The organism is Amycolatopsis acididurans, assembly GCF_012328925.1.
Classification (GTDB): domain Bacteria; phylum Actinomycetota; class Actinomycetes; order Mycobacteriales; family Pseudonocardiaceae; genus Amycolatopsis_E; species Amycolatopsis_E acididurans.
In genome coordinates this window covers 568,024-624,503 of sequence record NZ_JAAXLS010000002.1, presented here as the reverse complement: position 1 = coordinate 624,503, position 56,480 = coordinate 568,024, and the positions used below count along the sequence as shown (strand labels likewise).

The following is a 56,480-nucleotide window of genomic DNA, read 5'->3' as shown; positions in this document are numbered from 1 at the left end:
CACGGCGTTGCGCGATCTCGGCGCCGTCGTCCATCTCCCCGCCAACGACGTGTACGCGCTTACGCGATACGACGTCATCCGCGACGCGCTGCGCGACTGGGAGACCTTTTCCTCCGCCGGGGCCATCGGCTTCAACCGCGCCGTCAACGACGCGCTGACCGGCACCTCCCTGGCCACGGACCCGCCGGAGCACACCCGCCTGCGCGCCACGCTGACCGAGAACCTCTCGCCGCGTGCGCTGCGTGAGCTCAAGAAAACCATCGAGGCCAAAGGCGACGCGCTCGTGGCGCGGCTGGCCGAGCAGGGCTCGTTCGAGGCGATCGACGCGCTGGCCCGCGCGTTCCCGCTCGAGGTGGTCGCCGACCTCATCGGATTCACCGGCCGCGTGCGGGACAGCATGCTGCGCTGGGGCCAGGCGGCGATGCAGGTGATCGGCCCGATGAACCAGCGCACCATGGAGAGCTTCCCGATCGCGGGGGAGCTGTACGAGTGGTGCTCGACGGTCACCGCCGGGGACCTGGCGCCCGGTTCCGTCGGCCGGGGCATCTTCGAAGCCGAGGCACGCGGCGCGATCCCGGTCGGCTCGGCCGGACCCATCATTCACCAGTACCTCGGTGCCGGCGTCGACACCACGATCGCCGCGATCGGCAACATCGTCGCGCTGTTCGCGGGCCATCCCGGGCAACTCGCGCTGGTCCGGCGGGAGCCGTCGCTGGTGCCGGCGGCGTTCAACGAGGTGCTCCGCTTCTGGGCCCCGGTGCACGCCTGGGGCCGCCGCGTCACCCGGGACGTCGAGATCGACGGCGTGCGGGTTCCCGCGGGCGCGCAGGTCGCGATCCTCTTCGGCGCGGGCAACCGGGATCCGCGGCACTTCGCCGATCCGGACGAGTTCCTGGTCGAACGCAATCCCGTGGATCACCTCTCGTTCGGGTACGGGCCGCACGGCTGCGCCGGCCAGGGACTCGCCCGGCTCGAAGCGCACGCCGTCATCGGCGCACTGGCCCGCCGCGTCGAGCGCCTGGTCATCGGCCAGGAGGTCCGCGTTCCCAGCAACATCACGCGCGGCATCGACGCGCTGCCCGTCCTGGAGGTCGTGCCCGCATGAAGATCATCCTGGACCGCCCGCGCTGCGAGGGGCACGGGCTGTGCGAGGAGGCCGCGCCCGGGCTGATGCACCTCGGTGACGACGGTGAGCTGGTCATCGACCGCGAGGACCTCGCCGACGGCGACATCGCCCAGGCCAGGGTGGCCGTCCGGGTCTGCCCGGTCGCGGCCCTGCGGCTCACATGAGCGCGCGGATCGACCGGATCGTCATCGTCGGCAACGGCGTCGGGGGACTCACCGCGGCCGACACGCTGCGCGACACCGGATTCGACGGGGAGCTGACCATCGTCGGGGACGAGCCACGCCCGGCCTACAGCCGTCCCGCGCTGTCGAAGGCGCTGCTGCTCGACGGCGACGACCTGTCCTCACACACACTGCCGCCGGCCACGCACGGCGCGCACGAGCTCCTCGGCGTCCGGGCGCGCGGGCTCGACATGGACGGCCGAATCGTGGTCCTCGACGACGGTTCGGCCCTGCCCTACGACCGGCTCGTCCTGGCCACCGGATCCCGCGCGCGGCGGCTGTCCGATCATCCCGGCGAGGTCACGCTGCGGGGGCTCGATGACGCACTGGCCCTGCGCGGCCGGCTCGCCGCGCGGCCGTCGGTCGTCGTGGTCGGCGGCGGTCCGCTCGGCATGGAGATCGCCTCGGCCGCGCTGGCCAGAGGCTGCCCGGTCACGCTCGTGTCCCAGGGACCTCCGCTGCGCACGCAACTCGGACCGCACCTGGCCGCCGTCATCGTGAAGGCGGCGCTCGAGCGGGGGCTGACCATTGTCGAGACCGGGGCCGCGCGCCTTGACGGCGCCGGTCATGTCCGCCTCGACGACGGCGCCGTCCTCGACACGGAGCTGGTGGTGACCGCGGTCGGCGACGTGCCGAACACGGGGTGGCTCGGGGCGAGCGGGCCGTTGCGCGTCGATTCACGGGGCCTGCTGCGGCCCGAGATCGCGGCCGTCGGTGATCTCGCGGCCGTTCCCACGCGCTACGGCAGGCGCCGCATCCCGTTGTGGCACAGCGCGATCGAGCAGGCGAAGGTCGCCGCGGTCGCGCTGCTGCGCGGTGAGGAAGCGGCCCCGCTGGAGTTCGAGCCGTACTTCTGGACCGAGCAGTTCGGGCTGACGCTCAAGGCGGTCGGCCACCTGCCGGTCGCGGGCATGCCCGCCTGCGTGGACGGGGAACCGGATGGGCCCGGGCTGCTGCGCTGGTCGCATGAGGACGGTGCCGGTGTGGCCGCCGCGGTGAACTACCGGATCCCGGTTCCCCGGCTGCGCCGGCTACGCGCGGGGGCCGCGTAGGGTTTCCCGGGTGAGCGATGAGGCGGCGGGCTCCGGGCTGGACCGGCTCGCATCGGTCAACCTCAATCTGCTGGTGCCGCTGCTCGCGGTGCTGGAGGAACGCTCGGTGACCAGGGCCGCCGAGCGAGTCGGCCTGTCCCAGTCCGCGATGAGTCACGCACTCGGGCGCATGCGGCGGCTGTTCGGCGACGACCTGATCGTCCGGCAGGGCAGCACCGCGACACTGACCCCGCGCGGGCTGGAGCTGATCGCGCCGTTGCGCGCGGTGCTGCAGCGGACCGCGGACCTGGTCAACTTCCCCGCCTTCGACCCGGCAACGGACCGGCGCGTCATCACGGTGGCGATGACGACCAGCACCGCGTTCGTGATCGGCGCGCGCCTGGGCCGTCTCGTGGCCGAACGCGCGCCGCGGGCGACCCTGCGCATCCGCACGATCACGGTGCCTACCGAGTCGACCTTCACCGAGCACGGCGTCGACGTCGTGCTCGTCTCGGAAGGATTCTCCTCGCCGCAGCCGAGGGAACGGCTCTACGACGACCGGATCGTCGTGGTCGCCTCGGTGGACACGTCCCCGGCGGCGACCGCGCTGGACCTGCTGACCACCCAGCCCCACGTCGTGGTCGACACCGAACGGCGGGTTTTCCCGTACTCGGTGCTCGACGAGCGTGGGGTCACGTATCGCGTCGGCCGGCTGATCTCCGATTTCCTGCTCGTCCCGTACCTGGTGGGCCGTGCGGGCGGGGTCGGGCTGCTGCGCTACCAGGTGGCGGCGCAGATGCGGTCACTACTGGAGCTGCGCATCGAGGAATTCCCGTTCCCCCTGCCGGGGCTCGGCATCGACATGGTCTGGAACCCGCATCTTGGCGACCAGCACTTCATCGCGTGGCTGCGCCAGCTGCTGTTCGACGCGGCCAAGGCGTGACCGGGGGTGGGGCGGCCGGACCGGCCGCCCCACCGGATTCAGTTGGGATAACCGGCGGGCGTGCCACCGGTCTGCACGGCGTAACCCGTTGCACTGCCGGAACCGCCGAGCGACGGACTGTCCATTGTGTACGCGATGTGGGCGTTGCCGTTCGGATCGGTGTCGACGCCGAAGTCGTCGAAGAGCTGCCGCCCGCCCGAGCACGTGACGCCGCCTTCGCAGATGGCCCCCTGGTGCACCGGCACGACTTGCTGCGTCGAGAAGCCACCCAGACCGCCGGTGGCGCTCTGTGCGAAGTAGACATACCAGGTGCGGGTGTCTGCCGCCCCCGGCGCGACGGTGTCCGGCGTGCCGTAGTAGACGAGGTCGACGCCGTTGCTGGTGGCGACGAGCCACGGGAACACCGCGTTCTTGGTCGTGCTCACCGGTCCCGAGCAGGTCCAGTGGTCACCGTGGTCGGCCGAGCGGGCGACGTAGACGGACGTGTCGTTGGAGACCGCGTAGTAGAGCGTGCCGTCCGGTGCGACCGAGATGTTGGGGAAGTTGTGGTCGAGGCCGGTCTTCCCGAACGACGTGGTGCACGGCACCGGCTTGGTGGTCCAGGACTGCCCGCCGTCGTCGGAGACCCCGACGAAGGCCTCGTCGTTCGTGGTCCCGGCGGCACTGCTCGGCGCGACGAAGCTCTGGTAGGCGAAGAACTGGCCGGCGACCGGAGACGGGTTGCGATGGTCGATGACCAGGTTGCCCAGCTCGTTGTTCGCGGCCTTGTAGTCGGTGTCCGGGATGACGCGGGAGGAGTGGACGTAGAGCGCACCGCCGTTGTCCGAGCGCAGGACATCGATGTTGTTGGTGAGGATGTCGTGATAGGTCAGCAGCGAGGTGTCGGCCCCGTAGGCGGCGATCCACTCCCGGTCGTCCAGCGGCAGCCCCGCCTGCACGGGAGTCTGGCTGAACGTCGCACCGTCGTCGGTGGACACCGCGACGTTGACCGAGCCCAGGTTCAGGCTCGCCACGTAGATGCGGTGCGTGCCCGCGCTCGACACGTCCGGCGCGAAGGCGCTGTCGGTGTCCCCGCCGGACAGGCCGAAGCCGTTGGTCGCGTTCGGTTGCCCCGCGTAGGTCAGGCCGCAGGGGCCCGCGGACGAGGGGCCGCGCCAGTACTGGCTTCCGCCGAGCAGGCCGTTCTCCGAGCTGATTCCGACGAGCCCGGTCGGCGAGACGTGAATGGACGGCTCGCCGGCCTGATTCTGGCCGCATCCGGCCTGCCCGACGGTCTGGACCTGCGGTTGGCCGGACGAGAACCAGCTGCCGGCCGCACCCGCCATGGGCGTCGCGGCTGTGATGGTGGCCGCGGCCAGTGCCGCGGCCGTGAGGGTTGCCGGCCATCGGCCGCTGAGGCCGCGCGGACGGAATCGGACCATCGTCACTCCTTTGTGCACACGCGGGCCATGCGGCAACGCGAGGTAACCGATCTACCACCTGAACGAGTGGTTGGCGGGTTGGTAACGCATCACTCCACAGTGGGCAAGGTGAGCACCTGGTCGCTGCTGCCGGTGGTGACGGTGACCGGGGTGGCGGCCAGCCCGGCGCGGTAGTTGAGGTCCCCGCTGGCCAGCATCACGCGGACGGCGTGCCCCGCCGCGAACTGGTGTGCGATCGCCGGGAGCGCGACGTGCACGAGACCGGTGGGGTCGGCGATCCGGGCCGGCGCGATCAGGTTGTGCACGAGGCTCTCGGTGCCGTCCGGCGCCACGTCGTAGAGCTTGGCGAACAACACCAGCTGCCCGCCGGGCCCGGTCTGGCTGCTCAGGGCCGCCGACGGCGCGTCCGCCCGGACGTCCAGCGTCGGCTGCCCGGCGACGTCGACCGGCGCGGTCAGCGGTGCGCTGGTCCAGGCCGCGTAGGTGCCGGGGAGGTTCGCGTCGGGCGGCATGTTCGCGGAGAACGCGTCGATCCCCGAGGAACTCGTGGGGAACCCGGCCGGTGGCGTGACGAAGCTCTGCGAGCCCGGCACGATCTGCCCGGTGCCCGGCACCAGCGCGCTTCCCGACAGGTAGAACGGGACGCCCTTGCCGGCCGGGTAGGCGGGCGCGGTGCCGTAGGCCGGTGCCGCGTTGCCGGTGTAGGGCACCCAGTCGCGGAAGTAGGCGAAGCCGGGGGAGGTGTCGGCGGGCCCGCCGGCCAGGTAGTGGTCGAACCAGGCCGTGACCCGGGCCGTCTCGTACTGTGCCTGCGGATCCGGATTGGACAGGTCGAGCTCGCCAGGGGCGGGCGTGAGCCCGGAATGTCCCCACGACTGCCAGATCATCTTCACCGGGGTGCCCTGCGCGCCGAGCGCCTGGTAGGTGGCGATGGCCTCGTTGAGGTTGAACAGCGTGTCGTTCTCACCCTGCATCAGCAGGACGGGCACGCGAACGCGATCGGTATAGGTGCTCACCGAAGCGTGCCGCAGCAGCGCGAGCGTGTCCGTCGTGGGATAGCCGAGCGTGCCGGCCGAAGCGAGATCCGGGCAGACGTCGGTGGCGAAGTTGGGGCAGCCGATGACGCGAGACGGGTCGTACTGGAAGCCGGTGGCGCTGTCGAGCAGGGCGCCGTCGGTGAAGAACAGCAACGGCCAGGTCAGCTTCGTGACCCCGGGGGTGTCCGAGGTGACGCCTGCCCGCAGATCGGTGTTGTTCGGGGTCAGCGAGTACGACAGGTCGTTCCAGGTGATGAGCGGGATGAGGGTGTCGATCCTGGGGTCGAGGGACGCGGCGGCGAACTGGACCTCGCCGCCGTAGGAGCCGCCGATCATGCCGACCCGGGGATCGTAGGCTTCGGCATTTCCGTTGTGGTCGCGCGCGTCCCGCTCGACGGCATCGAGCGCGGGTACCGGCTGGGTGTGCGCGGCGTCGGAGTAGGCGATCCCGGGTGCGCCGCCGAGGAAGCTGACGAGCTGGCGGGCCGCCTGCCCGTCCCAGTCCGGATCGTCCAAAGTGATCTTGCAACCGGAGCCGCCGAAACCCAGGCCGGAGTAGGAGAGCACCGCGTAGTCGCGGCCGGCGAAATACCGTCCGAGCCCGGCCTGATCGTCCTTGGAGCCGCCGAAGCCGTTGGTGGTCAGGATCGCGGGGACCCGGTGCCCCGGCCCGGCGTCGGCCGGCAGGTACAGATCGCCGACGATGTCGCAGCTTTCCACGCCGCCCGGCCCGACGAGGACGCTGAAATGCAGGGTCGTGACCGAGTAGGCCTGACCGGCGGCCGCGGTGGCCGTGGCGGGCGCGGCCCCCAGGAGCAGGAGAATCACCGTGAGCAGCTTGAGGGAGCGCATCGCACCTCGTCTTCCGCGTCGTCGCGTGATCGAGCACCACCCATAACGTGCCGGGTCCGATCGGGATACGCGGACACACGCCGCCGGGGAAATGAGTTCTCCACCAACCACAGGTCTTCGGCCGTGGCTGATTTTCCACTGAAGACAACTCGCTCTTACGGGTGGTATTACGGGTGTGCGGCGGGAAACCTTCGGGTATTCGTACGAGCCCCTTCGTTCCAATGAGGTGACGCGGGATGTTCGGCCAGATTCTTGACCCTGTGCACAGTGTGTTGGGAAGTACGTTGCTGGCGTTGCTGCCGGTCGCTGTGCTTCTGGTACTGCTGGCGGTGTTGCGCCTCTCGGCGTGGCAGGCGGTGATCATCGGCGCCATCGTCACGCTGCTGGAGTCCATTTTCATCTGGCGCGCCCCGGTCGGTGACTCGTTCACCGCGTACGGCCTGGGTGCCGCGACCGGGTTCTGGTCCATCGACTGGATCGTGTTCTGGGGCGTGATCGTCTATCACACGATGGTCGTGACCGGCGCGTTCGACGGATTCAAGCGCTGGCTGGTCAGGCAGGCGACGGCCGACATCCGCGTCCAGACGATCCTCATCGCCTGGGCGTTCGGCGCGCTGATGGAGGGCCTGGTCGGCTTCGGCTACCCGTGGGCGGTGGTGGCGCCGCTGCTGATCGGGTTCGGGATCGTGGACATCGCGGCCATCCGGGTCGCCGCGCTGGCCAACAACGCTCCGGTCTCCTACGGTGCCCTCGGCGCGCCCGTGATCGGGCTGGCCGCGGTGACCGGCCTGCCGCTGCTCGCGCTGTCCGCGGCGATCGGCAAGATCGTCGCGGTGCTCGCGCTGGTGCCGCCGTGGCTGCTGATCTATCTGGTCAGCGGCCGGCGAGGGTTCCGCAACGGGTGGCCGCTGGCGCTGGTGGGCTCGTTCGCCTACATCGCCGGCCAGTACCCGACCTCGCAGTGGCTGGGCCCGTATCTGCCCGACATCATCGGCTCTCTGGTGTGTTTCGGCGCGCTGCTCGTGCTGCTGCGGTTCTGGCGGCCGGCCGAACAGCTGGGCTTCGGTGGCCGCACGCTCAGTGCGAGCGAAGCCGAAGTGCACCTGAGCGGGCCCGGCACGGCGACCTCGACGTGGGCGGGCGCGGGCCGGGGGCTGCTGCCGTTCGGGATCCTGGTGGCGGTTGTCGTCGCCTGGACCGGCCCTTGGTCGCCACTTCCGGACTACAAGCTGTTCGCGCCGAAGGTGTCCGCGCTGTCCTCGCTGACCGGGAAACCGGTGAGCATCTCGTTCACCTTCGCGCCGTTCATCGCCGGCACCGCGATCCTGGTGAGCTGGCTGCTGATCTGCCTGTACCTGCGGCCCGGCCTCGCGCAGTTGCGCGAGGTTTTCGGCCGCACGTTCCGGCAGACGTGGGGCGCCCTGCTGGTCGGGCCGCTGATCTTCGGGCTGGCGCAGACGTTCAACTTCTCCGGCATGGCCAACTCGATGGCCAACGGTTTCGCCAAGGTCGGCACCGCGTACGTCGTGCTCGCGCCGATCCTCGGCTGGATCGCGGTCGCGCTGTCCGGCAGCAACACCTCCGCCAACGCGGTGTTCGGCCAGTTCCAGGCCACGGTGGGCAGGCTGCTCGGCGTCCCGGTGCTGCTGTTCCCCGCACTCAACTCGGTCGGTTCCGAGGTCGGCAAGCCCGTCGCGCCCCAGACGGCCAGCGTCGGGGTGGCCACGACCGGGCTGGTGCGCCAGGAGGGCAAGGTCATCCGCTACAACATGGGCTGGACGCTGGTGATCCTGGTGTATCTGATCGGCGTCGGCGCGTTGTTCTACTTCCTGCTCCCGAGCGCGATGCGGATCTAGCGGGGCCGCTGGGGTCTTTCGGCCTCCGGGCCGGGAGGCCGCTGGCCCTTCCAGCGGCGCCACGAATCCGGAGACCCTGGGGCAGTGGCACTGCGGGCGGCGCTGAGGTCGGTACGGCGATCGCGATGGCGGGTCGTCGTGGACTGGTTGCTGACGGCCGCCGGGATCGGCGTCGCGGTCTGGCAGGTGGCGCCCACCCTGGGCCCGATGGGCGAGTTCGGCGCGAGGCTGGGTGCGTTGCGCTGGGGCTGGCTCGCGGTCGGCATCGCCAGCGGTACCGCCTCCCTGGCCGTCTACGGGGAGCTCCAGCGCCGGCTGGTGATCTCGGGTGGCCATCCACTACGGACGAGCACGGCGCAGGCGGTCAACTTCATCGGCAACGCGATCGCACAGACCGTGCCCTCCGCCGGTGCCGCGGCGGGGGTGGCGTACACGGTCACGGCGCTGCGGCACCGGGGCGTCGACACCGGACTCTCGCTCTGGGCGACCACGGTCGCGGCCTTGCTGTCGGCGTCGATCCTCATCGTGGTCGCGCCGTTCGCACTGGCTTTCGACGGATTGCTCGGCTGGTGGCCTGCCGCCGGCCTGGCCGGGGGGCTCGCCGTGCTGTTCGGTGCCGCCGCGTGGCTCATGCAGCGGGCCACCTTGCTGGCCTGGATCGCGCGCGAAACCGTCGCGATCGCGCGGCACCTGCCGATCGTCCGCAGGCTGAGCTGGGTGTCCGCGGGCTCCGCGGCGCCCAGCCAGATCTCCGCCCGCATCGCGGGCCTGCGGCCGCGGCCGCGGGAGTGGGCCGGAGCGAGCACGCTCGCCTCGGTCAGCTGGCTGCTGGATGTGTGGGCGCTGGCCTGCTGCGCGCTGGCGGTGGCCGGTTCGGTGCCCTGGCCCGCGCTGATCCTCGGCTACCTGGCGGTCCAGGGCAGCATCGGGCTCCAGCTCACTCCCAACGGTGCGGGCCCCGCGGAGACCGGGCTGCTGGCCGCATTGACCAGTGCCGGCATGGCCGGGTCCACCGCCGCCACCGCCGTGCTGCTCTACCGGTGCGCCAGCTGGCTGTTGCCCGCGGCCGCGGGCTGGCTCACGTTCCTCGCCGTCGCGCGCCGTCCCCGGCGCTGACGGCGGCCGCTGTCAGCGGGACGGGTGGTCGGGGTCCATCCCGCCGGGGCCGCTTTCGGACGTGGCCTCGTCGGACCCGACGTCCTCGCCGGTCGGCGGCTGGTCGCGGTAGGTCGGCTCGGTGTGTTCGCCGGCGAAGTCGGCGTCTTCCTGCTCGCTCTGCGCCGTGACGGGATCGATGTCCGGTGAGCTCATGACCGAGACATACCCCGCGGTGCGAGCCCGCAACCGGAAGCACGCGAACCCGGGCGGCGCGGCAGAGTGCTACATTCACTGAGTGAGTGAGCCACTGAGTCACCGAGTCAGCCGCACCAACGTGGTGGACGCGGTCGCCGACAACCTGCGGGGTGAGATCCTTTCCGGGCGGTACGCGCCGGGGGAGTACCTGCCGCCGGCACGGGAACTGGCCGAGCGGTACGAGGTCACCCGCACCTCGCTCAAACATGCCCTCATGCGGCTGGTGGAGTCCGGGCTGCTGGAGATCCGCCACGGTGTCGGCACCCGCGTGCTCGATTACGAGCAGCGCGGCGGCCTCGACCTGCTCCCGATGCTCGTGGCCGCGAACGCGCCAGGCTGGGCCCAGTCGATCTTCGAGGTGCGGGCCGAGGTCGGGGCGCTCATCGCGGTGCGGGCCGCGGCGCGCGCGACCGACGAGCAGCGTGCCGGGCTGGGCGAGCTGGCCGGCCGGGTGCGGGCGGCCACGACCCCGGACGCCGCGCAGCTGGCCGAATGCGAGTGGCACCGGGCACTCGCGCGGGCCACCGGCAACCGGGTGTACCCGCTGCTGACGAACGTCGTGCTCGACACCTATCTGCGCCAGCGGCAGCTGCTGCTCGGCCCGTTCCTCGACCCCGGCGCCGCCGCCGACCGGCTCGATCCGCTGGACGCCGCGGTTCGCGAAGGGGCGCCGCGTCCGGTCGTGCACGAGCTGGCCACCGACTATCTCGAGCGGACCGGCCGCCTGATGATCGAAAGCATGTTGTCCGGCCAGGGCGGTGCGCGATGAGGACGACGTTCAGCGAGGTCATGGCGGGCAACGGCAGGCTCGCGCTCGACGTGGAGATGCCCGGCGTGCTGCACCCGTTCGTCGACGTGGTCGCGAACGCGAGCGGCCGGGTGGAGATGCCGGGGCTGGCCGACGACCCCGCCGCGACCGGAACGGTCGAGATCGCCCCGGTGACGCGCAGGCGCATCCGCTACCGGCTGGACTTCACCGCGCTGGACGGCAGGCGGCTGCACCTGGACGGGTGGAAATCCATTCGTTTCCTGCGTCCACTGTGGACGATGACGACGCTGCCCGCCACGGTCACCGATGCCTCCGGGGCGGTGGTCGCGGAGCTGTCGCTGCGTTTCGACATCCGGCGCGAGCTGTGGGCCATGCTGCGCAGCTTCCGGCTCGTGGGCGAGCACCTGCGTCCGAAGTGGAAGGGCCGCCGCGGCCGCTTGGAGGTCTGGTACACCACGCTCACCGATCCGGAGTCCGGCACCGGATTCTGGGTGCACCACGAGCTCGTCGCACCCACCTCGGGTGAACCCGCCTTCCTGCACGGCTGGGCCGCGGTGTTCCCGCCCGGGGAGACACCGGTGCTGGCCCGCTTCGGGCCCGAACGCCATCCGGCGCCGCTCAAGCTCGCCGCGGGCGAGGCCGGCGACGTGTCCTGGGATCTCCAGCCGCGTGGCGCGGAGCGGACGCTGTTCACGTTCCCGCGCTGGGCGTGGCTGACCGGGCTGCTGCCCGCGGCGCAGATCGTGCCGCGGCCCGCGGTGCGCTTTCAGGGCCGGATCCGGTGCGGGAAGCGGGAGTTCGCCCTCGAGAACGCGCCGGGCGCCACCGCGCACATCTACGGGCACGGCAACGCGCAGCGCTGGGCGTGGCTGCACGCCGATCTGGGCGACGGCGACGTGGCCGAAGTCGTCGCCGCGGTCTCGACGCGGCCCGGTATGCGCCGCCTGCCGCCGCTGCCGTTCGTCCGGCTGCGCCTCGGCGGCCGGGACCTGCCCGCCGGTGACCCGTTGCTCGGTGCGCTGCGGCTGCACGCCGAGCTGGACCTGCCGACCTGGCGCGTGCGCGGGCGCCTCGGTCAGTACACAGTGGACATCGAGGTCACCCAGCCGCCGGAGGCCACGGTCGCGGTCGACTATCAGGATCCGGACGGCAGTCCGGCCGTGTGCCACAACACCGAGCGGGCCACCGCGCACATCGTGCTGCGCCGGCGCGAGGGCGGTGCCTGGATCCCGCACCGGGAGTGGCATCTCGGGGGCACGGCGCACGCCGAGGTAGGCACCCGTGACTGACCGCGCGCTCACCGGCACGGTCGCCACCCTGCTGGGCACCGATCCGGTGCGGGCCCGCGAGGTCGCGGCCCGCCTCGGCACGTTGTCCGCGGCGTTCCCCCGCCCGGCCCGGCTCGGCCTGCGTGCGGGTGCCGGGCTGCTCGACACCGCGGCGCTGCTGACGACCGGCCGCAGGCTCGACCGCCTGCGCCCCGAACAGCGCGACGCCCTCTGCCGCGTCCTGGCCGGGCAGCCGCGCCTGGCCGCGGTCGCCGACCTGCTCAAGGTGCCCGCGTTGCTCGCAGGGTCGGGCACGGTGCTGCCGCCGGCGCCGGAACCGGCGCGGCCGGATGCCGCGCTCGACTGCACCCCGTCGGCGCACTGGCCCGCCCGCACCACCGCCGACGCCGTGGTGATCGGCTCCGGAGCCGGTGGTGCGATGGCCGCGCGGGAACTCGCCCGGGCCGGACTGTCCGTGGTGATCGTCGAGGAGGGCAGCCGGTTCGGGGTCGCCGACTTCCGTGACCGGGAACCGGTGGAGCGCTTCGCCCGGCTGTACCGCGACGGTGGCGCGACCGTCGCCTGGGGTGTGCCCCCGGTCGTGCTGCCGGTCGGCCGGGCCGTCGGCGGGACGACCGTCGTCAACTCCGGGACCTGCTACCGCCCACCCGCTCGCGTCCTCGCGCACTGGCGTTCCCGTGCGGGGGTGGCGCTGACCGACCGGATCGCCGAGCTCGTGCCGGAGGTCGAGCGGACCCTGCGCGTCGCCACCCAGCCGATGGCGGCGCTGGGCCGCAACGGCGGCCTCGCGCTCGCCGGGGCCGCGCGGCTGGGCTGGCAGGCGAGCCCGTTGCGCCGCAACGCCCCGGGCTGCGCCGGAAGCTGCCAGTGCGCGGTGGGCTGCCCGCGTAACGCGAAGTACGGGGTACACCTCAACGCCTTGCCCCAGGCATGCGAGGCGGGCGCCAAGATCGTGTCGGAACTGCGGGTGCACCGGATCCTCGTCGAGCGCGGGCGCGCCGCCGGTGTCGTGGCGCGACGGCCGGACGGCAGCTCGGCCGAGATCCTCAGCGACATCGTCGTGGTGGCCGCGGGTGCCACCGAGACGCCACCGTTGCTGTGCCGTTCGGGACTCGGCCGGCATCCGCAGCTGGGCCGCAACCTCGCGCTGCATCCGGCGGTCAGCCTGGCGGGGCGCTTCGACGAGGACGTCGAGGCGTGGCGGGGCGTCCTGCAGAGCGTGGGGATCGAGCAATGGCACGACAAGGGCGTGCTGATCGAGGCGACCTCGGCTCCTCCCGGTATGGGCACGTTCGTGCTGCCCGGCCTGGGCAGCGACCTGCGGCGGGAGATGGAGGCTTCGCCGCGGCTGGCCACGCTGGGCGCGATGATCGCCGACGAACCGGCGGGGCAGGTGCTCGGCCGTCGTGCGCCGCTGTTGCGCTACCAGCTGGCGCGCGACGATCTCGGCAAGCTTCGCACGGCGCTGTGCGCGATGGGCGAGGTGCTCTTCGCCGCCGGGGCGCGGGAAGTGCTCACCGGTATCGCCCGGTCGCCGCGCGCGAGTGACGTGACCGCCTTGCGGGACATCGTGGCCCGGACGCCGGCCGCACAGCTGCATCTCGCGGCGTTCCATCCGACCGGCTCGGCCCGTGCGGCCGCCGACCCGGAATCCGGGCCGGTGGACGGCCGGGGCCGCCTGCGCGGGGTCGACGGGGTGTACGTCGCGGACGCGTCGGTGCTGCCCAGCTGCCCGACGGTCAACCCTCAGGTGACCATCATGGCGATGGCGCTGGCGATCGGGGAGTGCGTGATCGCCGACCGCGGCGGGGCGTAACGGCGCCCGGCCCTATCCGCAGCGCCGGTTCCACGGCATCAGCGACAGCACGCGCGCCATCCCGCACGTGTTGCTGAGCGCGGAGAACGTCAGCCCCGCCCCGATGAAACCGGCGATCCATTTCAGCGGGTCGTAGGCCAGGCTCAGCAGCAGTCCGATCAGGACGAGCGTTCCGGCGGCCAGGCGTACCTGCCGTTCCATCGCCCACGGCGCGGACGCCGTGCGTTCGAGTTCGCCGCCATGCGCGGCCCAGGCGTCGATACCGCCCTGCAGTACGACCGAGGTGTCGATACCCGCGGCCGACAACAGCCGGCTCGCCTCGGCCGCCCTGGTTCCGGCCGCGCACACCAGCACGACCGGTCCGGTCGAGAATTCACCGAGTCGCCCGTGAATCTGTGAGACGGGAACGTTGATGGAATTCGGAATTCGGCTATGAGCGAACTCCGCAGGTGAACGGACGTCGACAACGCGAACGCTGTCGTTGGATTCGATCATCTGAACGACTTGAACGGCGTGCAAATGCTGGGCGTAATTCGCGGGCATCCTAGCTCCTGATTCCCGGACGGCGGCAGGGACCCACGGTGGGTCCTCGCATCACCGGCGGCACGGAAAACCTAGGGGCAGATTACCCGCCAGGGTATCGGCCGAACGAATGACTTTGGTTGCTCTACGTAGTTGCCTGAAACAGTGCCGTGCGGACTGGACGTGACCACCGTTCGTGAGATAAGAGTTGTAGCCGTCCGCCGTTCGTCCATTCACCAACGTGCGAGAGCGTCACCGAGGCTGCGTTTTCGTCAGAAGGCATCGAAGTGCCACACCAATCAGAAAATTCCGTTCCAAAAAAGGGGCACTCCGCCGAGATCCGCGGCAAAACCAGAATTTCACTCCGGGCTCGCGTGCTGGCGATCGCTTTGATCCCGAGCTTTGTGCTGCTCGCCGCGGGTGTGGGCATCAACGCTTACCTGATCATCGCCGCGGTCCACAAACGCGATACCGCGGTCCTGCTCAGCCGCGGCTACGGGCTCGCGGTACCGTTCATGCCCGCGATGACGCAGGAGCGCCGCGCGAGCATGGCGTTCGCGGTCGACGCGTCACCGCAGAACAGAGCCGCGCTCGACGAGTCACGCGCCGGCTTCAACCAGCTGCTGGGCCAGTTCAGCTCGATCTCGACGCAGGTCGCGGACGCGATGCCGGCGGGAGCGCGCGACGCGATCGGCTCGTTCGTGCAGTCGATGGCGCAGCTGCCGCAGATCCGCCAGCAGGTCGACACCGGCGGAGCTTCGCCCCTTGTCGTCTACTCCACGTACAACTCGATCGGCGACAAGATGATCGACGCCGCGGGCGCGATCGGCCGGGACTCCACGGACAAGGACGTGGCGCTGTTGCGCTCCAACGCCTCGGACCTCATGCGCGTCTCGGACTGGCTCGACCGCAGCAACTCGCTCGCGCTCGCGGTCTACCAGGAGCGCAGGCCTACCAGCGACGAGCTGGCCACCTACGACTCGCTCACCCACGCCTACCGCGCCGATATCGCCGCGATGCGTCCCCAGCTTCCCGCGGCGCAGCAACAGAAGATCGACGCGCTCGAGTCCTCATCGGACTGGAGTTTGCTCGGCACCGTCGAGAACGCCGTCGTGCGGCAGGGTTACGACCCCCGGCTGCGTGCGGACGTGGTCCCGCCGCTGCCCGCCACCGCCCAGCAGTGGCAGGACGCCGTCCGGCAGGTCTCGGCCACGGTCAGTGCCATCGGCCTCGGTGATCTCGGCAGCGCGGCCGCCACGGCCGAGCAGCAGTCCGCGGACGACACCCTGCAACGTTCGGTGATCACGGCCGCGGCGAGCCTGGTGCTCGCGGTTGTCGCGCTGCTGGTGGCGGTGCGGATGGGTAACGATCTCGTGCGTCGCCTGCGCCGGCTGCGGGCGGACACGCTCGCCGCCGACGAACGGCTGCCCGAGGTGGTCGGCCGCATCCGTGACGGCGAGCAGGTCGACGTCACCAAGGAAGTGCCCGCCCTGGACTACGGTGGCGACGAGATCGGCGAGGTCGCCGATGCCTTCAACAAGGCGCAGCAGGCCGCGGTCGCCGCCGCGGTGGAGGAGGCCCGGCTGCGGGAGGGCACGAACGCGGTGTTCCTCAACATCGCCCGGCGCAGTCAGGCCGTGGTGCACCGGCAGCTGCAGGTGCTCGACAAGGCCGAGCGCGCCGCCGACGATCCAGACCAGGTCGAACTGCTGTACCAGCTGGACCACCTGAGCACCCGTGAGCGCCGCAACGCCGAGAACCTCATCGTGCTCGGCGGTGGCCAGCTCAGCCGCCAGTGGCGCAACCCGGTGGGGCTGCTCGACATCGTCCGCGGCGCCGTCGCCGAGACCGAGCAGTACAACCGGGTCTCGTTCGGCCGGATTCCGGAGCTGCAGGTCAGCGGCCGGACCGTGGCCGACCTGATGCACCTGCTCGCGGAACTGGTCGACAACGCGATCGTGTTCTCCCCGCCCGACTCGCGCATCGAAGTGCGCGGCAACCCGGTCGGCAAGGGCGCCGTGATCGAGATCGACGACCAGGGGCTCGGGATGTCGCCGGAGGAACGCGAGCAGGCGAACGCGATGTTCGAGGATCCACCGGACTTCGGCGTGATGGCGCTGAGCCAGGACACGCGCATCGGCTTCTTCGTGGTGGCCAGGCTCGCCCACCAGCACGACATCCGGGTATCGCTGCTGGAGTCCTCCTACGGTGGCGTTCGTGCCGTGGTGGTCGTCCCCAACGACGCGCTGGTTTTGCCGAAGCTGCTCGAACCCGCCGAGGGGCCACACACGGACTGGTTCGACACGGTGGCGCCCGTGCAGCCCGCACCGGCTCCGGAACCGTTACGCGCCAATGGAAGCGCGAACGGCGCGCACCATCGGTCCACAGTGAGGACTCTGCCCGAGAGCACCCCGGTGGCGCCGGTGCAGGCGGCGACGGACGACCGTCCACCACTGCCGAAACGCCGGCGTCAGGCGAACCTCGCTCCTCAGCTGCACGAAGAGCCGGAATCGGTGGACTCCGTCGATACCGGCAACGAGGCGACCGCCCTCGAGGCGGGGAACGTGATGGCGGCCTTCCAGGAAGGCACGCGCCGCGGCCGGACCGAAGACGAACCCTGGCACGACTGAGTCGAGCCACGGAAACGAGGATCTTGTGGATCAGAAAACCAGAAAAAAAGACGTCAACTGGCTGCTCGACGACTTCGTCGACCGAGTCGTCGGCATCGACAGGGCGGTGCTGCTGACTTCGGACGGTCTGCTCATGGGCCGCTCCCGCGGACTGTCCGAAGAGGACGGTGAGCATCTGTCCGCGATGGCGTCGGCCTTCCAGAGCCTCTCCCGCGGCGCCGCCCGGCACTTCAGCAGCGGTGGCGTGCGGCAGACCATGGTGGAAATGGACAAGGCGTTTCTCTTCGTCATGGCCGCCGGGCGCGGTGCGTGCCTGGCCACCCTCGCCGCCCACGAGGCCGACCTGGGGCTCGTGGCATACGAGATGAACCGCCTCGTCAAGCGGGTCGGCGTGAACATGTCGGCCTCGCCCCGTCCGGTCGAAGCCCCGAACGGCAAGCCACATGACCGGCGGTGAGCACGATGCCGGATCCGGGACACGACGAGCAGGGGCCGGTGGTGCGGCCCTACTTCCTGACAGGCGGGCGCAGTCGTCCGGCGCGTACCGACCTGGAGCTGATCACCCTCGTGGTGTCGGTCACCGACGGGATCCGCGAAGCGGTCAGCCCGGAGCACGCGGAGATCGTGCGACTGTGCGAGCAGCCGTGCTCGGTCGCGGAGGTCTCCGCGCTGATGAGCCTGCCGCTGATGGTGGTGAAGGTCCTGCTGAGCGACCTGATCGACCGTGGTTATCTGATCCACCGGTCGCCGCCGCCGGCGAACGAGATTCCCAGCCGAGAACTACTCCAGGCGGTCCTTGATGGCATCCGAAGGCTCTGAACGGCTCGCCACGGCGGTCAAGATCCTGGTCGCCGGAGGGTTCGGCGTCGGGAAGACGACCATGGTGGGTGCGGTCAGCGAAATCCGTCCACTGCGGACCGAGGAGGTCCTCAGCGACGCCGGTGAAGGCGTGGACGACCTCTCCGGCGTCGAGGCCAAGACGACCACGACGGTCGCCATCGACTTCGGCCGGATCACGATCAGCCCCGAGCTGGTGCTGTACCTGTTCGGGACACCGGGGCAACAACGGTTCTGGTTCATGTGGGACGAGCTGGCCAGCGGTTCGCTCGGGGCCGTGGTCCTCGTCGATCCGCGGCGGCTGGACACGAGCTTCGCCGCGGTGGACTTCTTCGAGCGCCGCGGCGTGCCGTTCGTGGTCGGCGTCAACTGCTTCGACCAGGCGCCGGTGTACCACCCCGACGAGGTGCGCGACGCACTCGACCTGCCCGCCGAAACGCCGGTGGTGCTGTGCGACGCGCGCTACCGCGAGCCGGGCAAGAACGTACTGGCGACACTGCTGGAACACCTGATGCTGCTGGGCGATCGCCAGTGGGCGGGATACCGGCCGGGCGTGCGTTGAGCGGTTCCGGGACGTGTCGCGCCCGGGGCCGTGCGCCATGATGGCGCGGTGGGACAAGAGGCCGGTTTCGACGAGGTGGACGTGTCCATCCTGGACGCGATGCATGTCAACCCCCGGGTGAGTTTCGAGAAACTGGGGCCCGCGCTGGGGTTGTCGCCGGCGACGGTGTCGCGGCGGTGGCAGCGGTTGGCGGCGTCGGGCCGGGTGTGGGTGTCGTCGGTGCCGGGGCCCCAGGTGGCACTCGTGGGCGCGGTCTGCGAAATCGAGGCCGTGCCGGGACAGGCGCACGACGTCGCCCGGGCGCTGGCCGGGATGCCGCACGTGGTGTCGGTGTATCTGACCAGCGGTGACCACGACCTGGCCGCGCTCGTGTTCGCCGCCGGCATGCGGGAGCTCACGGCGCTCCTGCTCGGTATTCCGGCGGCCGTCGCGGGGATCGCCCGGGTGCGCACGCACGTCGGCATCGCGTGGTACAGCGACGCGCAGTGGCGGCTCGGCGCGATCAGTTCGCGGGAGGAGCGCGAAGTACGGGACGGCACGCGGCCCGGGCAGCCGTCGTTGTGGCGCGGGCAAGTCTACAGCGAGCAGGACCGCGCGCTGTATCTGGCGCTGCAGCCGGACGGGCGGGCGCGGTACCGGGACCTCGCGGCGCGGCTCGACACCCCGGAGCACCTCGTGCGGCGGCGGATCGCCGAGCTGGTGCGGCGGGAACTGCTGGCGTTCCGGACCGACTTCGCGCGCGGCGAGGGCGGCTGGCCCGCGCAGGTGATCCTGTGGCTGTCCGCGCCCGGCGACTCGCTGCACGACGCGGGGCTCGCGATCGGTGCCTGGCGGGAAACGCGGATCTGCCTGTCGGTGGTCGGGACGGCGAACCTGTTCGTCGTGGTGCAACTGCACCGGCTGGCCGAACTCGGCGATCTGCTGGCGCGGCTCGGGCCCGGTGTCGCGGTCACCGACCAGCGGGTGGTCCTGCGCCCGGTGAAGTCCTGGGGCCGGCTGCTGGATCCGGACGGGCACGCCACCGGGCTGGTGCCGGCCGACCCGTGGAGCCCGGTCACCGACAAGAACCTCGACACCGGCAGCTGATCCGTCGCATTCCCGCAGCCGGCCCGCGCCTGGCGTCTGTTTCCCGCATTTCGGCGGAGTGCGTCGGTGCCGCCGCTTCACTGCGACCATGACGACCACCCCGAACGGCGTGACCGTGCCCCTGGCCGAGTGGGTCGCCGGGCTCCGCCTCGCCGACATCCCCGAGCCGACCCGGACCCGCGCGAAACACCTGCTGCTCGACGGCGTCGCGTGCGGCCTCGTCGGCGCGCAGCTGCCGTGGTCCCGGGTGGCGGCCGATGCGGTGCTGGCGCTGGAAGGCACCGGCGACGCCGTCGTACTCGGCACCGGGCGGACGACGAGCGCACCCGCCGCCGTGCTGCTGAACAGCACGTTCATCCAGGGGTTCGAACTGGACGACTTTCATCCGCTGGCACCCCTGCACAGCAACTCGCTCGTCCTGCCTGTGCTGCTCGCGACCGTCGGCACCGGTGCCGACGCACTGACGGCCGCGGTGGCGGGTTTCGAGGTCGGACCGCGCGTGGGGCTGGCGCTGCACGGCGCGGAGATGCTGTCGCGGGGCTGGCATTCCGGCCCGGTGTTCGGCACGCACACGGCCGCGATGGCAGCGGGCAAGCTGCGCGGGCTGGATTCCCGGGGCCTGGAGGACGCGCTGGGCATGGCCGGGACGCAGTCCGGCGGGTTGATGGCCGCGCAGTACGAGGCGATGTCCAAGCGGATGCAACACGGGTTCGCCGCCCGCAACGGCTTCTACGCCGCCGGGCTGGCGGCGGCCGGTTACACCGGCATCAAGCAGGTGTTCGACCGGCCCTACGGCGGTTTTCTCGCGGTGTTCGGCGAGGGTCACGACCCGGACGCGAGCCAGATCGTGGCCGGTCTGGGCCGGCAATGGCACACCGACGTCATCATGGTCAAGTCCTACGCGGCACAGGGCGGGCTGCACGGCACCATCCAGGCGGTGCTGGAGCTGCGTGCCGAGCACGACATCGACCCGGCCGCCGTGGAGCACATCGAGATCCGGGTCGGGCACGCGGTGTACCACCACGGCTGGTGGAAGCCACAGCGGCCGCTGACGTCGATCGGCGCGCAGATGAACCTCGGGTACGCGGCCGTGGTGGCCCTGCTGGACGGCGCGGTCATGCCCCAGCAGTTCACCGAGGACCGGCTGGATGCCGAGGACGTGTGGGCGCTGCTGGACCGGGTCGACGTGCAACTGGACGAGAGCATCGAGGGCGGCGCGCCGCAGGAGCGCTTCGCCACCGAGCTGACGATCACCCTGGCGGACGGCGCCGTTCGGCATCGCCGGATCGAGCAGCCCCACGGCGGCCCGGCGGACCCGGTGACCAACGACGAGCTGGTCGGCAAGTACCGGGCGCTCGTCGGCCCGCTCGTGCCGCCCGCGCGCCTGGCCGCGATCGAGAAAACCGTGCTGCGCCTGGACGAATTGACCGATCTCGGCGAGCTCGCCGAGCTGCTCGCGCCACCGGTGGCGCGAGTGCTGGACTGAAGGGAACACCATGAGCACAACGACGGCACGTGCGGCGTTGCGCGCGCGGCTGGCCGGCGGCGAGCTGGTCGTCGCGCCCGGCGTGTTCGACGGCATGTCGGCGCATCTGGTGCGGCGCCTGGGATTCGCGGCCGGATATCTGACCGGCGCGGGCGTGGCGGCGTCCGGATTCGGGCTGCCCGACATCGGCCTGGTCACGCAGACCGAGATGACCGAGCGGGCCAGGATGATCGCGCGCGTCCTCGGTGACGTCCCGCTGATCGCCGACGCCGACACCGGCTACGGCGCCGCGTTGAACGTGGTGCGCACGGTGGAGGAGTACGAGTCCGCGGGGGTGGCCGCGATCCAGCTGGAGGATCAGGCTTTCCCGAAGCGCTGCGGGCATTTGCCGGACAAGGAGCTGATCGGTGCCGGGGAGTTCGTGGTCAAGCTGCGGGCCGCGCTCGATGCCCGTACCGATCCGGATCTGGTGATCATCGCGCGGACCGATGCCAGGGCCCCGCTGGGCCTGGACGCGGCGATCGAGCGCGCGAACGCCTACGCCGAGGCGGGTGCGGACGTGATCTTCGTGGAGGCTCCACAAGGGACGGATGAGATCGAACGGATCGCCGCCGAGGTCGAGGCGCCGTTGCTGCTCAACCTCGTCCTCGGCGGCCTGACGCCGATGGAGTCCGCACAGCGGTTGCGGGAGCTGGGCTTCGCCATCGCGATCCATCCCTCCTCGGCGCTGGGCGCGGCGGCGTGGGGGATGCTGAGCGGCCTGGCGCAGCTGGCCGGACGGGATCCGCAGGAGCTCGCGCCGAGCAGCCCGGAGGAGTTCTTCGATCTGGTCGGGCTCGCCGAATGGTCGGCGATCGGCGAGAAGTACCGGGAGCGCTGAGCCATGGGCATGACGATGATCGAGAAGCTGCTGGCGCGGAAGGCGGGTGTGCCGTCGGTGCGCCCGGGAGACACGGTGACCGTCGAAGTCGACATGTGCGTGCTGATCGACCTGCAGTTCGCGACCGTATGGCTGCCGCCGTCGCGCATCCACGATCCGGACAAGGTCGCGATCGTCATGGACCACGCCGTGCCGGCACCGTCGCTCAAGGACGCCGAGGGCGGGCCGCGGGCGCGCAGGTTCGCCGCCGACTTCGGCATTTCACGCTTCTTCGACGTGGGACGGCACGGCATCTGCCATCAGGTGATCGCGGAGAACGGGCTCGCGCGGCCCGGCGAGGTGCTGGCCTGCACCGATTCGCACACCTGCGCGGCCGGTGCGTACAACACCGCGGCGCGCGGGCTGGGCCCGGCCGAGGTGTACTCGATCATGTGCACCGGCAGCACGTGGTTCCAGGTCGCGCCGACCATCCGCTACGAACTGCACGGCGGCAAACCCGACGGTGTCAGCGGCAAGGACGTGTTCCTGTATCTGGCGGACGAATACGGCGACGCGACCAACCAGAACCTCGAGTTCGGCGGGCCCGGGCTGGTGAGCATCCCGATGAACGACCGGCGCACGATCGCCACCCAGGCCGCCGAGGTGTCCGCGGACTTCGCGACCTTCGCCGCCGACGACGTGCTCCACGAGTTCCTGGCCGAGCGCGGCGTCACCGGATACGCGGCCGCCGGCCCGGACCCCGATGCGTCCTATGTGGACACACGGGAAATCGATCTGTCCGCGCTGGAGCCCTATGTGGCGCGGCCGGGGACGGTGAGTCACAACGGGGTGCCGGTGTCGCAGGTCGAAGCACGCCGGATCGATCAGGCGTTCATCGGCTCGTGTGCCAACGGGCAGCTGGAGGACCTGCGCATCGCGGCCTCGGTACTGCGCGGCCGGACGGTGGCGCCCGGTGTCCGGCTGCTGGTCACCCCGGCCTCGCAGGAGGTGTACCGGGAGGCGATGCGGCTGGGCTATCTGCAGGACATCGCCGACGCCGGCGGGGTGGTGACCAACTCGACCTGCGGCGCCTGCTTCGGTTACCACATGGGGGTCGTCGGCCCGGGCGAGGTGTGCCTGACCTCGTCCACGCGCAACTTCACCGGCCGGATGGGCAGCACCGAGGCCGAGATCTACATGGCCTCGCCGGCGACCGTGGCCGCGTCCGCCGTCACCGGCGTCATCACCGACCCGCGGGAGGTGACCGCATGACCACGTCGATCAAGGGCCGGGTCTGGGTGTTCGGCGATTCGCTCAACACCGACGCGATGTACCCGGCCTTCGCGATGAAGATGGACATCTCCGAGGCCGCCAGGCACGTGTTCTACGAGGTCCGTCCAGGATGGACGGACCAGGTGCGGCCGGGCGACATCGTGGTGGCGGGCCGGAACTTCGGCGTCGGCTCCTCCCGTCCCGTGGCCGCCCTGTTCCGGCATCTGAAGGTCGCCGCCCTGGTCGCGGAGGAGTTCAACTCGCTGTTCCTGCGCAACGCGATCAACGCCGGGCTGCCCGCCCTCACCGTGCCCGGCGCGACGCGGATCTTCTCCGACGGCGACACCGGCCGCTTCGACATCGCGACCGGCGACTACGTCAACGAGACGACGGCGGAATCGGGCGCCACGGCTCCGCTACCGCCACTGGTGCTGGAAATCCTGGCCAGCGGCGGGGTTCTGCCGCGGCTGGCCGAGCAGGGGTACCTGCCGATCGAGCTGCTCGACGTACTCAGATCGGGTGCGCTGCCGGTGGAAGGTGGCGCGTGAACCTCGCGCCCGGCGTGCGGTGTGTCGCGACCACCCGCCGGGACAACGCGTTCCTGCTCGACGGGGACGACGGCTACACGCTGGTCGACGTCGGCTGGGCCTCGGCGCCGCGCCGGATCGAGGACGAACTCGGGAGCCTGGGCGATATCCGGCGCATCGTGCTCACCCACGCTCATCCCGACCACGTCAAGGGCGCCGCCGAACTGGTGGCGCGCACCGGTGCGCGGTTGTTCATCCACGAAGCCGACGCGCCCTGGCTCGCGGCCGGCCGGGTGCCCTCCGCCGGCCGGTCCGGTGTGGCCGGGCGCCTGCTCGACCGGATCCCGCTGCTGCACTGGGCTCCGGTCACCGCCGACGTCCTGCTCCGCGACGGGGACCGCGTGGAAGGGGCCGGCGGCCTGCGGGTGATCCACACACCCGGGCACACCCCGGGACACATCGCCCTGCATTACGCGCCGGGGAACACGGTGCTCGTCGGTGACGCGGTCTTCAACCGGGGCGCAGGGTTGAGCACCGGGCCCGCCGCGCTGGCCGCCGATCCGGCACAACGCCCGTCGAGCCTGGCCCGCCTCCCACGCGACGTCGCCGCCGTCGGTCTCGCCCACGGCGACGCCCTGCGGGGCGAGGACCTCGCTCGGTATCACGCACTGCTGGAGCGGATGAAAACCGAGCCTCCGGTCAACGGCTCTCCCTGAACGGTGCTCGCAGCGCTTCGGTGGCCGCGCGCGCCACGCAGTCGGCGAGGTCGGGGTCGGTCAGGTCCGGCAGCGTCCGGTCGACCGGGGTGAGCGCGGCGAGTGCGCCGGCGCAGGCGCGGTGCACGTCGAGGCGGTACAGCGGGTCGGTACCCGGGCCCGCCAGCGGCGTCTCGCGCAGTGCCCGCAGCATGCCGGGAAGCGCGAGCAGGTGACCGACGGGATCGGGGGAGAGCACCGGCACCTCCGCGGGCAGGCCCGCGGCCGCACCGACGAGGTCGATGACGGCGGTCGCGTCACCGGCGAGGGCGTCCAGCGGAAAGGCCGCCGTGTCGGTCTCGTGCCAGGACGCGATGTCGGCGACGCCGGCGGCCATCAGCAACGGCACCAGCATCGGCAGCGTCCGCGCCCCGGTGACCACGACACGACTGGACCGCGGCGGCATCCCCGCCCGGCGCAGCGTGACCAGCAGTGCCGCGGCCAGCGCCATCCCCGCGGTGTCCTGTTCGGTGATGACCGGTGTGGTGCTGGTCAGCGCCATTTCGGCCTGCGCGGCTCGCGCCCGATCCGCCTCGGTGCGGGCGAGGAACAGCGCCGTCGTGCCGGACGGGAGCGCACGCAGGGCGGAGCTGAGCTGGCTCGCGTCGCGAACGGTGACCGCGACCGGGAACGCGGCGACGGGCCCGTGGGCCCGCAGCAGCCGCACGTCCGCCGCGAGCGCCGCGAGCACCTCGCCCGGTCCCAGCGACGCAGCGCTGCCGTCACCGACGACCGCCATTCCCCGCCCGCCATCGGAGACGACGGTGTTCATCCGGCGAAGGCCGCCCCGTCCTCGGCCAGCTCCCGCCACAACGCCGGTTCGATCACCGTGCTGGTGTCCACCCCGTGGCGGGCCGCGACCTCCATCAGGTCGGCCAGCCGGGCCCGGTGCAGGTTGGCTTCGTACGGGTGGCCACTCGCGAGCGCTTCCTCGGAGGCCTGCCGCGCCGTGAGAATCCCGTGGCACAGTTCCGCGGCGAACTGGCTCATCCGCCCACCTCTTCCTCGAACCTCTTCGAACATGATAAATCTACCATCTGCCGACTTAAAAAATATTGCAACTCTTTAACAGTGCGAGGCTGGTCTCACCGCTCCGCTACAGGTCGTTGCCTGCGTAGGAGAGGTTGAAGCTCTTGTTGGTCAACGGAAAGTCCGGCACGATCGTGTCGGCCAGCGCGACCGGCAGTGCGGGCCAGTTGAAGAAGCTGGGATCCACGATCTTCACGCGGGAAAGGGTGCCGTCGGAGGCGAATTCCACCCGGTGCACGATCGTGCCGCGCCAGCCCTCGGCGATGCCCGTCCCGGACGTGGCCGGGAGCTCGCGCGCGGTGCTGATGTCCACCGCGCGCACGTCCGCGGCGAGCCGGACGACGGTCGCGATGGCGTGCTGGATTTCCGCGACCCGTGCGGTGAAGCGGGCGAGCACGTCGCCGCCGGTGTGCGGATACTCCACCCGGGGCAGGGCAGCGTCGAGGAACGGGTGATCGAACCGCGCGTCGACGGTGAGCCCGCTGGCGCGCGCGACATAACCCAGGGCGCCGAGGTCATGGGCCTGCTGCCGGGTGAGCACGGCCGTACCGGTGAACCGGTCGCGCACGACGCTGTGGGACAGGGCCAGTTCCGCGATCTCACCGACGTCGGCCGCGACGTCGAGCAGGTCGTCGAGATCGGGAAGGTGCCGGACGCGGACGCCGCCGGGGTGGATGGCGCCGCGCAGCAGGCGATGTCCGGTGACGTGATCGTTGTGCCGCAGGAGTTGTTCGCGGACGCGTTGCGCCTGCGCGTTGAGGATGCCGTGCCCGACGTCGTTGCAGAGCGCGCCGAGGTCGGTGACGTGGTTGTAGACGCGTTCCAGCTCCAGCAGGATCGCGCGGATCCGCTGGGCGTCCTCGGCCACCCGCAAGCCCTGGGCGTCCTCGACCGCGAGGCAGAACGCCAGCGTGTGGCCCACGCTGGTGTCACCACTGACGCGCTCGGCCAGTTCAAGCGCCCGCCGCGGGGTGCGTCCCTGGAAGAGTTTCTCGATTCCTTTGTGGACGAACCAGAGCCGGGCCTTGAGATTGAGGATGGTCTCGCCCACGACGGAGAAGCGGAAGTGCCCTGGTTCGATCATGCCGGCGTGCACGGGCCCGACCGGGATCTCGTACACGCCGTCTCCCTCCACGGTGCGGAACGGATAGGGTCCGTCGACGTCGCCGAACGCCGGCGGAGCGCCCGCGTCGGCGAGCATCGGGTACCAGCCCTTCGGCCAGTGGAAGTGCCGCACGAGCCGGCGCGGCAGGGGATGATCACTCGGCACGATGCCGAACAGGTCGCGCATCTCGCGCTCGAAGCGGCCCGCCGCGAAGGACAACCCGGCCAGACTCGGCACCCGGGGATCGGCCCGTTCGAGTGGGACGTGCAGTTCGACGCGCCGGTCGGGGCGGGCGGCGGTGAACAGGTAGACCGCGCGCAACCGGTCGCCGTCGTCGTGCCCGGCGACGAGCGCGACGCGGAAACCGTTGGCCAGTAACCATTCGGCCTGTGCGGGCAGGTGCGCCGGGGCGAGCGTGAGCTGTTCGCGTCCGGTATCGGTGGCGGTCATGGTGTTCCCGTCGCGACGTGAGCGGCCAGATTCAGCAACGTGGTCAGCGGCCCCGCGGCGACGCCGAGCACCGCGCACGCCAGCAGGCCGCCGCCGAGGGCGAGTGTGGGCGCGGTGGACAGGCGGGTCGGCGCGAGCGTGGCGAGCAGCCCGTGGGGCGCGGGGGCCTCGGGCGGATCGCCGAGCAGCATGCGGCTGGTGTGGCCGACCAGCGCGGCGGCGATCACCAGCACCAGCACGAGCGCGATCGCGGTGACCCAGCCGAGCCCGGCGGCGAATCCGGCGCGCGCGAGCCCGAACTCGCTGGCGAACAGGCTGAACGGCGGAAAGCCGATCAGCGCCAGCATCCCGAGCCCCAGATACCCCGCCAGCAGCGGATCGCGGCCGGCGAGGCCCCGGACTTCGTCGATGCGGCTGGTTCCGGTGACCTGCAGGAGCCGGCCCGCGCCGAGGAACAGCACACTCTTGGTGAGACCGTGCCCGAGCACGTGCAGCAGGGCGGCGGCCAGCGCGAGGGGAGTGCCGAACGCCGCGCCGAGCGCGACGAGCGCGAGGTGTTCGATACTGGAATAGGCCAGCATCCGTTTGTAGTCACGCTGCCCCAGCAACAGCGACGCGGCCACCGCGAGCGAGGCCAGCGCCATGACCACCAGCATGCCACGGGCGAACCCGGCGCCCAGCGCGACGTCGGAGATCACCTTCACCCGCAGAATCGCGTAGAGCGCGACCGAGAGCAGCACCCCGGACATCAGCGCCGACACCGGCGCCGGAGCCTGCGAGTGGGCGTCCGGCAGCCAGGCGTGCAACGGGGCGAGCCCGGCCTTGGTGCCGAACCCGAGGACGAGCAGCGCGATCGCGATGCGGGCCACCCCCGGGTCGAGGCTGTGCGCGTTCGCGGCGAGCGCGGCCAGGCCGAGACCGGTGCCGTGCGCGGCGTAGTTGAGCAGCAGCGTGCCCAGCAGCGCCAGCGCGATGCCGGTGGAGCAGATCACCACGTACTTCCACGCCGCTTCGACCGCACCCCTGGTACGTCGCTGTCCGACCAGGAAGGCCGTGATGATGGTCGTCGCCTCGATCGCCACCCACAGCACCCCGAGATCGGCGGCCAGCACCGCGGTGGCCATGGCGGCGAGGAACAGTTGCACGAGCAGGCTGTGCCGGGCCGCGGTGCGCGCGGTGGCCCGGCCCGCCGCGATCTCACCGTCGAAAAACGACGGCGTGGCGGCGGTGGCGAGCAGCGCGACGGCACCGATGACGATCAGCATGAACGCCGACAGCGCGTCCACCCGCAGCGCACCGCCGAGCGCGGTGGACGGCCCGGACCGTGCGATGTGGACGGCGAGGGCGACCGCGGCCGCCAGCACGGCGGCGGCACTGATGGTGGACAACCACGCGCGCACCCGGCTCCAGCCGGACACGAGGTAGGCCAGCGCCGTCAGCAGCGGCACGAAGACGGGAAGCAGGGACAGCGTCATCATCAGTCGTGCAGCTCCCGCAGTTCGCCGAGGTCGGTGTCGCCGAAGGCCTCGCGGATCCGGGTGGCCAGGATCTGCAGGACCAGGACCGCCAGCAGCACGTCGAGCGAGATACCCGCCTCGACGACGAGACCGACGCTGGTCGTGGTCAGGAATCCGACTGCCGTGATCCCGTTGTCCAGCAACAGGAAACCGACCAGCTGGGACAGCGCGCGCCGCCGGGTGACGAGCACGAAGAACCCGATGAGCACCACCGTGACGCCGACCGGGATGGCCTGCGTCGCCGGTGAGGGGGCCAGCGCGACCAGGGGTGTGGAGACGGCGTAGGCCAGCAGTGTCAGCACCGCGGCGGTGAGCAGGGACGCGGCGACGTTCACCAGCGGCCGCGTTTCCCGCGCGACGTCGCCGGATCGGGCCAGGGCCCGGCGCAGCAGCCAGGGAAGCACACCGGCACGCAGCACGAGAATGCCCGCGGCGACGCCCCACAGCTCGGCGGTCCCCTCGCGCGCGGCCAGCACGGCGACCAGCGCGCCGAGCGCGACGCCCTGCAGCGCGAACACCCGGATGATGACGGACAGCTCGCGGCGCCACAGGATCAGTACCGCGGTCAGCAGCAGGCCCCCGCAGGCCAGGTCGAGCAACTGCACATATCCGGTTCCGGTCACGGTGCTCCTTGTCAGGCCAGGAAGAACGAGGCCGCCACGGCCAGCAGCGACAGCAGGAACGAGCCGGCCAGCAGTTCCGGCACCCGGAACAACCTGAGTTTGGCCAGGAACACCTCGCTCACCGCCAGCACGGCGCCGAGCAGACCCACCTTGACCACCAGTGCCAGCACACCGGCCGCGAGCGCGAGCGGAGCGGCGCTGGTGGCCACGCCCCACGGCAGGAACAGGTTCGCCAGCAGCCCGAGAAACACCGACAACCGCATCGCGGAGGCGAGTTCGATCAGCGCCAGGTCCGGGCCCGCGTACTCCAGCACCATCGCCTCGTGCACCATGGTCAGTTCCAGGTGGGTGGACGGGTTGTCCACCGGCAGGCGCCCGGTCTCGGCGATGATCACCAGGATCAGTGCGACCGCGGCGAGCAGGCTGACCGGGGACACCACCCGCACCGGGTCGTCCAATGTGGACGAGACGATGGTGGCCAGGTTCGTGGAGCCTGCGCGCACGGACAACGCGAAGATCGCGACCAGCAGTGTCGGCTCGACCAGCGCCAGTATCGTCGTCTCGCGGCTGGCCCCCATCCCGCCGAACGCGGTGCCGGTGTCCAGCCCGGCCAGAGCGAGGGCCACCGCCCCCAGCGCCAGCAGCGCGACCACGGCGAAAAGGTCCGCGACCGGATCGATCGCCGACGTGGCGGTCACGAAGGGCACGACCACCACGACGACGAGCGTGGTGGCCATCAGCACCAGCGGCGCGTACCGGAACACCTCACTGGTGCCGCGCGGGGCGATCGGCTCCTTGCCGAACAGCTTGCGCAGATCCCGCCACGGTTGCAGGACACCCGGCCCGGCGCGGCCTTCGAGTCTGGCCCGGATCTGCCGCATCACCCCGACCAGCAGCGGTGAGCCGGCCACGACCAGCAGTGGCTGCAGGACGCCGCCGAGCACGCCCAGCCCGGTCACCGGGTCACCGCCAGCAGGATCAGGACCGCGCACAGGGTGGAGAAGCCGTAACCGAGGTAGCGGTGCACGCTGCCGTTCGCCAGCCTCCGGCCCGCCGCGCCCCAGGCCAGGGCCGCGGCCAGCACCGGCTGGTAGAGCCGCCGTTCGACCCGGTCCGGGACCCGCCGCCGGTAAGCCACGGCCTGGACGAGGTAGCGCGACTCGTCGTGATGATCGACGTCCACATCGGTCTCCGGCTGGACCACGTTGTCGAACACGCGCTGCAACGGCTCGGCGAACGAGGTCGCGGTGTACTCCATGCGCGCCGACATCGGCCCGCCGCCGCAGTCCCACAGGCGGGCCGCGCGACGGGCCACGAACGCCCGCGCCGCGGCGAGAACGGCGATCACGGCCACGAGCACCCCGGCCGCCAGCAGCAGGGGAGACAACGAACCGGCCACTCCGGACAGTCGCAGCGTGACGAGTCCCGCGTCCGTGGGGTTCCCGAGGCCCGACGCCGCGGCCACACCCGGCAGCACCAGCGTCGGCACCACCGCCAGCGCGACGCACGCGAGCGCCGCGAGCCCCATCCCGGCCAGCATCGTGGCCGGGCTTTCGTGTGCGTGTTCCGCCGCGGCGCCGCGGGGCCTGGCCAGGAATCCGACGCCGAAGGCCTTCACGAAGGTCGCGACCGCGAGCCCGGCGGTCAGCGCCACCGCCGCGACCGCGACCGGCATCGCGATCGCGGTCGCCACGCCGGAGGCGGGCAGGCCGTGGACCAAAGCTTGCAGCAGCAGCCATTCCGACACGAACGCGGTGCCCGGCGGCAGTGCCGACGCGGCCAGCGCGCCGACACCGAACAACCCCGTCGTGACCGGCATCCGCGTGCGCAGTCCGCCGAGCGCGTCGAGGTCACGGGTGCCGGTGGCGTGCAGCACCGAACCCGCCGCGAGGAACAGCAGGGTCTTGAACGCCGCGTGGTTGACCACGTGCAGTAGCGCGGCCGCGAGCGCGACCCCGGCGAGCACGCGCTGGCCGGACGAGGCGAACAACCCCGCCGCCCCGACGCCGACCAGGACCAGCCCGAGGTTCTCGGTGGTGGAGTAGCCGAGCAGGCGTTTGAGGTCGGTGTTCATCGCGGCCTGCAGGATCCCGTAGACCGCCGACGCCGCGCCGAGCGCGAGGACCACCAGCCACCACCAGCGGGGCCCGCCGCCGGTGAGGTCGAGCCCGACGCGCACGATTCCGTACACGCCGAGGTTCACCATCGCCGCCGACATCAGCGCCGACACGTGGCTCGGTGCCTCCGGATGGGCCCTGGGCAACCAGGCGTGCAGGGGCAGGATCCCGGCCTTCGACGCGAAGCCCGCGAGCGTCAGCACGAACACCAGGTCGCGCGCCGTCCCGGGCAGGTGGGCCGCGCGCAACGCGGTGAAGGAGTCCGCGCCCGCGTGCGCGGCGAATACCATCAGTCCGATGAGGACGGTCACGAACCCGAGATGGGTCATCACCGCGTACCAGCGGCCCGCGCTCGCCACGGCGGGGCGGCGCCGGTGTTCGGCCAGCACCAGCAGCAGGGACGTCAGGGCCATCAGCTCCCAGCACACGGCGAACGTGCCCACGCTCGCCGCCGTGGGCACCAGCAGCATCGCCACCACGAACAGCGGGAAGACCGCCTGTGTGACGCGGGAATCCAAGCCGTGCCGGGCGTAGCCGATGCCGTAGATCCCGGCCGCGACCGACACCGCGCCGGTCACCGCCACGAACAGCCCGCCCAGCGCGTCGAGTGTGAACGACACCCCGGACAGCGGCAGCAGCCCCGGCCACGACACCGACCACGTCCGCCCGCCCAGCGCCGTGACCCCGGCGACGAGCCCGGCGGCACCGGTGAGCGCGGTACCGGCTCCCACCACGGCCGCCCGTGCCCGCCGGGGCAGCACGAACCCGGCCGCCGCGCTGGCGAGCCCGACTGCGACGGCGACGGCGGCGCTCACGCCTGCCGGATTCATCGTCCGGTCAGCTTCCGCAGCCCCTCGACGATCGCTTCCGGTCTCGGCGGGCATCCCGCTATTTCGAGGTCGACGGGCACCACGTCCCGCACGGCGCCCGCAACGCCGTACGCCCCGGCGAACGCGCCGCAGTCACGAGCGCAATCGCCGACGGCGACCACCATCTTGGGGCCGGGCACCGCGTCGTAGGTGCGGCGCAACGGTTCGGCCATGTTGCGTGTCACCGGCCCGGTCACCACGAGCGCGTCCGCGTGACGCGGCGAGGCGACCAGCCGGGCGCCGTAACGTTCGGCGTCGTAGACGGGCCCGAACGCCGACCCGATCTCCACCTCACAGCCGTTGCAGGACCCGGCGTCCACGTGCCGAACCTGTACCGACCCGCCCAGTCCCGCGGCCGCCGCGGGCCGCGGCGGCGCGGGTTCGGCCACGCGTCCGGTGCGGCGGATCTTGCGCCACAACTCCAGCACTCAGGCACTCCAAGGGTGTGCTCGCCTGCCCGTGGTCGCGGGGCAGGCTCGGTGGGGACGGTTACGTACTAGCTGGCCTTGGAGTTGCCGCGCGCCTGTACCGGCTCGGCCGGCGCGCGCAGATCGTCGAGCAGCTCGGCCTGGCCGGAGAGCACGCCGGTGAGGATCTTGCGCGCCACCGCCAGCAGTTCCGCCACGTGCGGGCTGGTCAGCGAGTAGAACACGCTGGAGCCTTCCTTGCGGGTCGTGACCAGGCCCGTGCGGCGCAGCACCGCGAGCTGCTGCGACAGGTTCGCAGGTTCGATGCCCACCTCGGGCAGCATCTCGGCGACCGAGTGCTCCCGCTCGGACAGCAGCTCCAGCACGCGGATCCGGGCGGGATGGCCCAGTGTCTTGAAGAACTCCGCCTTCAGCTGGTAGAGGGGCCTGCTCACCAACGCTCCTTCCGACCACACACCTGAGCACGCTTCAACACTTTCTAATCTTAGCAACTCCGAAAGACTCGGCTAAGGCATAGTAGCATGCAATAAGTAAGAGTTTCGAAAGTTTGCAAGTGTTGGAGCGTGTGACGATGGCGCGACCCGATGTGGCGATGCGGCCCGAGGGTGAGAAGGCGCGCGAGTACCTCCGGCGGACGGCGGACTTCGCGCATCGCGCGGACGCGGAGGCCGATGCGTCGCGCGTCAGATCTTCCGGGTCGGGATCCCGGGCGGCGAGCAGATGAACGCCCGTCGCCTGACCGAGCTCAGCCGCGAGGAAGCGCTGGAACTGCTGCGCGGCGTCGGCCTGGGCCGGATCGTGTTCACCGAGGACGCGCTGCCCGCCATCCGCCCCGTCAATCACCTCGTCGACGGCGATGCCGTGGTCATCCGCAGCCACACCGGCGCCGCTCTCACCTCGAGCGTCAATACCGTGGTCGCCTACGAAGCCGACGACATCGACCCCAAGGAGCACACGGGCTGGAGCGTCATCGTCACCGGCATCGCGCGCGAGGTCACCGACCCGGCGGCGGTCGAGCGCTACAAGAGCCTTCTGCGCCCGTGGGTCGATCGCCACATGGACCGCGTGCTGCGTATCCACCCGACGTTCGTCACCGGATTCACCCTCACCAACGGTCATCCACACGGCGTCCGGTAGCCGAATCCACTGTGGACTCCTCGCTACGACAGGAGCAGCACGGCGGCGTGTTCGCGGGCACGGGAGGCCAGTTCCTGGTTGCGCGCGGCGGTGGCGGCGTCCTGCGCCTCCGCGGCGAGGTGCTCGTGCACGTCGCCTTTCGCGCGGTACCAGGCCGCGATGTCCACGGCCGGTGCGGTGGCGGCGGGACGCAGCGCGGCCAGGTGCTGGAGTTCGATCAGTGTGTTGATCACGATGTCCTCCCCGTTTCGCGTGATCAGCCGATTCGATCAGGGAGTTCGTGGCGCGGGGCAGGGGCGGGAGACACTTGATCACCGGGCATTGCGGCGCGAACCGGAGTGGACCTTCGGCCGCGCCGGGCGGGGCTTTGGGCCTTCGCCACGACGCCCGCCACCCAATGTCCCCCTAAGTGCACTGTGGCCCAGTTCACCCCGCTCGTAACGTCCGACCTGCGCTGACGCGCCTGTCCAAGACAACCGAACTCCCCAGCGCCGGGGCGGAACGGAGTAGTGATGAGCGGAGATCTGAACGAGGTCGGTACCGGGGTGAACCTCTTCACCGCCGGTGAGGTACGGGGCACCGCGAGGTGGTTCAACGACACCTCGGACGTGCTGTCGATCGACGACGACGACCTGGAAGACACGATCGCGTTCGTCAACAAGGGCGGGATGACCTTCCTGTCGCCGATCCTGCCGGACCTGCGGGCGATCGTGTGCACCGCGGGCAGCCGCGAGTCCCACCTGGCGATCCTCTCGCGCGAATCCGACGTGCCCTGTGTGCTGGCCGCGGAACTCGGCGGCACCGTGTCCGACGGCGACACCGTGGTGCTGGACCTCTCCGGCGCCGAGACCGCGCGCGTGTCCGTCGCGGCCGGGGCGGTGACGGCATGACAGCACAGCTGACCACTCCCGCCAACGTCAAGGCGATCTACACCGACCCCTCCTACGAGCCCACACTCGAGGAGTGGAACTGGCTCGTGCACGTCGCGGGCGCGGCCTACAAGTCCGAGCTTTCGGCCCGCACGGTGTTCGAGTCCGAGCTGTTCGGGATGAACACCTACATCCTGATGTCGATGATGGAGGACTACCTCCGCGTGCCGGAGCGCATCCGCACCATCAAACAGCACGCGAGTGCCACAGAGCTGGTGCGCACGGCGCTGCCGATCGGCAACAAGCGCAGCTTCATCAACCTGGCCGCCATGCCGCTGCACTACCTCACCGGCCGGGAACTGTTCGTCGACCTCGGCGAGAACACACTCGCCGACGGGCTGGAGGACCAGCTGGAGGTGCTGCGGTTCTGGCGTGAGGCCACGATCGCGATGCGCACCGACGGCGTGCTGTTCAATATGGACGCCACGCCGGCCAACAGCTCGCACGTCGCCGGCGACGCACTGCTGAGCGAGATTCGCGGCAACCTCGTCGCCGCGGACGACGCGACCAAATCGGGTATCCGCAAGTTCGGTGCCCGGCTGACCGCCTACGCCTTCCTGGAGAACTGCGACGCGCGCACCGCGGTCTGCGACACGGGCCCGTACGTGCTGGAGGACGGCAGTTTCCTCGCGTTGCGGGAAACGTGTCTCGACGGCGACGGGGACTTCCCGTGGGTGGACGGGATCCGGGAAACCCTGCCCTACCACCATTTCGTCATCGCCTACCGGCTGCCCGCTTCGGTGAAGATGGACAACAACGTGTGGGGGACCGCGTGGTTCACCCCCAGCGACTACCAGGCCGACATCCTGGAGACCCGCGTGTTCTGCACCGACGGCGGCCGGCTGCGCCCGCTGGAGGCCGCCGAGGTGGACGAAGCGACCAAGGCGATCCGGAAGGCACACCGCGCGCTGTACCAGCGGCTGGCCGAGACCGACCCCGAGGAGCGCAACCTCTACGCCACCGAGATGTACGCGTGGAAGCTCAAGGCCTGGGCCCGGCTCGCCGGGTGCTACGACGAAATCGACTGGAGCATCACGCCGCGGATCGCGCGCTCGTACCAGAAGTTCAGCGATCCCGACCTGGCGCTGAGTCTCATCGGCGGGGTGTTCGTCCCGCAGGACCGTGACGGCTGCTTCCGTCCCCTTGGAGGTTGATCATGAGTGTTGTCGGTAAAGGAACGCCTTCCTACACCTTCGCCGCGGCGACCGGGGCGGTGCGGCATTTCCGTTCGCCCGAGGACGTACTGGCCTCGCTGGACTCCGATCTGGAGGACACCATCGCGGTCGTCGCCTCGGGAGGGACCACCTTCCTCTCGCCGATCCTCGGCAGGCTCGGCGGCATCGTCTGCCGCGACGGGACGTTGCGCTCCCACCTGGCGATCGTCTCCCGGGAGTTCGAGGTGCCCTGCCTCGTCGGGACCGAGCTGGCCGAGCTGACCGACGGCACCAGGGTCACCCTCGACATCGAGGACGGCACGGGTGTGGTCCGCCAGAGCGAGGCGGCGGATGTGCACGAGCAGTGGTGGAACTACATCCGCCGCGTCGGGGACGAGATCGCCGTCAAGGACTTCGACGTCTCGGTGTCGCAGGCCGGGCTGGACGCGTTGATCGCCGAGGAGCTCACCGACGACCGGCTGGACGATCTGGTGCAGCACATGGGCCGCGCGTTCAAGCCGGAAATGACCCGGCGGTCGGGCTTCACCTCCGAGCTGTTCCCGATGCTGCCCTACATGTCGCTGTCGGTGATCGAGGACTTCCACAGCTACGCCCGGCGCGTCGCGGAGATCGACGCGGCGATGCCGGCCGAGGAACTCGGACGGCGCATGCGCACCGGACCGAACCAGGTCAGTCCACTGTGGATCTGGATGATCGGCTACCACTACCTGTGCGGCCGGGAATGCCTCATCAAGATGGGCAAGCTCAGGCCGGACGAGCGGCGTGACGAGATCCGCGCCGTCGTCGATTTCTGGCGCAGGCTCACACTCGCACACCGTGGCGACGGCACGCTCGACTACAAGGACGCCGGATTCACCAACCGTTACCTGGCCGAACCCGTCGTCGCGGAGCTGACCGGCGCCGCGACCACACTGGACACGGCGACGGCGAAAACGCTCAAACGCCTCAACGCGACCGTTTCGGGCTACTCGTTCCTGTATTTCTGCGATTCCCGCGTCGGTATCTGCGACTCCGGGCCGTATCCGCATTCCGGCAACGAGCAGACGATCGTGCGGGACTACCTGTCACTCGGCCCGAGCGCCTGGGCCTATCCCTGGGCCGAGGACCTCGAGCCGCCCTACGCCGGGCTCACGATGGCGCTGGTGTTCGACCGTTCGGCGTTCACCGAGTTCGAGATCAACGACTGGGGAACGACGTTCACCGAACCGGACCAGCTGCTCACCGCCGTGTCCAAGGCGGCCGTGTTCGGGCACCGCCCGGACGGGACGCGAGAGCTGCTGGACCCTGCGTCGTGGGCGGAGGTCACGACGGAACTGAGCCGGTGCCACATGAAGCTGTACCAGCGGTTCGCGGAGATGGACCGGCGGGAACGGATCTTCGCCGCGACCACGATGTACACCTCGGGGCTGCGCCCGTTCGCGGCACTGGCGGGGGTGACGGACCGGATCGACTGGTCGATGTCGCCGGACACCCTCGCGCTGTACCCGGATCCCTTCGACGACGACGATCAGGCCGCCACGATCTTCGGAACCGCCCTGGTGGCCAATGACATGCCGGGCTCGTTCTCGCCCGTGCGCTAGCCGCTAGGAAGGAGGCGCGCCGTGCGCCAGTCCATGCAGAAGATCGTTCCCGCGGACGAACTGCTGTGCCACCAAACGCCGGAGACGTTCGCGACGATCGCCCACGCCGACATCTCGTGGACCGAGAAACTCTGGGCGTCGCTGTTCGCCAGGGACGGTTCGCTCCAGGTGGACTGCGGCATCGGCAAGTACCACAACCGCAACGTCATCGACATGTTCGCCGGGATCTCCCGCGGCAAGGAACAGCTGACGGTCAGGGCGAGCAGGCGTCTCGACCGTGACCCGGACCGGGTCGGGGTGGGGCCGCTCGACTACGAGGTGCTCGAACCGCTGAAGTCGGTGCGCTTCGTGCTGCGGGAGAACCACATGCTGCCGATCCGGTTCGACCTCACCGTCACCGGTGTGCTGCCGCCGTTTCTGGAAGCGAAGGACGGTCAGCGCGAACCGGACGGGTTCCGGATCTGCTCGGACCTTCTCCGCTACCACCAGTCCTCGACCGTACGGGGGCGCATCTGGATCGACGGCGAAGAGATCGAGGTGCGCGACGACGAGTGGTTCGGCTTCCGCGACCACTCGTGGGGCGTGCGGATGGACGTCGGGGAGCCGCCGCCCGACGTCTACCGCAGGCAGCGGCTCGACGGGAACTTCCTGCTCACGTGGAGTCCGATGTGGATGCGGCGCCCGGACGGCAGCAGCTACGAGATCCATCACTACCACCAGTGGGTCGACGGTGAGACCACGTACTTCTCCGGCTTCGTCAACGAGCCGGACGGCACGCAGGTGCCGTTGAACAACGTGCAGGACGAGCTGAAGTTCGATCCGGTCAACCGCCGCCTGCTCGGCGGCAAGATGACCTTCGACGCGGGCTGGGGCAGGACCAGGACGGTCGAGATCGAGGCGGCCGGCGACACCGGCTTTCACCTCGGCACCGGGCTGTACTTCGGGTTCAAGGGCCACCGGCACGGCACGTGGCTCGGCGAGTCGCATCTGGACGGTGAACGCTATGCCGACGTGTCCGATCCGGCGACGGCGCGGGAGGTGCATCAGCTTCGCGACTGCGTGATCCGGTGCCGCGAAGGCGATGCGGTCGGCTACGGCATCTTCGAGTCGATGGTCATCGGCGAACATCCACGCTACGGGCTGACGAAGGACTCCTCGTTCCTGTAGCGAAACGGCGAAGAGGCCGCGGATCCCGGATCCGCGGCCTCTTTCGTCATGTCCGGCAGGAGCGGGCCAGCAGCGCCAGTTCCATCCGCGACTGGCAGCCGGTGAGGCCGAGGATCCGGCTCACGTACTTCTTCACGCTGTCCTCGGCCAGCGACAGGGCTTCGGCGATCTGCGCGTTGGACAGCCCGTCGGCGACAAGGCGCACGACCTGCCGCTGACGTTCGGACAGCCGGCTCACGGCCGCCTGCGAGCGCGACATCGGCAGGCTGCGGCAGATCACCGACAGCTGCCTGCTCAGCAGCCGCAACGTCGCGACCTCGGAAATGCCGAGCTTGTCCGGTTTGGGGTCGAACATCCCGACCAGTGCCAGATGCCCGTCCGGCAGCTCCACCCGCATCGCCGCCGCGGTCTCCATCCGCCAGGTGGCGACCAGGAAGTGCCGCACGTAGGCCTCCGCCGAGGCGGGCAACGGCCCCAGCGAGGTCAGCTCGGCCAGCGAAGACACCCCGCTGGACACCAGCTGCCGCGTCGCGGCCGGGGTGCCGAAAACGTCGTAGCGGGCCCAGCGTTCCCGGTACTCCGGCAGCATCTTCGAGGTCTTGCCCTCGGTGAGCGGCGCGATGTCGCCGAAAACGTTGTGAAAGGTGGCGCCGGCGAAGAAGGAGACGTGCTTCAGCGCGAAATGCTGCTGCAGCGCGTCGACCACGTTCTCCTTGAAGTCGACGACGGAAGGTGCGCTGTCGCAGTGTTCGAGCACATCGAACGCGCGCGCATAGTCATCCCTGGCGAGGGCTGCTCGCATGGAGGAACGAGCCCGGCTCTGCGGGGACGTGGCCGTCATCGTCGACGCCGGACTGTCCACCAACGTGGACTGTGTCACAGCGTCGAGCGTACCTAGCTTTGGTTTCCAACGAAAGACAGACCGGATTTTCAGCCGGCGGCAGCGAAGCCGCCGGCGGATCGAGCGAGGTGACGATGTCCGATTCCACGGTGAGTTCACCCAAGTGGGGCGCGACGGAGATGCTGCCGTTGCCCGGCCGCTTCAACGGCGCCGTGCGGGAACTGGCGGCGAAGCGGTTCGCGGCCACCGGGGCGCGCTGGAAGGACGTGGTGTTCGAGCGGCAGTTCGACCTGTTCTCCCTCGCCGACGCCAGGGCGGTCGAGCAGGAGGCACTGGATTCGGGCTACCGGTTCGACTTTTCGGCGACCGTGTCGCTGGAGTCCGAACCGGACAAGTACAAGCGACCGGAACGCGACTCGACCTCGTTCGCGGCGGAGGGCGGCGCGGACGGGCGCAAGCAGGTCGGTGTGGGCGACAACGTCATCCGCAATGCCGCTTCGGTCACCGGCCCGGTCGCGTTGATCTCCAAGATCGAACAGGTGATGGGCTACCTCGCCGACGGCATTCCCGAGGGCACCATCGCCGTGATCGACGACTCCGGCGGCACGCTGACCGCGCCGATCATCGAGGGGTTCGCCGGCGTCATCTGCCTCGGCGGGACGGTGCGCTCCCACCTGGGCATCCTCGCCCGCGAGTACGACGTGCCCACGCTGATGAACTGCAAGATCGACAACCTCTCCGACGGCGACGTCGTCGAGATCGAGGTGACCGCGGCGCCGCCCGCGGCCGACGCGTACGAAACCGGCGACACCGGGCACGCCCGGATCTGGCTGATCGGGAACGAGGGCTGAAATCATGGCTGAGCTGGACTACCGGTCCCTGCTGGAGACCAACAGCTACCTGCGGAACCTGTCCGACACCACGTACTGGCTGTGCATCACGCGCACCGTGCAGGAGTCGAAGTTGTTCCCGATGAACCCCTACATGCTGCTGAGCTACCTCAACTCGTTCTACCGCCTGCCGACGCTGCTGCGGGAGATCGACGCGGCGACCCCGGCCGAGGAGCTCGGCGACCGCGCCCGCGAGGTCAGCCTCAAGGTGGACACCGTCAACGCGGCGTGGGGCATGCCCGCCTTCTACCTCATCGGCCGCGAGATGCTGATGAACTGGGGCCTGCTGCGGCCGGGTGACGCGGTCGAGGACGTGGTCGACGTGCTGGACTTCTCGCGCCGGTTCAACCTCGCCTACCACCGCAACGACGGGCACATCACGAACAAGGAGTTCGGCGACCGCAGCCAGTTCCTGCCCGAGCGCACGCTGCAGGTGTTCGAGGCCGATGTGCACGGTGTGCAACCGGGCGACCGGCTGCACACCGCGGCCACCAAGCTCGTGGCGCAGCTGTCGCAGTACGCGTTCCTGGCGCACTGCGAATGCCGGATCGGGCTGCACAACAGCGGTCCCTACAACTTCGGGGACAACCGGCAGCTGGTCGTGCGCGACTTCTTCGAGCTCACCGAGGGCGACTACCCGTGGCTGGACGGCATCGCCACCCGCCTGCCGTTCGCGAACCTGACGATCCCGATCGTGTTCAAGGACACGAACTTCCACCTCATGGACGACTGGGCGTCGTTCGAGGCCGAGCCCAGCTACGACGCCGCCAACATCGCGGCGGTCGGACTGTACACATCGGACGCTCTGTCCGACGGGTACGTGCCGGTCGGCATGGACAACGCGGAGACGCTCGCCGAAACCATGGAGCAGTACCGGGAGATCCTCAACGAGGCCACCGCCGATCTGTGGAAGCGGATCGCGACCTGGACCCGTGAGCAGATGATCGACGCCGGTGCGCTGGTGTACTCCTCGGTCGCCAAGGACTTCGCGCATCTGGCCGGCACCTACCGGCAGGAGGACTGGCTGTCCCTGGACGACCGCGTCCAGCGGTTCAAGCCGCTGATGAACGACGAGTACGGGCGCGACAACCTGGGTGAGATGGTCGGGCTGCTCGGGTTCCCGCACCAGAAGACCAACGAATACGGGATGGCCCGCTACTCCGGGCTGAACCAGAACATGCTCACCGGCATCCCGTACTCGGTGCTCTCCGACGACGACTACGCACCGACCGTCGGCGACCGGCTGTCCGGTTCCAGCAGCCTGCCCGAGAAGAACGGGCTGTGGACCACCACCGCGGGCCGGATCGACCTCGACGAGTATAACCGCCGCGCCCGCGGGTTCACCCCCGCCGTCCTCCAGGGCGCGAACCGCTACCGCGACGAGGAATGGGTCAAATGGCACCACGGTTCTGCCGAGGCCGACGAGCTGTACCGGCTGGCGCAGCGCGGATCGCGCAACCTCGAAGGCCGCGGCTCGAGCCTGCGCCGCGCCGATCTGAACGGGCTCGGAGCCGGTCATGCAGATCGGTGACCTGATCCGCCGGGCGGGCCGCCAGTACGGCGGCGCGCCCGCGCTGATCGACGGCGACCGCGTGGTCGGCTTCGCCGAGTTCGACGAGCTGACCGATCGCCTCGGCAACGCGCTGCTCGCCCGCGGGCTCGAACCGGGCGACCGGGTGGCGGTGCTGATGCCCAACGGCATCGACGGCGTGGTCGCCTACTACGCGCTGGCCAAGTCCGGTCTCGTGCGGGTTCCGCTCAATGCCAGGGAAACCGCGCACGAGCTCGCGTTCAAGATCGAGGACTCCCAGGCGAGGGCGCTGATCCACGCCGGAGAAGCCCCCGCGCCCACCGAAATCGCGATCACCGCCGAAGAACTGCCCGGCCTCATCGAAGCGGCCTCACCCGAGCCCTGCGACGTGCGGCGGGAACCGGACGCGCCGTTGCGGCTGGCCTACACGGGCGGAACGACCGGCAAGCCCAAGGCCGTCGTGCTCACCACCGCGAGCGAACTGGCCGAGGTGGCCAACTTCCTGGTCGACCTGCTGCCGAACCTGCGGCCCGACTCGGTGATGCTGCACGCGGCGCCGATCACGCACGGCAGCGGCGCGTTCTTCCTGCCGCATCTGGTGAAGGGGGCGGCCAACGTCGTACTGCCGAAGTTCTCGCCGGCCGCGTTCCTCGAAGCGGCGCAACGCCACCGGGCGACGGCCACGTTCATGGTGCCCACCATGATCGCGATGCTGCTCGAAGAACCCGCCACGGCGAACGCAGAACTGGCATTGGAGCGCATCTGCTACGGCGGCGCCCCGATCGCAACCACCGTGCTCAGCCGCGGGATCGAGCTGCTCGGCCCGGTCTTCGCGCAGCTCTACGGGCAGGCCGAGGCGCCGTTGGCGATCACGTGCCTGCAGCCGTGGGAGCACACACCGGAGCGGCTCACCGCTGCCGGCAAGCCGTACACCTTCGTCGAGGTGCAGATACGCGACGGCGAAGGCAAGGCGCTGGGCCCCGGCGAGGTCGGCGAGGTGCTGACCCGTGGCCCGCACACCATGAGCAGGTACTGGCGACGGCCGGAGGCCACCGCGGAGACGATCGAACCGGACGGCTGGCTGCACACCGGCGATATCGGGCGGTGGGACGAGGGCGGATACCTGCACCTGCTCGACCGCAGGCACGACGTCATCATCAGCGGCGGGTTCAACGTCTACCCGCGCGAGGTCGAGGACGCGCTGCTGGCCCATCCCGCGGTCAGCGCGGCGGCCGTGGTCGGCCTGCCGGACGAGAAGTGGGGCGAGCGCGTCGCGGCCGCCGTCGTCACCCGGTCGGCGGCCGACGCCGAGGAGATCCTCGCGTTCTGCGCGGACCGTCTCGCCGGCTTCAAACGGCCGCGGACGCTGGAAATCTGGCCCGAACTGCCCACCAGTCCCGTCGGCAAGTCGCTGCGCCGCGAGGTGCGCGACCGCATGGCGGCAGCGCCACAGTGAAAGGACCATCCATGTTGGACTCTTATGAACTGACCGTGCACACGCTGACCTTGCGTCAGCTCGGTACGGCCGAACAACTCGCCGACATCAACGGCCTGGCGCTCGCCGAGGTCGAGGCCGCGCTCGCGAAAGCGCTGACCGACAGCGCCGTGATGGCCGCGCGGGGCAGCCACATGATCACGCCCGCCGGCCGCGAGTTCCTGGACGGTGTCTACGCCCGCGCGTATGCCGCACTGCGCGCCGACGGCGCGGTGACCGAAGCCATGGAGTCGTTCGAAACCGGGGTGAACAAACAGATTCTCGCGCTCACCACCGACTGGCAGACCGTCGAGGTCGACGGCGCGCGGGTGACCAACGACCACGGCGACGCCGACTACGACGCCAAGATCATCGAAAAGCTCGGCCGGGTGCACGAGAAGACGGCCAAGGTGCTGCGCCCGCTGGCCGCGGCCGATGCACTCGTGGAGCGCTTCCTCGACCGGATCGGCACCGCGCTCACCCGCGCCGAGGGCGGCGAAACCGACTACGTCAGCGGCGTTCGCGTGGACTCGGTGCACACCGTGTGGTTCCAGATGCACGAGCACATCCTGCGCCTGACCGGACGGGAGCGGCCGGAATGACCGCGACGACGGGACTGCGTTGGCTGGTCGTTCCCCGGCCGGACACCCCCGAGCCCAGCCGGGAACTGGTGGGCGGCAAGGCATGGAGCCTGTGGCGGATGCGCTCGCTCGGCCTGCGGGTGCCGCCGGCGTTCGTGGTCACCACCGAAGCCTGCGCCGCCTACTTCGAACGCGACGAGCTTCCCGAGGGCCTCACCGACGAGCTGACCACCGGCATCCGGTTGCTGGAAAGGGAACTCGGCCGGACCTTCGGCGGCGGCGAACGCCCGCTGCTGGTCTCGGTGCGCTCGGGTGCCGCCATCAGCATGCCCGGGATGATGGACACGATTCTCGATCTCGGCTGCAACTCCGAAGTCGAAGCGGCGCTCGCCGCGGAAACCGGAGACGCGGAATTCGCCGCCGAGGTGCACCGGCGCTTCACCGGTTTCTACGGGCGACTGGTGCTGGGCTGCACGGAGGATCTGGACGAGCTTGCCGACACGGGCGCGGTGCGCGCGGCCATCGCCGAGGATGTCGGTGAGGCCGTGCCGGAAGATCCGTGGGAACAGCTGCATGCGGCCGTCGCCGCGGTCTTCCGGTCGAGCCGGTCCCGCCGCGCGATGGCCTACCGCAAGCACTACGGGATCCCCGAGGATCTCGGCACCGCGGTCACGATCCAGGCGATGGTGTTCGGCAACCTCGACGATGATTCCGGCACCGGCGTGCTGTTCACCCGCAGCCCGATAGACGGGACGCGCGAGCCGTACGGCGAGTACCTGCCCCGCGGCCAGGGCGAGGACGTGGTGTCCGGCCGTGTCACCCCGAAACCGCTGTCACACCTGGCGCAGCGGTGGCCGCGCGTGCACGCGGAGCTCATCGCCGCGGCGGACTGTCTCGACCGCGAAGGACGCGACGCCCAGGACATCGAGTTCACGGTGCAGAACGACGAGCTGTTCCTGTTGCAGTCACGCCCGGCCAAGCGAACCGCCCGCGCCGCGGTGCGGATCGCCGTCGCACTGGTCGACGAGGGCGTGCTCGAACCCGGCGAAGCCGTGACGAGGGTGACCGCCGAGCAGGTGCGGACCCTGCTGCGGCCCGAGATCGCGGCGGGCGCGGGGGAGAAGGCCGAGGTGCTGGCGTGCGGCGTGGGCGCGAGCCCGGGCGTGGCCACCGGCGTCGTCGTGGACACGCCGGAAGCCGCGCAGGCGAACCCGGGTTGCGTGCTGGTGCGCAAATCGACCAGCCCGGACGACGTGCACGGCATGATCGCGGCGTCGGCCGTCGTCACCGAGCAAGGCGGGGCGACCTCGCACGCGGCCGTGGTGAGCCGGGCGCTGGACACGTCCTGCGTCGTGGGCTGCGGAGCCGGCACGGTCGACGCGCTGGTCGGCCGGACCGTGACGGTGGACGGGGGCAGCGGCGTCGTCTACGCCGGTGAGCTGCCGACGTCGGCCGTCGACGAAAGCGAAGACGACGACCTGCGGCGCCTCACCCAATGGGCACAGCGGGCGACGAGTGTGACCGTGACCACCACCGGCGCGGCCGGGCCCGTGTTCGACGCCGACAGCGAGGCCGCCGACCTCGGCGAGCAGCTGCCGGCGATCCCGCCCGGCACGAAAACCGTGCGTGGCGCGGTGTTCTGCACCCCGGAGGGCGTGCGCGCCGCTCTCGACGCCGGGGTCGACGTGATCGTCACGCCGCACCGCCTGCCGGTTCTGCTCGCCGCGATCGCCCACCAGAGGAGCGCCACATGAGCACGCCCGAGCGCGTCACCCACCGCGAGGTCCGGGAGATCCTACGGTCCTTCCAGGGCTCCGGCTGGTCCGCGATGACACTCGAACTCGACGGGATGCGGGTCACCGTGGGCAAGGACGGGCCGCCTGCTGCGCCCGCCTCGCCCGCCCCGGTCGCGGAGAAGCCCGCGCCCGAAGCCGCACCCGTCGTGGCTGCCGCCCCGGAACCCGCACCGCCCGCGCGGCCCGGCGCGCCGGAGCCGGTCGACCGGACCGGATGCGTGGAGGTGCGCTCACCCGCGGTGGGCGCGTTCTGGGTGGCGCCGAGCCCCGGCGAACCACCCTTCGTCGAGCCCGGGCAGACGGTCACCGCGAACCAGCAGCTGGCCATCGTCGAGGTCATGAAGCTGATGAACCCGGTCGTCGCGCCCCAGGCCGGTGTCGTGGTCGAAATCCTGGCCGCGAACGCCGACCTGGTCGAATACGACCAGCCGCTGTTCCTGATCAGGCCGACCGATGAGTAGCGTGAAACGGGTCCTGATCGCCAACCGCGGAGAGATCGCCGTCCGCGTCGTGCGCGCGTGCCGGGCCCTGGGCATCGAGTCCGTCGTGGTCACCTCCACGGCGGACCGCGACGGCATGGCGGCGCGGCTCGCCGACCGTGCCGTGTGCATCGGCCCCGGCCCGGCCTCGCAGAGCTACCTGGTGACGGACAACGTGCTCAGCGCCGCGCTCGGCGCCGGGTGCGACGCCGTCCACCCCGGGTACGGATTCCTGTCCGAGAACCCGGAGTTCGCCGCCGCCTGCGTCGGGGAAGGGCTGGTGTTCATCGGCCCCCGCCCCGAAGCGGTCGCGCAGGCCGGCGACAAGGCGCGCGCCCGTGAACTGGCCCGGTCGGCGGGAATCCCGATCCTGTCCGGCTCGCCGGTGCTGGAGTCTGCAAAGGACGCGGTCGCGGCGGCGGGCGAGCTCGGTTATCCGGTACTGCTCAAGGCCGCGGCGGGCGGCGGCGGGCGCGGCATGTCCGTGGTCGAGAACGAAACCGAACTCGCCGCCCGGTGGCCCGCCGCGAAGGCCGAGGCGCAATCGGCCTTCGGTGACGGGCGGCTCTACGTCGAACGGTTCATCCGCAACGCGCGCCACATCGAGGTCCAGGTCCTCGGCGACAAGCACGGCAACGTGATCCACCTGGGCGAGCGCGACTGCACGCTGCAACGACGGCACCAGAAGGTGGTCGAGGAATCGCCGGCGCCCAACCTGCCCGAGGACATACGCCAGGACATCCGCCGCAGCGGGGTCCGCTTCGCCGAGGCGCTCGAACTGGACAGCGCGGGCACCGTCGAGTTCATCTACGACGCCGACACCCGCGACTACGCCTTCCTCGAGTTCAACGCGCGCATCCAGGTCGAGCATCCCGTCACCGAGATGGTGACCGGGGTCGACCTGGTCGCCGAGCAGATCCGGTCCGCGGCCGGTGAACGCCTCCGGATCAAACAGGAAGACGTCGAGATCAGCGGGCACGCGATCGAGGTCCGCATCACGACCGAGGATCCCGCGCGCGGGTTCCTGCCCCATCCCGGAACCGTGACCGAGTGGATCGCGCCCGCCGGGGACGGGCTCCGCGTCGACAGCCACTGCGAACCCGGTTACGTCGTCCCGCCGTTCTACGACTCGCTGCTGGCCAAGATCATCGCCTCCGGGCCGACCCGTGACGTCGCCGCGGACCGCATGGTCGCCGCACTCGGCGGCCTGCGCGTCACCGGTGTGCCGACCACGGCGGACTTCGCCCGCGCCGCACTCGACCACCCGGACTTCCGCGCCGGAACCGTCACCACCGACTGGATCGCCTCCCGCGGCCTGCCCGACTACCTGGAGAAGAGCGCATGAGCTACCTGGACTGCGCCCCGCGCAACGCCGACGGAACCCGCCGCAAGATCGAGATCATCGACCAGACCCTGCGCGACGGACCCCAGAGCTGGTGGGGGATGCGGCTGCGCAAGGACATGGGCCTGCCGATGGCCGCCGAACTCGACCGCACCGGCTTCCACACCATCGACCTCGTCGGCAGCTCGATCTTCGAGGTCCTCGTGCGACACTGCAAAGAGGACCCGTGGGAGCAGCTGATCTCACTGTCGCGGGCGATGCCGAAGACCACCGTCCGCGCGGGCACCCGCAGCAATGGCATCGTCACCTTCGGACTGACCGCCGACAGCGTCATGGATCTGTGGGTGCAGCGCCTGTGCGCCCACGGCATCGGCAGTTTCTGGATCTACGACGGCCTGTTCAACACCGACAAGATCGGCCGCCTCGTCAAGACCGCGCAGGCCGAGGGCGCGCAGGCGCTGCCGTGCATCCTCTACGCCGACAGCCCCTACCACACCGACGAGTACTACGCGGCGCGCACGCGGGAACTCGTCGCGCTCGGCGCCGACGGCATCGAACTGGAGGACGCGGCCGGGCTGCTCACCCCGGAACGTACCCGTACGCTGGTCGCGGCCATCAAGAAGGCGGCGGGCGAGCTCCCGGTCGAGATCCACTTCCACAGCAACAACGCGCTGGCCCCGCTGAACTACCTCGAGGGCCTGCTCGCCGGGGCGGACCGGGTGCACACGGCGAGCAGGCCGCTGGCCGCCGGGGTCTCCCTGCCGTCCACCGAGAACACCGTCGCGAACCTGCGCTACGCCGGGTTCGACGTGGAGCTGGACGAGTCACGGTTCGACCCGGTCGAGCAGCACCTGCTGCGTGTCGCCGAGTACGAGGACCTGCCGGTCGGTCAGCCCGCGGAGTACTCGCTCTTCCAGTACCGCCACCAGCTTCCCGGCGGCATGGCGGGCACGTTCAAGGCGCAGCTGCGCGACCGTGGCATGGAAGAGCGCTTCGAGGAAGTGCTGGACGAGATGTCGCGGGTGCGCGAGGAACTCGGCTACCCGGTGATGGCGACCCCGTTCTCGCAGCTGGTCGGCACCCAGGCGGTGCTGAACGTCGTGACGGGATCGCGGTATTCGGTCGTGCCGGACGAGGTGATGATCTACGCGCACGGGTTCTACGGCAAGCCCGTGGCTCCGATCGACGAGAACGTCCTCGACACCATCATGAGCTCACCGAAGGCGGGCAGCTACGAGAACTGGGAACCACCGCAGCCGAGCCTGGCCGAACTGCGGGAGCGCTTCGGCGGCTCGATCAGCGACGACGAGCTGATCCTGCGGCTGCTCGTGCCGGAGAACGACATCGACGTCATGCGCGCGACGCCGCAGCGGCACCGCGACTTCTCGCCGACGAGCAAGCAGGTGCGGTTCATCCAGGAGCTCGTGGAGACCTCGGTCGGCGCCTACCTGCACATCGAAGCCGGGGACTTTTCCCTGACCCTCGAAGGAGATCACTGATGGGGGAGCTGGGCGTGGGCAGGCCGACGAAACGCCGGGCCGGGTCCGCCGCCGGCGGGCTGCCCGTCGCCGACCCGAGGCCGGTGTTCGACGGCACGGCGGTGCTCGGGACGCGCTGCACGGCCTGCCGGTACCCGTCGGCGCAACAGGAGCCGCCCTGGTGCCCGGTGTGTTACGGCGAACCGGCCCCCGAGCGGTTCGCCGCGACCGGCAGCGTGTGGTCGTCGACGGTCGTCGCGATCCCGGTCGGCACCCGTAAGCCGCCGTTCGGCCTGGCGTACCTGGACCTCGACGACGGGCCGCGGGTGCTCGTGCATCTGGCCGAGGCGGCGACGCTGCCGCCAGGCTCGCGTCTGGTCGTCACCGGAACCGACGAGGGTGACCTTGTCGCCAGGGAGGTCGTATCGTGAGCGAGCCGATGCTGTGGGGCGTGGGCACGTCGAACTTCGGGCGTTTCCCGGAAAGCCGGGTCGAATCCCTGGTCTGGACGGCGATCCGGGAGGCCGTGCGGGATGCCGCGGTGTCACCGGGTGACATCGACGCGATCGTGGTCGGCTCGGTGTTCGGCCCGCCGGGGATCGCCACCCGGGTCCAGCGCGGCATCGGGATGCCCGGCATTCCGATGTGGACGGTCGAGAACGCGTGCGCGAGCGGGACGAGCGCCTACCACGAGGCGGTGGAAGCGGTGCGGTCCGGCCGGTTCGGCTGCGTGCTGGTCCTCGGTGTCGACCAGATGTCCACCCTGTTCTCGGGTGCCATCGTGCCCGAGGCGACCGACCCGGAAGGAGCGTCGTCGCTGCCGTTGCCGGGGCTGTACGCGCTGCAGGCGCAGCGGTATGTCGCGGAGTACGGCGTCACCCCGGAGCAGCTCGCCGCGGTCGCGGTCAAGAACAAGGGCAACGGCGTCGACAATCCGCGCGCGCAGCTGCGGTCGGCGGTGCCGACCGTGCGGGAGGTCCTGGAGTCGCGGATGATCGCCGAACCGCTGACGTTCCTGCAGTGCTGTCCCACCAGCGACGGCGCCGGGGCCGCGATCGTCGGCGGCGACCGCGGCAACCCGCGGGACCTGCGGATCGAGGCCTCGGCGATGGTGTCCGGCGCGCTGTGGGATCACCGCAGCGAGGACGTGTGGGGATTCGCCAGCGTGGAGCGCGCCGCGCGCCGGGCGTTCGCCCAGGCCGGCCGGACACCGGGCGACATCGACGTCCTCGAAGTGCACGACGCCTTCACCATCGGCGAGGTGATCACGCTGGAGGCGCTGGGACTCGCACCCCGCGGCAAGGGCGCCGAACTCGCCCCGTCCGGCCACACCGCCCGAGAGGGTGCGCAGCCGGTCAACCCCAGCGGCGGCCTGCTGTCCCGGGGGCACCCCCTGGGGGCGACCGGGATGGCCCAGCTGGCCGAGATCACCTGGCAGTTGCGCGGCGAAGCGGGTGCCCGGCAGGTGGCCAGGCACCGCGTCGGCCTGGTGGAGACCATGGGCGGTGGCGCCGCCGGAATGGACGGAAACGCCTGCGTGGTGACGATCCTGTCCACCGTTTAGGCGCGCGCCGCATCGGCAAGACGAGGGCAGCTGTGGATCCGCTGAAGGAAACCTCCGGCGGCTAGCCCGCCGGAGGTCATCCGGCCGATGATCTGGTCGTGGTGGTCATTTCGGAGCGCGCGGCGGTGCGCCGGCTGCACGACCGGTTCGGGTTCGGGCCCCGGCCCGGCGACCTGAACACCGGGTTCGGTGAGACGCTGGCCCGGCTGCTGACGGCGGGGCCCGACGCGGGTGCGCAGGCGACGCCGATCCCGCAGCTGGGCCCGCCGCCCCGGCAACCGGGCAAACAGGACGCGGCGGCCAAAAAGCAGGCCGCGCAACAACTCCAGACCCAGTCGGCCCAGGCTGCCCTGTGGTGGCTGGACCGGATGGTGGCCGCCGACGTCGCCTCGGCCGAGCGGCTCACCTGGTTCTGGCACGGGCACTTCGCCACCAGTGAGCAGAAGGTCCGCAGCCCGCAGCTGATGCTCACCCAGAACCAGACCCTGCGCACGCTGGGCATGGGCAGCTTCACCCAGCTCGCGCACGCCCTGATCGTCGACCCGGCGATGCTGCTGTGGCTGGACGGCAACAGCAACAAGGCCGGCAAACCGAACGAGAACCTCGCGCGGGAGTTCATGGAGCTGTTCACGCTCGGCGTCGGCCACTACACCGAGACCGACGTGCGTGAGGCCGCGCGTGCCCTGACCGGTTGGACCGCCAACCGCGACACCTCGTCCGCGCGGCTGGTGGCCCGCTGGCACGACGGCACGGCCAAGCAGATCCTCGGACGGACCGCCGACTTCGACGCCGCCTCGTTCGTCGACCTGGTGCTGGGACGGCCCGAGTCGGCGCCGTTCGTCGTCGGCCGGGTCTGGTTCCGGCTCGTCTCCGCGACGCCACCGGCGCCCGATGCGCTCGACCGGCTGGTCGCGGCATACGGCCCGAACCGCGACATCCGCGCGCTACTGTCGGCCATCGCCGCCGAGGCCGCCTTCCACGATCCGGCCACCTCGCTGGTCAAGCAGCCGGTGGAATGGCTCGCGGGCCTGATGCGCGCGCTCGGGGTCCGGCCCGGCGCGCTGGACGCGAAGGCCCGGACACAACTGCTGGCCGGACTGCGGGGCATGGGGCAGGTACCGTTCGAACCGCCGAGCGTGGGTGGCTGGGCCGCCGGCGCGGCCTGGCTGACCACGTCGGCAGGACTCGCCCGGCTGCACCTTGCCCAGCTCGTCGCCGAGCACGCCGACCTCGGCGCGGTGTCGAAGGCGGGGGACAAGCCGGCGGCGATCGGTGAGCTCCTCGGCGTCGACGCCTGGTCCGCCCGGACCCGCGACAGCCTCACCGGCGTCGCGAATGATCCCCGGCAGCTGGCCGCGGTGGCCGCTTGCGCCCCCGAATACGTGGTGAGTGGGTAGGAGCCATGAACAAGCTGACACGGCGGCGGTTTCTCATCGCCAGCGGGGTGACGGCGGCCGGCGCGCTGGCCGGCGGGGCCACCCAGGTCGACTGGGCGCACCTGATGTCCGCGGCCCAGCAGACACCGCTCGACCCGCACGCGGGTGTGCTCGTCGTGGTGACCCTCTACGGCGGCAACGACGGACTCAACACCGTGGTGCCCGCGAGCGACCCGAACTATCAGAACGCCCGGCCGGAACTGGCCTACAAACCCGAAGAGGTCCTCGATCTCGGCGACGGGCTCGGCCTCAATCCGGGCCTGAAGGGCCTGAAAGGCTTGTGGGACAACCATGAGCTGGCGATCGTGCGCGGCGTGGGCTATCCGAAACCCGACCACAGTCACTTCCGGTCGATGGCGATCTGGCAGACGGCCTCTCCGGACACGGCCGTGCCGACGGGCTGGCTCGGCCGCTGGCTCGACTCCTCCGGCGACGACCCGCTGCGCGCGCTGTCGGTGGAACCGGTGCTGCCGCCGATGCTGGCGGGCGCGCAGACCGCGGCCGCGTCGATGCCGGTCGGTGGACTGAGCCTGCCGAAAGGCGCACTGGGCAAGGCATTCCAGGGGCTGGGTGCCGCACAGCCGGGTGAGGGGTACTGGCAGGCGAAGGTCGCGCGCTCGGTCACCGACCTCTACCACGCGGAACAGGTCCTCGGCGCCGCGGTGCATCCGTCGGCCAAGACCGGGCAACGGCAGGCGGCGTTGGCCGCGCAACTCGACGTCGTGGCCGGGCTCATCGAAGCCGGGGTGCCGACGCGGGCGTATTCGGTGTCGCTGGGCGGGTTCGACACCCACGCCGACGAGCGCGGCACCCAGCAGCGGCTGCTGACCGAACTCGACGGGGCGCTGACGCCGTTCGTGCAGCGGCTGGGCCGCACGGACCGCGGCAAACAAGCGGTGGTGCTGGTGTACTCCGAGTTCGGCCGGCGCGTCGCGGCCAACGCCAGCGAAGGCACCGATCACGGCACCGCCGGCCCCGTCTTCGTCCTCGGTAACGGGGTGCGGGGCGGTTTCCACGGGGCGGAGCCGGGTCTGACCGATTTGGACGATGGCGATCTCAAGCAGACCACCGACTTTCGCGACGTGTACGCGACTCTGCTCGAACAGGTGCTGGGCACCGATGCCGGGCGCGTGCTGCCCGGCTACACCGGCCGGCTGGAGGGGCTGCTCGCCTGAACCGGGGTGAGACCGCATATCACGAACGCCGCGCCACCGCCGGGCGCCTCGGCGCACCGCAGGTCACCGCCGTGCGCCCGCGCGAACCCGCGGGCGATGGCCAGCCCCAGCCCCGAACCGCCGGCGCGCTGGTCACGGGCGTCGTCGAGCCGCACGAGCCGGTCGAAGATGCGTTCCCGGTCCCGCACCGCGACACCGGGACCGGTGTCGGACACGGTGAAACCGTCGGGCGTGACCGACACCGTGAGCGTGCCGTCGCCGCCCATCGCCTGCACGGCGTTGTCGACCACATTGGACAGAATCTGGATGAGCCGGTCCGCGTCGCCGAGCACGGTCGCGTCCACACCGGACACTTCGACGGTGATCTCCGGGGCGAGCAGCGCGACACGATCGGCCTGGGCACGGGCGAGGGGCAGCAGCGGCACCGGCACGCGCGCGATCTCCGTGCCCGCGTCGAGCCGGGCCAGCTCCAGCAAGTCGCTGACGAGCTTTCCGGCGCGCCGTGCCTCGCGGGCCAGCAGTAACTGAAGCTGTTCGGCATTGTCCGCGTCGGGGTGCTGCACCAGGGCCTCCGCGGCGGCCTGGACACCCGCGATCGGCGTGCGCAGCTCGTGCGCCGCGTCGGCGACGAAGCGCCGGGTTCGTTCCTCGGACGCCCTGGCCGCCAGCTCCGCCCCTTCGAGCGCGTCGAGCGCCGCGTCGAAGGCCACCGCCGCGCGGCCGAGTTCGGTGTTCGTGCGGCTCGGTGCGAGCCGGCCGCCGCGGCCACCGGACACGATCGAACGGGCCAGGCGCGTCATCGCGTCCAGTGGGGACAACGCCAGCCGGACCCCGCCCACCAGCACGAGCGCCGTGATCACCAGCGCGGCGACCCCGGTGATCAGCAGCAGGTTGCGCAGCCGCTGCTCGGCGCCCGCCACGACCGAGTCGTCGGCGATCAGGGTCAGCCTCGCGCCGTTGATCCGGGCCGGGCCGGTCAGCGTCGCCTTCACCTGCTTCAACCGGGTGTCGGGGGCCTGATCGGGTTCGCCGACGAAGGTGCCGTCCGGCAGGGCGATCCAGCCGTGCACGCCGGTCGTTTCGGCCCGGCGCAACAGGTTCGAAGGGCTCACGTTCTGCTTGGCCAGCTGCTGCGCGAGCTGAACCCGGCCGGCCAGGACCCGGTTGACGTCCTGCTCGGCCTGCACCCGGAACACCGCGTCGACCACGATCCCCACGGTCACCAGCACCGCCAGCAGCACGACCAGCGCCGTGACGGTCACCCGGCGGTAGAGGGAGGTGGTGCGCAGGCCGGTCACGACGCGTCACCGCGCAGGACGTAGCCCTGTCCGCGCACCGTGTGCAGCAGCCGGGGCCCGTGCGCCTCGAGTTTGCGGCGCAGCGTGCTGACGTTGACCTCGACGAGGTTCGCGCTGTACTCGTCGTAGCCCCACACCGCGGTCAGGATCTGTGTCTTGCTGACGACGCGGTCGCGATGCGTGGCCAGATAGCTCAGCAGCTTCCACTCGGTGACCGTCAGCTCGAGCCGCACCCCGTCGTAGAGCGCCAGCCCGCCATCGAGGTCCACCACCAGATCGCCGACCTCGATCGCGGGCTGGGCACGGCCGATGCGGCGCAGCACCGCGGTGACCCGCGCGACCAGTTCGGCCAGCACGAACGGCTTCACCACGTAGTCGTCCGCACCGTCACCGAGCCCGCGCAGCCGGTCGTCGACGGCGTCGCGCGCGGTCAGCATCACCACCCCGGCGGTGCACAGCCGCCGCACGAGCCGCAGCAGGGCGAACCCGTCGCGACCGGGCAGCATCACGTCGAGCACCACCAGGTCCGGCCGGAACCGGCACAGCTCGGCCTCCAGCAGGCCGCCGTCCGGCAGTGCGCGCACCGCGAACCCGGCCGCGCGCAGTGCGGTCTCCACCGAGACCCGGATCGCCGCGGTGTCCTCGACCACGAGGATCCGCGGCTCTGCCGAGGTCGCGGCGCCACCGGCGAAACTGGAGGTCATGGCGGCAGTCTAGGAGACCGCCCCGGGACGCGGGCTCCGCGCGGAACTCAGTGGCCGCGCGCGATCCATTCCGCCAGATGCGGTGCCTCGGCGCCGATCGTGGTGCCGTCGCCGTGTCCGGTGTGCACGCGGGTGTCCTCGGGCAGCGCGAAGAGCCGGTCCCGGATGGAGCCGATGATCGTCGGGAAGTCCGAGAACGACCGCCCGGTCGCGCCCGGCCCGCCGGAGAAGAGTGTGTCGCCGGAGAACAGCGCTTTCGCCTCGGGCAGGTGCAGGCAGACCGAACCGGGGGAGTGCCCCGGGGTGTGGATCACTTCGATCTCGGTGCCCGCCACGGCGATCCGCTCGTGATCGTCGGTCTGCCAGAAGGACTGGCCCCGATGGGTCATCTCCCACAGTTCGCGGTCGCCCGGATGCAGGATGACCGGGGCGTGCAGCCGCTTCCCGAGCTGCGGGGCGACGGTGACGTGGTCGTTGTGCCCGTGCGTGCACACGACGGCGACCACGTTGCGCGCGCCCACCGCCTCGACGATCGCCTTCTCCTCGTGCGCGGCGTCCACGACGACCACGTCGGAGTCGTCACCGATCAGCCAGACGTTGTTGTCGACCTCCCACGTGCCGCCGTCGAGTTCGAAGACGCCCGAGGTGACGACCCGGTCGATCCGCAGGCTCACAGGATCACCACCGAGCGCAGCACCTCACCGGAATGCATGGTGTGGAAGGCCTTCTCGACGTCGTCGAGGGTGATCCGCTCGGTCACGAACTTCTCCAGCGGCAGCCTGCCCTGCAGGTACAGGTCGATCAGCATCGGGAAGTCACGCTCGGGCAGGCAGTCGCCGTACCAGGAGGACTTGAGCGCGCCGCCGCGGGAGAAGAAGTCGAGCAACGGCATTTCCAGGCGCATATCGGGCGTCGGCACACCGACGAGCACGACGGTGCCGGCGAGATCGCGCGCGTAGAACGCCTGCTTCCACGTTTCCGGTCGCCCCACCGCGTCGATCACCACGTCGGCGCCGAACCCGCCGGTCAGCTCCGCGATCGCGGCGACCGCGTCGGAGTCGGAGGCGTTGACCGTGTGGGTGGCACCCAGTTCGCGGGCCCAGTCGAGCTTCCTCGTGTCCCGGTCGACCGCGATGATCGTGCCCGCCCCCGCCAGCCGGGCACCGGCGATGGCCGCGTCGCCGACCCCGCCGCAGCCGATGACGGCCACCGAGTCGCCGCGACCGACCGCACCGGTGTTGACCGCGGCGCCGAGGCCGGCCATGACCCCGCAGCCGAGCAGCCCGGCGACGGCCGGGTCCGCGGCCGGATCGACCTTGGTGCACTGCCCGGCGTGCACGAGCGTCTTGTCCGCGAACGCGCCGATGCCCAGGGCCGGGGTGAGTTCCGTGCCGTCGGTCAGGGTCATCTTCTGGCTCGCGTTGAACGTGTCGAAGCAGTACTGCGGGCGCCCACGCCGGCACGCCCGACACCGGCCGCACACCGCCCGCCAGTTCAGGATCACGAAGTCGCCGG

55 protein-coding genes (2 of these 55 only partly in view) are annotated in these 56,480 nt (G+C 70.8%); 36 read left to right on the top strand and 19 right to left on the bottom strand.

From position 1 onward, the window contains the following. The 4 genes in view from HFP15_RS06395 to HFP15_RS06380 are tightly spaced (at most 10 nt apart) and all read left to right on the top strand, a layout consistent with a single transcriptional unit that may run on beyond the window. Positions 1-1,105 carry the 3' portion of a cytochrome P450 gene (locus tag HFP15_RS06395; RefSeq protein ID WP_168512368.1) on the top strand. It extends 77 nt beyond the left edge of the window, so the window shows 1,105 of its 1,182 coding nt (coding positions 78-1,182); its start codon lies off the left edge, out of view; the stop codon is at positions 1,103-1,105. Further along, positions 1,102-1,290 carry a ferredoxin gene (locus tag HFP15_RS06390; RefSeq protein ID WP_168512366.1) on the top strand — a complete coding sequence of 63 codons (189 nt, stop codon included), beginning with the start codon at positions 1,102-1,104 and terminating at the stop codon, positions 1,288-1,290. The genes HFP15_RS06395 and HFP15_RS06390 overlap by 4 nt, the downstream gene beginning before the upstream one ends. After that, positions 1,287-2,399 carry an NAD(P)/FAD-dependent oxidoreductase gene (locus HFP15_RS06385; protein WP_168512364.1) on the top strand — a complete coding sequence of 371 codons (1,113 nt, stop codon included), beginning with the start codon at positions 1,287-1,289 and terminating at the stop codon, positions 2,397-2,399. Before HFP15_RS06390 ends, HFP15_RS06385 begins: the two co-directional genes overlap by 4 nt. Before the next feature lie 10 nt (positions 2,400-2,409). Further along, the gene (locus HFP15_RS06380; protein ID WP_168512362.1) at positions 2,410-3,321 is read left to right on the top strand and encodes a LysR family transcriptional regulator; all 912 of its coding nucleotides are present in this window, start codon (positions 2,410-2,412) and stop codon (positions 3,319-3,321) included. Positions 3,322-3,359: 38 nt separating this feature from the next. On the opposite strand, the gene HFP15_RS06375 is transcribed toward HFP15_RS06380, so the two are convergent. Together HFP15_RS06375 and HFP15_RS06370 are read right to left on the bottom strand one after the other, a co-directional pair. Then, the gene (locus HFP15_RS06375; protein WP_168512360.1) at positions 3,360-4,742 is read right to left on the bottom strand and encodes a sialidase family protein; all 1,383 of its coding nucleotides are present in this window, start codon (positions 4,740-4,742) and stop codon (positions 3,360-3,362) included. Between the two features lie 89 nt (positions 4,743-4,831). Next, entirely contained in the window at positions 4,832-6,631 is a 1,800-nt protein-coding gene (locus HFP15_RS06370) for a CocE/NonD family hydrolase (RefSeq protein WP_168512358.1), read from the bottom strand. A 236-nt stretch (positions 6,632-6,867) separates the two neighbouring features. Between HFP15_RS06370 and HFP15_RS06365 the strand changes: the two genes are divergently transcribed. Both HFP15_RS06365 and HFP15_RS06360 read left to right on the top strand, forming a co-directional pair. Next, positions 6,868-8,487 (top strand): L-lactate permease, encoded by a 1,620-nt coding sequence (locus tag HFP15_RS06365; protein WP_168512356.1) that lies wholly within the window; start codon positions 6,868-6,870, stop codon positions 8,485-8,487. Between the two features lie 84 nt (positions 8,488-8,571). Continuing rightward, positions 8,572-9,603, top strand: coding sequence for a lysylphosphatidylglycerol synthase transmembrane domain-containing protein (locus HFP15_RS06360; protein WP_168512354.1), 1,032 nt, complete (start codon positions 8,572-8,574; stop codon positions 9,601-9,603). Positions 9,604-9,615: 12 nt separating this feature from the next. Here the strand turns inward: HFP15_RS06360 and HFP15_RS06355 are convergent, their stop codons facing one another. Then, the gene (locus tag HFP15_RS06355; protein WP_168512352.1) at positions 9,616-9,798 is read right to left on the bottom strand and encodes a hypothetical protein; all 183 of its coding nucleotides are present in this window, start codon (positions 9,796-9,798) and stop codon (positions 9,616-9,618) included. 82 nt (positions 9,799-9,880) lie between these two features. Here HFP15_RS06355 and HFP15_RS06350 point away from each other — a divergent pair, with 82 nt between their 5' ends. Genes HFP15_RS06350 through HFP15_RS06340 form a run of 3 tightly spaced genes read left to right on the top strand, consistent with a single transcriptional unit; the run spans position 9,881 to position 13,714 of the window. Further along, complete coding sequence (locus HFP15_RS06350) at positions 9,881-10,609, top strand: FadR/GntR family transcriptional regulator (RefSeq protein WP_210716744.1); 729 nt, start codon at positions 9,881-9,883, stop codon at positions 10,607-10,609. Further along, on the top strand, positions 10,606-11,898 hold the full coding sequence (locus HFP15_RS06345) for a tocopherol cyclase family protein (RefSeq protein ID WP_210716743.1): 1,293 nt from the start codon (positions 10,606-10,608) through the stop codon (positions 11,896-11,898). The genes HFP15_RS06350 and HFP15_RS06345 overlap by 4 nt, the downstream gene beginning before the upstream one ends. Continuing rightward, entirely contained in the window at positions 11,891-13,714 is a 1,824-nt protein-coding gene (locus tag HFP15_RS06340; RefSeq protein WP_168512351.1) for a GMC family oxidoreductase, read from the top strand. The genes HFP15_RS06345 and HFP15_RS06340 overlap by 8 nt, the downstream gene beginning before the upstream one ends. A gap of 12 nt (positions 13,715-13,726) precedes the next feature. Here HFP15_RS06340 and HFP15_RS06335 read toward each other — a convergent pair whose 3' ends face one another. Next, complete coding sequence (locus tag HFP15_RS06335) at positions 13,727-14,209, bottom strand: rhodanese-like domain-containing protein (RefSeq protein ID WP_246271392.1); 483 nt, start codon at positions 14,207-14,209, stop codon at positions 13,727-13,729. Between the two features lie 401 nt (positions 14,210-14,610). Between HFP15_RS06335 and HFP15_RS06330 the strand changes: the two genes are divergently transcribed. The 10 genes from HFP15_RS06330 (at position 14,611) to HFP15_RS06285 (ending at position 24,211) form a co-directional block, all read left to right on the top strand. After that, a complete protein-coding gene (locus HFP15_RS06330) occupies positions 14,611-16,866 on the top strand; it encodes a sensor histidine kinase (protein ID WP_168512347.1) in 2,256 nt (751 codons plus the stop codon). Between the two features lie 25 nt (positions 16,867-16,891). Further along, entirely contained in the window at positions 16,892-17,323 is a 432-nt protein-coding gene (locus HFP15_RS06325) for a roadblock/LC7 domain-containing protein (RefSeq protein WP_168512345.1), read from the top strand. Between the two features lie 5 nt (positions 17,324-17,328). Beyond that, a complete protein-coding gene (locus HFP15_RS06320) occupies positions 17,329-17,685 on the top strand; it encodes a DUF742 domain-containing protein (RefSeq protein ID WP_168512555.1) in 357 nt (118 codons plus the stop codon). Continuing rightward, positions 17,666-18,265, top strand: coding sequence for a GTP-binding protein (locus HFP15_RS06315; RefSeq protein ID WP_168512343.1), 600 nt, complete (start codon positions 17,666-17,668; stop codon positions 18,263-18,265). The genes HFP15_RS06320 and HFP15_RS06315 overlap by 20 nt, the downstream gene beginning before the upstream one ends. 48 nt (positions 18,266-18,313) lie before the next feature. Beyond that, entirely contained in the window at positions 18,314-19,351 is a 1,038-nt protein-coding gene (locus tag HFP15_RS06310) for an Lrp/AsnC family transcriptional regulator (RefSeq protein ID WP_210716742.1), read from the top strand. An 88-nt stretch (positions 19,352-19,439) separates the two neighbouring features. After that, complete coding sequence (locus HFP15_RS06305) at positions 19,440-20,837, top strand: MmgE/PrpD family protein (protein ID WP_168512341.1); 1,398 nt, start codon at positions 19,440-19,442, stop codon at positions 20,835-20,837. A gap of 10 nt (positions 20,838-20,847) precedes the next feature. Continuing rightward, on the top strand, positions 20,848-21,717 hold the full coding sequence (locus HFP15_RS06300; protein WP_168512339.1) for an isocitrate lyase/PEP mutase family protein: 870 nt from the start codon (positions 20,848-20,850) through the stop codon (positions 21,715-21,717). A 3-nt stretch (positions 21,718-21,720) separates the two neighbouring features. After that, positions 21,721-22,968 carry a 3-isopropylmalate dehydratase large subunit gene (locus HFP15_RS06295; protein ID WP_168512337.1) on the top strand — a complete coding sequence of 416 codons (1,248 nt, stop codon included), beginning with the start codon at positions 21,721-21,723 and terminating at the stop codon, positions 22,966-22,968. Next, positions 22,965-23,516, top strand: coding sequence for a LeuD/DmdB family oxidoreductase small subunit (locus tag HFP15_RS06290; protein WP_168512335.1), 552 nt, complete (start codon positions 22,965-22,967; stop codon positions 23,514-23,516). The genes HFP15_RS06295 and HFP15_RS06290 overlap by 4 nt, the downstream gene beginning before the upstream one ends. Further along, complete coding sequence (locus HFP15_RS06285) at positions 23,513-24,211, top strand: MBL fold metallo-hydrolase (protein WP_168512333.1); 699 nt, start codon at positions 23,513-23,515, stop codon at positions 24,209-24,211. Before HFP15_RS06290 ends, HFP15_RS06285 begins: the two co-directional genes overlap by 4 nt. Here the strand turns inward: HFP15_RS06285 and HFP15_RS06280 are convergent. The 9 genes from HFP15_RS06280 to HFP15_RS06240 form a co-directional block, all read right to left on the bottom strand. Beyond that, positions 24,195-25,022 carry a hypothetical protein gene (locus HFP15_RS06280; RefSeq protein ID WP_168512331.1) on the bottom strand — a complete coding sequence of 276 codons (828 nt, stop codon included), beginning with the start codon at positions 25,020-25,022 and terminating at the stop codon, positions 24,195-24,197. The genes HFP15_RS06285 and HFP15_RS06280 overlap by 17 nt on opposite strands. Beyond that, complete coding sequence (locus tag HFP15_RS06275) at positions 25,019-25,240, bottom strand: hypothetical protein (protein WP_168512329.1); 222 nt, start codon at positions 25,238-25,240, stop codon at positions 25,019-25,021. The genes HFP15_RS06280 and HFP15_RS06275 overlap by 4 nt, the downstream gene beginning before the upstream one ends. A gap of 106 nt (positions 25,241-25,346) precedes the next feature. Continuing rightward, complete coding sequence (locus HFP15_RS06270) at positions 25,347-26,834, bottom strand: hydrogenase large subunit (protein ID WP_168512327.1); 1,488 nt, start codon at positions 26,832-26,834, stop codon at positions 25,347-25,349. Next, positions 26,831-28,312: a proton-conducting transporter transmembrane domain-containing protein gene (locus tag HFP15_RS06265; RefSeq protein WP_246271391.1), complete on the bottom strand. Its 1,482-nt coding sequence runs from the start codon at positions 28,310-28,312 to the stop codon at positions 26,831-26,833. The genes HFP15_RS06270 and HFP15_RS06265 overlap by 4 nt, the downstream gene beginning before the upstream one ends. Further along, on the bottom strand, positions 28,312-28,974 hold the full coding sequence (locus tag HFP15_RS06260) for a hypothetical protein (RefSeq protein WP_168512325.1): 663 nt from the start codon (positions 28,972-28,974) through the stop codon (positions 28,312-28,314). The genes HFP15_RS06265 and HFP15_RS06260 overlap by 1 nt, the downstream gene beginning before the upstream one ends. Positions 28,975-28,985: 11 nt before the next feature. Continuing rightward, the gene (locus tag HFP15_RS06255; RefSeq protein ID WP_168512323.1) at positions 28,986-29,933 is read right to left on the bottom strand and encodes a respiratory chain complex I subunit 1 family protein; all 948 of its coding nucleotides are present in this window, start codon (positions 29,931-29,933) and stop codon (positions 28,986-28,988) included. Then, positions 29,930-31,921, bottom strand: a complete 1,992-nt coding sequence (locus HFP15_RS06250; protein WP_168512321.1) for a proton-conducting transporter transmembrane domain-containing protein — start codon at positions 31,919-31,921, stop codon at positions 29,930-29,932. The genes HFP15_RS06255 and HFP15_RS06250 overlap by 4 nt, the downstream gene beginning before the upstream one ends. Continuing rightward, positions 31,918-32,388 carry an NADH-quinone oxidoreductase subunit B family protein gene (locus HFP15_RS06245; RefSeq protein ID WP_312871485.1) on the bottom strand — a complete coding sequence of 157 codons (471 nt, stop codon included), beginning with the start codon at positions 32,386-32,388 and terminating at the stop codon, positions 31,918-31,920. Before HFP15_RS06245 ends, HFP15_RS06250 begins: the two co-directional genes overlap by 4 nt. 68 nt (positions 32,389-32,456) lie before the next feature. Then, positions 32,457-32,822 (bottom strand): ArsR/SmtB family transcription factor, encoded by a 366-nt coding sequence (locus HFP15_RS06240; RefSeq protein WP_168512319.1) that lies wholly within the window; start codon positions 32,820-32,822, stop codon positions 32,457-32,459. Between the two features lie 286 nt (positions 32,823-33,108). On the opposite strand from HFP15_RS06240, the gene HFP15_RS06235 reads away from it, so the two are divergent. Then, positions 33,109-33,525: a pyridoxamine 5'-phosphate oxidase family protein gene (locus HFP15_RS06235; RefSeq protein ID WP_168512317.1), complete on the top strand. Its 417-nt coding sequence runs from the start codon at positions 33,109-33,111 to the stop codon at positions 33,523-33,525. A gap of 23 nt (positions 33,526-33,548) precedes the next feature. Here HFP15_RS06235 and HFP15_RS06230 read toward each other — a convergent pair whose 3' ends face one another. Further along, complete coding sequence (locus tag HFP15_RS06230; RefSeq protein WP_168512315.1) at positions 33,549-33,758, bottom strand: hypothetical protein; 210 nt, start codon at positions 33,756-33,758, stop codon at positions 33,549-33,551. Positions 33,759-34,037: 279 nt separating this feature from the next. Here HFP15_RS06230 and HFP15_RS06225 point away from each other — a divergent pair, with 279 nt between their 5' ends. The 4 genes from HFP15_RS06225 to HFP15_RS06210 are packed head-to-tail and all read left to right on the top strand — an operon-like array spanning position 34,038 to position 38,376. Further along, positions 34,038-34,415, top strand: a complete 378-nt coding sequence (locus HFP15_RS06225; RefSeq protein WP_168512313.1) for a PEP-utilizing enzyme — start codon at positions 34,038-34,040, stop codon at positions 34,413-34,415. Continuing rightward, positions 34,412-35,608 (top strand): hypothetical protein, encoded by a 1,197-nt coding sequence (locus HFP15_RS06220; RefSeq protein ID WP_168512311.1) that lies wholly within the window; start codon positions 34,412-34,414, stop codon positions 35,606-35,608. The genes HFP15_RS06225 and HFP15_RS06220 overlap by 4 nt, the downstream gene beginning before the upstream one ends. Before the next feature lie 2 nt (positions 35,609-35,610). Then, the gene (locus HFP15_RS06215) at positions 35,611-37,209 is read left to right on the top strand and encodes a PEP-utilizing enzyme (RefSeq protein WP_168512309.1); all 1,599 of its coding nucleotides are present in this window, start codon (positions 35,611-35,613) and stop codon (positions 37,207-37,209) included. 21 nt (positions 37,210-37,230) lie between these two features. Beyond that, positions 37,231-38,376 carry an Rv3169 family protein gene (locus HFP15_RS06210; RefSeq protein ID WP_210716740.1) on the top strand — a complete coding sequence of 382 codons (1,146 nt, stop codon included), beginning with the start codon at positions 37,231-37,233 and terminating at the stop codon, positions 38,374-38,376. Positions 38,377-38,422: 46 nt separating this feature from the next. Here HFP15_RS06210 and HFP15_RS43810 read toward each other — a convergent pair whose 3' ends face one another. Then, positions 38,423-39,256 (bottom strand): helix-turn-helix transcriptional regulator, encoded by an 834-nt coding sequence (locus HFP15_RS43810; RefSeq protein ID WP_210716739.1) that lies wholly within the window; start codon positions 39,254-39,256, stop codon positions 38,423-38,425. 110 nt (positions 39,257-39,366) lie between these two features. On the opposite strand from HFP15_RS43810, the gene HFP15_RS43805 reads away from it, so the two are divergent. The 12 genes from HFP15_RS43805 to HFP15_RS06145 all read left to right on the top strand — a co-directional run bounded on the left by HFP15_RS43805 (position 39,367) and on the right by HFP15_RS06145 (position 52,963). After that, positions 39,367-40,068, top strand: coding sequence for a PEP-utilizing enzyme (locus tag HFP15_RS43805; protein ID WP_210716738.1), 702 nt, complete (start codon positions 39,367-39,369; stop codon positions 40,066-40,068). Between the two features lie 4 nt (positions 40,069-40,072). Further along, a complete protein-coding gene (locus HFP15_RS06195; RefSeq protein WP_168512305.1) occupies positions 40,073-41,638 on the top strand; it encodes a hypothetical protein in 1,566 nt (521 codons plus the stop codon). Further along, positions 41,625-43,094: a class I adenylate-forming enzyme family protein gene (locus HFP15_RS06190; protein WP_168512303.1), complete on the top strand. Its 1,470-nt coding sequence runs from the start codon at positions 41,625-41,627 to the stop codon at positions 43,092-43,094. The genes HFP15_RS06195 and HFP15_RS06190 overlap by 14 nt, the downstream gene beginning before the upstream one ends. Before the next feature lie 11 nt (positions 43,095-43,105). Continuing rightward, the gene (locus HFP15_RS06185; RefSeq protein WP_168512301.1) at positions 43,106-43,714 is read left to right on the top strand and encodes a hypothetical protein; all 609 of its coding nucleotides are present in this window, start codon (positions 43,106-43,108) and stop codon (positions 43,712-43,714) included. Further along, positions 43,711-45,447: a pyruvate, phosphate dikinase gene (locus tag HFP15_RS06180; protein WP_168512299.1), complete on the top strand. Its 1,737-nt coding sequence runs from the start codon at positions 43,711-43,713 to the stop codon at positions 45,445-45,447. The genes HFP15_RS06185 and HFP15_RS06180 overlap by 4 nt, the downstream gene beginning before the upstream one ends. Next, entirely contained in the window at positions 45,444-45,950 is a 507-nt protein-coding gene (gene accB / locus HFP15_RS06175) for an acetyl-CoA carboxylase biotin carboxyl carrier protein (RefSeq protein ID WP_168512297.1), read from the top strand. Before HFP15_RS06180 ends, accB begins: the two co-directional genes overlap by 4 nt. Further along, positions 45,943-47,313 (top strand): acetyl-CoA carboxylase biotin carboxylase subunit, encoded by a 1,371-nt coding sequence (locus HFP15_RS06170; RefSeq protein WP_168512295.1) that lies wholly within the window; start codon positions 45,943-45,945, stop codon positions 47,311-47,313. Before accB ends, HFP15_RS06170 begins: the two co-directional genes overlap by 8 nt. Further along, a complete protein-coding gene (locus tag HFP15_RS06165; protein WP_168512293.1) occupies positions 47,310-48,809 on the top strand; it encodes a hydroxymethylglutaryl-CoA lyase-like TIM-barrel protein in 1,500 nt (499 codons plus the stop codon). Before HFP15_RS06170 ends, HFP15_RS06165 begins: the two co-directional genes overlap by 4 nt. Continuing rightward, positions 48,809-49,219 (top strand): OB-fold domain-containing protein, encoded by a 411-nt coding sequence (locus HFP15_RS06160; RefSeq protein ID WP_168512291.1) that lies wholly within the window; start codon positions 48,809-48,811, stop codon positions 49,217-49,219. The genes HFP15_RS06165 and HFP15_RS06160 overlap by 1 nt, the downstream gene beginning before the upstream one ends. Next, positions 49,216-50,352: a thiolase family protein gene (locus tag HFP15_RS06155; RefSeq protein ID WP_168512289.1), complete on the top strand. Its 1,137-nt coding sequence runs from the start codon at positions 49,216-49,218 to the stop codon at positions 50,350-50,352. The genes HFP15_RS06160 and HFP15_RS06155 overlap by 4 nt, the downstream gene beginning before the upstream one ends. Before the next feature lie 98 nt (positions 50,353-50,450). Next, positions 50,451-51,749 carry a DUF1800 domain-containing protein gene (locus HFP15_RS06150; protein WP_168512287.1) on the top strand — a complete coding sequence of 433 codons (1,299 nt, stop codon included), beginning with the start codon at positions 50,451-50,453 and terminating at the stop codon, positions 51,747-51,749. Between the two features lie 5 nt (positions 51,750-51,754). Beyond that, complete coding sequence (locus HFP15_RS06145) at positions 51,755-52,963, top strand: DUF1501 domain-containing protein (protein WP_168512285.1); 1,209 nt, start codon at positions 51,755-51,757, stop codon at positions 52,961-52,963. On the opposite strand, the gene HFP15_RS06140 is transcribed toward HFP15_RS06145, so the two are convergent. The 4 genes in view from HFP15_RS06140 to HFP15_RS06125 are tightly spaced (at most 47 nt apart) and all read right to left on the bottom strand, a layout consistent with a single transcriptional unit that may run on beyond the window. Continuing rightward, positions 52,930-54,261, bottom strand: a complete 1,332-nt coding sequence (locus HFP15_RS06140) for a sensor histidine kinase (RefSeq protein WP_312871484.1) — start codon at positions 54,259-54,261, stop codon at positions 52,930-52,932. The two genes, HFP15_RS06145 and HFP15_RS06140, sit on opposite strands and share 34 nt — an antisense overlap. After that, positions 54,258-54,965 (bottom strand): response regulator transcription factor, encoded by a 708-nt coding sequence (locus HFP15_RS06135; RefSeq protein WP_168512283.1) that lies wholly within the window; start codon positions 54,963-54,965, stop codon positions 54,258-54,260. Before HFP15_RS06135 ends, HFP15_RS06140 begins: the two co-directional genes overlap by 4 nt. Positions 54,966-55,012: 47 nt before the next feature. After that, positions 55,013-55,639 (bottom strand): MBL fold metallo-hydrolase, encoded by a 627-nt coding sequence (locus HFP15_RS06130; protein ID WP_168512281.1) that lies wholly within the window; start codon positions 55,637-55,639, stop codon positions 55,013-55,015. Next, positions 55,636-56,480, bottom strand: the 3' portion of a protein-coding gene (locus tag HFP15_RS06125; RefSeq protein ID WP_168512279.1) for an S-(hydroxymethyl)mycothiol dehydrogenase. 241 nt of this gene lie beyond the right edge of the window; the window shows 845 of its 1,086 coding nt (coding positions 242-1,086); its start codon lies beyond the right edge, outside the window; its stop codon occupies positions 55,636-55,638. Before HFP15_RS06125 ends, HFP15_RS06130 begins: the two co-directional genes overlap by 4 nt.

Bases quoted from the DNA above. Each gene is read 5' to 3' on its own strand.
- HFP15_RS06355 (WP_168512352.1), bottom strand. From the start codon at position 9,798: ATGAGCTCACCGGACATCGATCCCGTCACGGCGCAGAGCGAGCAGGAA.
- HFP15_RS06180 (WP_168512299.1), top strand. From the start codon at position 43,711: ATGACCGCGACGACGGGACTGCGTTGGCTGGTCGTTCCCCGGCCGGAC.
- HFP15_RS06295 (WP_168512337.1), top strand. From the start codon at position 21,721: ATGGGCATGACGATGATCGAGAAGCTGCTGGCGCGGAAGGCGGGTGTG.
- HFP15_RS06220 (WP_168512311.1), top strand. From the start codon at position 34,412: ATGACAGCACAGCTGACCACTCCCGCCAACGTCAAGGCGATCTACACC.
- HFP15_RS06290 (WP_168512335.1), top strand. From the start codon at position 22,965: ATGACCACGTCGATCAAGGGCCGGGTCTGGGTGTTCGGCGATTCGCTC.
- HFP15_RS06390 (WP_168512366.1), top strand. From the start codon at position 1,102: ATGAAGATCATCCTGGACCGCCCGCGCTGCGAGGGGCACGGGCTGTGC.
- HFP15_RS06250 (WP_168512321.1), bottom strand. From the start codon at position 31,921: ATGAATCCGGCAGGCGTGAGCGCCGCCGTCGCCGTCGCAGTCGGGCTC.
- HFP15_RS06135 (WP_168512283.1), bottom strand. From the start codon at position 54,965: ATGACCTCCAGTTTCGCCGGTGGCGCCGCGACCTCGGCAGAGCCGCGG.
- HFP15_RS06345 (WP_210716743.1), top strand. From the start codon at position 10,606: ATGAGGACGACGTTCAGCGAGGTCATGGCGGGCAACGGCAGGCTCGCG.
- HFP15_RS06280 (WP_168512331.1), bottom strand. From the start codon at position 25,022: ATGAACACCGTCGTCTCCGATGGCGGGCGGGGAATGGCGGTCGTCGGT.
- HFP15_RS06270 (WP_168512327.1), bottom strand. From the start codon at position 26,834: ATGACCGCCACCGATACCGGACGCGAACAGCTCACGCTCGCCCCGGCG.
- HFP15_RS06365 (WP_168512356.1), top strand. From the start codon at position 6,868: ATGTTCGGCCAGATTCTTGACCCTGTGCACAGTGTGTTGGGAAGTACG.
- accB (WP_168512297.1), top strand. From the start codon at position 45,444: ATGAGCACGCCCGAGCGCGTCACCCACCGCGAGGTCCGGGAGATCCTA.
- HFP15_RS06370 (WP_168512358.1), bottom strand. From the start codon at position 6,631: ATGCGCTCCCTCAAGCTGCTCACGGTGATTCTCCTGCTCCTGGGGGCC.
- HFP15_RS06145 (WP_168512285.1), top strand. From the start codon at position 51,755: ATGAACAAGCTGACACGGCGGCGGTTTCTCATCGCCAGCGGGGTGACG.
- HFP15_RS06215 (WP_168512309.1), top strand. From the start codon at position 35,611: ATGAGTGTTGTCGGTAAAGGAACGCCTTCCTACACCTTCGCCGCGGCG.
- HFP15_RS06265 (WP_246271391.1), bottom strand. From the start codon at position 28,312: ATGATGACGCTGTCCCTGCTTCCCGTCTTCGTGCCGCTGCTGACGGCG.
- HFP15_RS06315 (WP_168512343.1), top strand. From the start codon at position 17,666: ATGGCATCCGAAGGCTCTGAACGGCTCGCCACGGCGGTCAAGATCCTG.
- HFP15_RS06275 (WP_168512329.1), bottom strand. From the start codon at position 25,240: ATGAGCCAGTTCGCCGCGGAACTGTGCCACGGGATTCTCACGGCGCGG.
- HFP15_RS06320 (WP_168512555.1), top strand. From the start codon at position 17,329: ATGCCGGATCCGGGACACGACGAGCAGGGGCCGGTGGTGCGGCCCTAC.
- HFP15_RS06185 (WP_168512301.1), top strand. From the start codon at position 43,106: ATGTTGGACTCTTATGAACTGACCGTGCACACGCTGACCTTGCGTCAG.
- HFP15_RS06235 (WP_168512317.1), top strand. From the start codon at position 33,109: ATGAACGCCCGTCGCCTGACCGAGCTCAGCCGCGAGGAAGCGCTGGAA.
- HFP15_RS06190 (WP_168512303.1), top strand. From the start codon at position 41,625: ATGCAGATCGGTGACCTGATCCGCCGGGCGGGCCGCCAGTACGGCGGC.
- HFP15_RS06300 (WP_168512339.1), top strand. From the start codon at position 20,848: ATGAGCACAACGACGGCACGTGCGGCGTTGCGCGCGCGGCTGGCCGGC.
- HFP15_RS06170 (WP_168512295.1), top strand. From the start codon at position 45,943: ATGAGTAGCGTGAAACGGGTCCTGATCGCCAACCGCGGAGAGATCGCC.
- HFP15_RS06195 (WP_168512305.1), top strand. From the start codon at position 40,073: ATGGCTGAGCTGGACTACCGGTCCCTGCTGGAGACCAACAGCTACCTG.
- HFP15_RS06335 (WP_246271392.1), bottom strand. From the start codon at position 14,209: ATGATCGAATCCAACGACAGCGTTCGCGTTGTCGACGTCCGTTCACCT.
- HFP15_RS06385 (WP_168512364.1), top strand. From the start codon at position 1,287: ATGAGCGCGCGGATCGACCGGATCGTCATCGTCGGCAACGGCGTCGGG.
- HFP15_RS06160 (WP_168512291.1), top strand. From the start codon at position 48,809: ATGGGGGAGCTGGGCGTGGGCAGGCCGACGAAACGCCGGGCCGGGTCC.
- HFP15_RS06225 (WP_168512313.1), top strand. From the start codon at position 34,038: ATGAGCGGAGATCTGAACGAGGTCGGTACCGGGGTGAACCTCTTCACC.
- HFP15_RS06375 (WP_168512360.1), bottom strand. From the start codon at position 4,742: ATGGTCCGATTCCGTCCGCGCGGCCTCAGCGGCCGATGGCCGGCAACC.
- HFP15_RS06165 (WP_168512293.1), top strand. From the start codon at position 47,310: ATGAGCTACCTGGACTGCGCCCCGCGCAACGCCGACGGAACCCGCCGC.
- HFP15_RS06305 (WP_168512341.1), top strand. From the start codon at position 19,440: ATGACGACCACCCCGAACGGCGTGACCGTGCCCCTGGCCGAGTGGGTC.